We start from the raw sequence: 57,671 nt of genomic DNA on the forward strand, positions 1-57,671 counted from the left end.
CCGCGGGGGACGCCTCGCGTCCCCCTCTCGTCCGGGCAAAGCCCGGACGATTCACCCCCCGAGGCGAGCTCGCTTCGCGATCTCGCAGAGCGCCGAACTGTTCGGCGCTCTAGTCGCCCACGGCGGGGGGGCCTTGCCTTTCAGATGATGTGCATCATATGATGCCCATCCTATGAACACGAGCGCGACGAGCGACGAGCGCGGCGGGAGCGATCCCGCGGCATGGATCGTGGGCGCCGGCGACGGGACGGGCGGCGCCATCGCGCGCCGCTTCGCGCGGGGAGGCTTCGTCACGTGCGCGACGCGCCGCAACGCGGACAAGCTCGCGCCGCTCGTCGACGCCATCGCCGCGGCCGGCGGCCGGGCGCACGCCATCGGGTGCGATGCCCGCAAGGAAGACGAGGTCATCGCGACGGTCGAGCGCATCGAGCGCGAGATCGGTCCGATCGAGGTCTTCGTGTTCAACGTGGGCGCGAACGTCCCCTGCAGCATCCTCGACGAGACATCTCGCAAGTACATGAAGATCTGGGAGATGGCCTGCCTCGGCGGGTTCCTGACCGCGCGCGAGGTGGCCAAGCGCATGGTGGCGCGTGGGCGCGGTACGATGCTCTTCACGGGCGCGACCGCGAGCCTGCGCGGCGCGGCGAATTTCGCGGCGTTCGCCGGCGCGAAGCACGCGCTGCGCGCCCTCGCGCAGAGCATGGCACGGGAGCTCGGCCCGCGGGGCATTCACGTCGCGCACGTCATCGTCGACGGCGCGATCGACACCGCCTTCATCCGCGACAACATGCCCGCGATCTACGCGAAGAAGGACGAGGGCGGCATTCTCGACCCGGACCACATCGCGGAAAACTACTGGCACCTCCACAACCAGCCGCGCGACGCGTGGACGTTCGAGCTCGATCTGCGCCCGTGGATCGAGAAGTGGTGAGAAGCGCTCGGAGCAACGGGACGAAGTGAAGCGGAGCCGAGCGCGGGGAGTGTCTTTCCTCCGGCCGCAAGGTGGCGCACATTCATGGTCGCCACACGGATCCGACCATGCACATCACCTCTCGGCCCTACGCCGGCCTTGCCGATCTGCACGCTCTCCAGCGCACGATCACGGCCTCGTGGCTTCTCGCGCGGCCATTCGTAAACATGACCGTGGGAGACGTCACGTGGTGGATGACGGTCTCGCCGCTCGAAGTCGACTGGACGACGCGGATCCGGTTATGGGAGTCGGGCGGCGACGTCGTCGCCTGGGGCGGGTTTCAACCACCAGGTGAGCTTCTCTGTCATCTCCGGGCCGACCTGCCGGCCGCGCCTCGTCGCGCCGTCGTCGCCGAGCTCGTCGAATGGCTGACGGAGAGGATCGTGTCCCACGCGGAGGCGCCGAGCCACCTCACGACCCACGTCCTCGACACCGATCACGGGCTGCGAGAAGAGCTCCGGTCGCTCGGGTTCACGCCCGCCGACGAACCTTCGTACAGCCACTTCATCGCGCCCCTTTCCGAGAGCCCCGCCGCGCCCGTGCTCCCGCCCGGCTACACGCTTCGCCACGTCCGAGGCGAGGACGAGATCCCGGCGCGGGTGGAGGTGCATCGCGCCGCCTTCGCGCCCTCGCGGATGACGGTCGAGAAGTACCAGCGGCTCGTCACCAGGGACCTCTACGCCTTCGAGAGGGATCTCGTCGTCGAGGCGAAAGACGGATCGTTCGCCGCATTCACGATGGTCTGGTGGGATCCGGTGGCCCGCATCGGCGAGTTCGAGCCGGTCGGGACCCATCCGGACCATCGGCAGAAGGGCCTCGCCAAGGCCGTGAACCTCGCGGGGCTCCACCTGCTGCGCCGGCTCGGCGCGCCCGAGGCTCTCGTGTTCTCGAGGCCCACGAACGCCGCGTCGGAGGCGCTTTACGCCTCGGCCGGCTTTCGGCGCGTCACCGTGCATCGGCCCTGGACGCGCCCGCTCTCGGCTCGGTGATCCAAGCCCCACGCTTTACAGCCGCCGCTCGCCGGTGCACCTTTGCCGCATGGGCATCTTCGACCGGATGGGCAAGGTCATCTCGAGCAACGTCAACGCGCTCCTCGACAAGGCGGAAGACCCGAAAAAGTCGGTCGATTTGATCGTCGAGGAGATGAAGGACCAGATCCGCGCCGCCCGCAAGGAGCTGGTCGAAGCGGTAGCGGCCGAGAAGGTGCTGCGCAAGAAGGTCGACGAGATCGACGCCGAAACGACGAAGTGGGAGCGGCGCGCCGAGCTCGCCCTGAAGGCCGGCGACGAGTCGCTCGCGCGTGAGGCGCTCGTGCAGAAGAAGCGCATCATCGCCGAGCGCGACCGCGCCGAAGCGCTGCGCGCCGAGCAACGCGCGGCCGCGCTGAACATGAAGCGCGAGCTCGAACGCATGGAGCAGAAGCAGCAGGAGCTCGAAGCGCGCAAGGGGACGATCGCCTCGCAGCTTCAGCAGGCGAAGGCCGGCGGCGGCGCCGAGGGGCTCGGGTCGCGCAGCAGCACGGGCGGCGCGTTCGCCGAGTTCCGGCGCATGGAGGACAAGATCGAAGGCAAGGTCGCCGAGGTGGCCGCCGCCCGCGAGCTCGACGACGCGCTCCGCAGCGGCGGGATGTCCGACATGGAGCTCGAATCGAAGTTCGCGCAGCTCGAAGGCGGCGGGACGATCTCGAAGGACGGCAAACCGTCGAACCCCGAGATCGACGACGAGCTCGCCGCGCTGAAGAAGAAGATCCGGATCGGCTGAGCGACGCCGCGGTCAGGGCAGGTCGGCGCAGCAGCGGAAGCCGGTGTTCGCATTGCTGGACCCGCGCGCCAAGGTCGTGCTCGCGGAAGAGCAATCCATGTCGTGCTCCGAGCTCGTGTAGCCGCCTCCGCGGCGCCGGCAGGGGTTTTCCGCGGGCGTGGTGCCCTCCGTATCGTTGCAGGAATCTTCCCACTCCCACACGTTCCCGCTCATGTCGAAGATCCCCGGGAACCCACCCTCGCACGTCGACAGGCTCTTGACCGGGACGACTTTACCTTTCTCGGCACCCTGGCCATTGCAGCTCGTCGGATCGTACACGTCAGCGTAGGGGTGGAGCTTCGCGCCCCCACCCGTACAGGCGTTGTGCCATTGGCTCTTCGTAGGATCGCCGGCGGATTCGGTGAACGGCAGGGCCTCCCCGCCGATCTGGCCGCAAAGACGCTTGCCGTGTGCGGCACAGAATGCGAATGCGTCACACCAGTCGATGTTGGCCACTGGCCGGTCGTCCGGCGACGGCGCGCCCGACGGAGCAAACGTCAGGTTCGACTCGCATTCCATAGGCTGCTGCACCATCGGTCCCGACACCACCCACTCGAGGTACTGAGCGTTCGTAACCTCGGTGCTGTCGATGCAGTAAAATTTCCCCCCGACAGGAGCCTGCACCTTCACCATGGTCGGCGTGTCGGGGTCGTCGGGACAACCGTTGGAGCCACCGCCCGTTCCGCCGCTGCCGCCCGTCGCGCCTGATCCGCTCGGTCCGGGCGGCGGAGCGTCGATGCTCCCACCGCCAAAACAACCGGCCGCGATCACGAGCGGGCAAGCAATGAGCAAAAAAGAAACGGCGACGCGCATGAGTCCGACGATGACACACGTCACCCGCGAACCGCAACGGGGGAGCGATGACGCGGACGAAACACGCGCGTCGTCCGCCCCACGCCGAGAGAACGCCGGCTACTTCGCCGTGTTGCGACCAAGCGCCACGACGTTGTCCACCGCGCTCGCGCCCCCCTCGCCCACCGTCACCTTCACCCGAGGTTTCGCCCGGAGCAGGCTCACCACCAGCGTGAGACCCCATCCATCCTCGCTGCGAATTTGCACGGCGCCGTGGCTGTCCTCGATGGACATGATGAGCCGCCCGAGCACCTCGAGCCCCGGCGGCGCCGCGCCCGGCGCGATGAGCACGCGCTGCAGCGCCGATTCGGGCAGGCCAAAGCCGAGGCTCCAATCGAGGATCGAGAGCTCGACCGCGGTGCTCGTCTCCCGCACCGAGATCACCGGCGGCTGCGCCGACGGCGACTGACCCCCCGCCTCGACCATGAACGCCTCGAGCGCCCGTTCGAGCGCGGCCCTGTGCCCGATCACGTGGCCCATGCCCCGCATCGGCTCGATCTTCACCTGCCGCCCCGTCGCCCGCGCCGTGCCCGCCACCGCCTGCGCGATCACCTCCGAGAGCGGGAACGCGCTCAGCGGATCGTGCGTCGGCGCCGTCGCGAGCGCGCGGACGTTCGTGGGTTTGTCCTCGGGCTGCTCGACGACCGACGCGACGTATCCGACGATCGAGGAGAAGCCATCGGCCTTCTGCCGAAGCGCGCGGATCGTCAGAACGAACGCCGGTGACGTGCCCGGCTGGCTGCGGCCCGTGATACCCGACTCGCTCTGCAGCACCTCGGCCATGCTCGTCGCGGCCTCCTCGGCGGTGCAGCCGGTGAGCGCGACGAGAATCTGGCTCAGGTGGATCGATCCAGGCGGGAGCGCGCCGTCGGCCGACTCGGGCGGGACGGAGACGCCGCGCGCGCCGAGCCAGCGGCCGAGCTCGCGGCTCGCGAGCCGCACGTCGCCGAGCGCGTCCGCGTAAAAGAGGCCCACCGGGGAGCTTCGCAGCACCTCGCTGAACGTGGCGATCTCCTTCGCGGCGCCGTCCGCGCGTTGCACGAGGCGCTCGGACGGCGGCAAGGGCGCGTCGAGCAGGCGTGATCCCGAGATCGGCTCGCCCTCGCCCGCGTTGCCGAGGCGGCGCCTGCGCGCGATGAGCGCAAGCTCGCGCGCGAGCCGTTCGACGCGCTCGGGCGCCTTGGCGAACGCAGCCTCGGCCTTCGGGCCACACAGGAACACGTAGCCTTCCGTCTCGCCCAGCGCGATGAGCGGCACGACGAGCGAGGGCTCGCCGGGGTTCTTGAGGAAATCCGTCACGAGGTGGGGCGCGGCCACGCCGTGCTCGTTGATGAACGGCCTGCGGCGCACGTCGCGGCGACGCTCGCCGATGAGGTGCTCGCCGACGTCGCCGTCGTCCCAGAACTTGAGGTGCCACTGCGAAGACGGGAGCTCCGCGACAAGCACGAAGTCGGAGGGGAAGAGGCGCCCCGCGAGGCGGCCGAGCCGGGGCCAGAAGACCGCGTCGGGCTCGGTCTGCACGCGGCGGAAGATGCCCTCGCGGCCGAGCAGATCCGAGGTGCGCGTGACCGCGCGTCGCCAGCCCGAAAGATCGAGCGAGAGCGCAACGATCGCGCCCGCGACGATGCCCGCGGCGATGCTCGCCGTCGGCAGGAGGCCCCGCGCCATCGAGGCGGCGAGGATCCCTTGCCCGAGGATCGTCGCGAGGAGGCAGACGCCGAGCGTGATCAGCGCGCCGCGGATCGACGCGACCCTCCGAACGAACGCGAGGAGCAAGACCGAGAGCGAAGCGACGAGCGCGCTGATCCAGCGCGGCGCCTCGCGCCTCGCGCCGCCGTCGAGCAGACCGCCGAGCGCGGAGGCCACGTGCGTGCCCATCGAGATCTGGGGCGCGCCCGCGGCGCGCGCGCGTGGCTCGAACGGCGAGTCGAGCGCGACGATCACCACGCGCCCCGCGGCGACGGAGGGCGGCGTTCGTCCGGCCACGACGTCGGCGAGCGAGACCTTGGGCACGCTCTCGGCCGGCGCGGGCACGATCCACGGCGCCTCCGCGATCCCGAGCGCGGAGAGCGCCGGCCGATCCGCGGGTGGGGCCGTGAAGCCCACGGCTGCGCCTTGCGCGCCGGCGCGCACGATCCCTGGCGGGAGCGTCTGGATCGACGCGGGCGTCGCCGCGGCCGGTTGCTTGCGGTTCACACAAAAGGCGTCGAGCGGCGGCACGAGGAGCACGCCGCGCGCGTGGCCCTTTTCGACGAGATCGGAGAGCTCGCCGAGGCAATCTCGTTCGGCGAGCGTCTCGGGCGAGGCATGCACGACGAGCACGTGTGACGAGGGGCTCCGGCCTGCGATCGCGCGCAGGGTGAGCTCACGCGCCTCGTCGTCGGCGCCGCGGAGGGGCGCGATCGCGGCCGTGATTCCGGCGACGAGGATGGCCGTCGCTTCGAGACGGGCGCGGCTCGAGAGGCGCGATCGATCCTTCTCGAAGGCCATCGGCCGCGGGGCGCGGAACGGCTTCGGTATCTTGCGTGCTTCGAGCAGGCGTCGGGCGAAACTTCGCATCGAGGGGGTACGGGTTCAGCGTGTGCGGCAATTTTCCTGCCATCGGACCGATGCCAGGCAGAGCTCACCCGTCTCGCTGTGGAAACGTCGATCGTTGCACTTTCTCGATCCTGGAAAATCGACCGGCATGCTCCCGGGGCTGCCCTTACGGGCCTTTCCGCTGCGGTCTGGAGTCCTCGCCTTCGATGTCTGCAGTCCTCACGCAGCGTGGCCTTTATACCTCAAAGTCCTGGTTGCGTGGGCGGAACCGTAGCCCGGTCCTCGATGCTACCAGGGCCCGCGCCCAGGCGCCCATTTCTCGACGGCGTCTGAATATTGCTTTCTTTTCAGATATTTGAGTGACCCTCCGCCCTGGACGCGTGCTGCGCATCACCCGGAATTGGTGGATTTTTTTCTCCCATGGAGGGAGCATCGCTGACCATGCTGTCCTTGCGATTCCCTTCCACCACGGCGCGGGTGCTCACGCTGCTCGCCCTCTTCAACGGCGCGGCGTTCGCCGCAGTCAGCTGCAGCGGAAGCTCCGGGGAAACACCTCCCGGCGGCACCGCAGGCTCCGGCGGGACCGCCCAAGGCGGCCAAGGCGGCATCGGCGGCCAAGGCGGTCAAGGTGGCCAGGGCGGTCAAGGTGGCCAAGGCGGTCAAGGCGGTCAAGGTGGCCAGGGCGGTCAAGGTGGCCAGGGCGGGACCGGTGGCGTCGGCGGAACGGGCGGCATCGGTGGCACGGGCGGCGGCGAGGCGGGCGCGGGCGGCATGAGCACTTCGACCTCGAGCTCGTCCAGCAGCTCGAGCTCGTCGAGCGGCGCGGGCGGCAGCGAGATTCCGGACGGGGGCGAGTTGCCCGACGTGCTCCCCGATTTCACGGACGCCGAGCTCGCGCCCGTGACGAGCATCGACGGCATCCCGAACCCGCTGCCGGGCGTCTACATGGACCTCGGCCCGGCCAACGTGAACGCAAAGTTCCGCTCGCTGATCGCCTTCCCCATGCGGGACAAGGCTGTCCTCGAGGAGACGATCGCGAACATCTACAACCCGGGCCACCCGATGTTCCGGGACTACATGACGGCCGACGAGTGGATGGCCCAGCACGCGCCGCCCGAGATCGATCTGCACCTCGTCAAGATCTGGCTCGAATCCGAGGGCTTCACGGTGCCGTTCGTCGCGACGAACCGTCTGCTCATCGAGTTCCAGGGCACGGTCGCGAAGTTCAACGAGGTCTTCCAGACGACGCTGCACCTCTTCGAGCGCGAGAACCCGCAGCAGGGCAACCCGCCGATCGACGTGTACGGCACGCTCGAGCCGCTGAAGGTGCCGACCTGGGTGGCGCAGCGGATCGGCGGCGTGATCACCGCCGATCTCGCAGCGTCCACGACCCCGCTCACGCCCGAGGGCGGCGGCATCGTGGTGCAGCCGCAGACCGTCCCGACGAACCGGCAGTCGCCCGCGAAGATCGCCAAGGCGTACGGCGTCGATCAGCTCTACGGCATGGGCTACCGCGGCCAGGGCATGAAGCTCGGCGTCACGGTCGGCGCGATGTTCCGTTACAAGGATCTGCAGTCGTTCTGGCAGTCCTTCGGCATCATCCGCGACGATCCGGTCGTGACGTACACGATGGAGCCGCCGTCGACGCGTTACATCGAGACGACGCTCGACGTGGAGTGGGCCGGCGCGCTCGCGCCGGGGGCGACGCTGATGGTCTACGCGGGCCACGACGCGCGCAACACGTCGATGGTCTACACGTTCAACGAGGCGATCGCCCGCAACGAGGTTTCGGTCATCACCGACTCGTTCGCGCATCGCGAGGACTCCGAGCCGGCGCCGGTGCGCATCCAGTACCACGACTCGGCGATGCAAGCGGCGGCGCTCGGCATCACGGTCGTGGCCGCGACGGGCGACTCGGCGCAGATCGACACGCCCTCGGCGAGCCCGTACGTCACGGGCGTCGGCGGCACGCGGCTCTTCTGGAACGCGAACGGAACGCTCGCGTACGAGACGAACTGGTACGCGTCGGGCTGCGGCGACTCGCTCACGTTCCTCCAGCCCACGTGGCAAGCGCCGTACGTCACGAACGTCGAGATCAACGCGCCGCCGCGCCGAGCGACGTCGGACCTCGCGGTCCACGCCTCGCAGTACGCGGGCTACTACGTCTTCTATCTCGGCCAGTGGGAGCCCGGCTACGGCGGCACGTCGTTCTCGTCGCCGGTCTTCGGCGGGCTCATGGCCGTCGTGAACCATTACCGTGCGGCGAACAACCTGCCGCAGGCCGGCTGGCTGAACTCGATCCTCTACACGAACGCCGCCGTCAAGGCGTCGTTCCGCGACATCACGCAGACGGATCCGGACGGCACGACGCCGCCCAACAAACTGCCCAAGGCGGGATGGGATTATCCGACAGGATGGGGGGCGCCGAACGCGATGGGGCTCGCGCTCACCCTCCCCTGATCCAGGATCATGCGTTAACTCGACAGCGCGGCCCGGCCGGCGCGAAGATCATCCTTCCTTCGCGCCGGAGCTCCTAGCCGCGAGTCCATGCTGGCCTCTCTCGCCGTCTTCCCGCCCAACGGTCTCGATCGAAGCCTGCACGTCGCCGTGCTCATCGGCCTCGTGATCGGGACGGTGTTCACCGAGCTGTTCGGCTGGACCTACGCAGGCCTCGTCGTCCCCGGCTACCTCGCGACGATCTTCATCGCCGCGCCCGCGACCGCGATCTTCATCATCGTCGAGTCGGTCGTGACGTACTGGCTCGTCGCGGGCGTGGGCCGATGGGTCACGCACCTCGGCGCATGGTCGGCGGCGTTCGGGCGCGAGCGCTTCTACCTGTTCATCGTCGGCGCGGTGCTCGTGCGGCTGCTCTTCGAGGGCGTCATCGTGCCGCGCGTCGAGGCGCAGTACGGCTTCGCGCACTCGCGTGAGCTCTACAGCGTGGGGCTCGTGCTCGTGCCGCTCGTGTCGAACACGTTCTGGAACGCGGGCATCATCAAGGCGTTCCCGCGCGTCGGGTTCGTCACGGTGTTGACCTGGATCCTGCTCGTCTTGCTCCTGCGCACGACGAACCTCTCGGTCTCGCGCTTCCAGGTCATCAACGAGAGCCTCTCGATCAAGTTCCTCGAGTCGCCGAAGGCGCAGATCATCCTGGTCATCGGCGCGCTGCTCGGCGCGCGGAACAACGTCCGGTACGGCTGGGACTACAACGGCATCCTCGTCCCGGGGCTGCTCGCGGTCGCGTGTTACGAGCCGCTGAAGCTCGTGACGACCACGGTCGAAGCGCTGCTCGTGTACGGCGCATCGAAGTTCTTGATGAGCGTCCCGCCCTTCTCGCGCATGCTCATCGTCGGCCCGCGGCGCATGCTCATGTGCTACATCACGGGCTTCTTCGTGAAGGTCCTGCTCGGGTTCGTCCTGGCCTACTTCTGGCCGGGGGTCCCGATGATCGACTACTTCGGATTCGGCTACCTCCTGCCGAGCCTTCTGGCGGTGAAGATGTGGAACAAGGACCACATCGGCATCGTCGTCATGCCGACGCTGCAGGTGTCGATCACCGCGTTCCTCGTGGGCAACGGGATCGGCTACGGGCTCGTGAAGGCCGAGGGGCTGCTCGTGCCGCACGCCGCGGTCTCGGAGATCGCGATGATCACGAGCGGCGCGACCGTGCCGTACGAGCTCACGCTGGGCGACACGGGGCCGAGGCCAAGGCCCGCGGCGGAGCGATCGGTGGGGATCGCGGCGCTCGAGGTCGCGCTCGAGGTCGCGAACGAGGTCGATGGATTCACCGAGACGCGCGGCGGCGAGGAGGTCTCGCCGCGGACGCTGACGGCGGCGAAGACCGCGGGCCTTTTGGTGATGCGCGAGGAGAAGGGCGGCTGGGTCGTGGCGCGGCCGCGCGCGTCGGAGATCGATCCGGACGACGTGACGCCGGCGCCGCGCTTCGCGGTGCGACCGAAGGCGACGCAGGGGGTCGTCTTGCATCGCGGCGGTTTCCTCGTGCTCGCCACGCCCGAGGGTCCCGGCTCGGCGTTACCCGCGCTCGCGCACGCGGCGGCGGAGGCGCTCGGCGCGCGGGCGATCGTGCTCCTGTCGCGGCACGAGGGGCAGCGAGCGCTCGACGAGGCGTTCGCGGCGGAGCTCGGAAAGCGGCTCGGCCTGGATCAGATGCTCGTGGTCGAATCGGGCGGGGACGAGCCGCCCGGCGTGAGCGCGGTCGGTTCGGTGCCGGAAGGCTTCGACGTGATGGCGCTCGGGCGCATGCTCGGCAAGGACGTGACCCTGTCGTGGAGGGCGCCGCTGCAAGGCGCGACGCAGCGTCCGTGGTCGAACGCGCCGACGTTGCGCGTGCCCTTGGCGCTCGCGGAGGAAGTCGCGGGATCGCTGCTCGGCGCGCGTGAGGTCGAGGTGTGGTCGGGTGGCTTGCGGCAGGAGCTCGTGGGCCGGGTCGTGGCGCTGACGTCGGTGGGGACGGCGGGGTATCGCGGGCCGACGATCGAGGAGCTGCGCCTCTTCGACGCGACGCTCGCGCGGCGGATGCCGCACGCGGGCATGGAGCCTCGATGGACGGCGTGGGAGCGCGCGGTGGCGGCGCGGCTCGGCTACGCGATCGTGCGCGTGCATCGGCCCGACGGCGAGATCGAGGCGTGGGGGCTCGTCGAGGACGAGACGGGCGGGCGGCGCGGGAACGCGAGCCTGTTCGTGAAGGTCGAGAAGCTGGGGCTTGGGGCGGAGGACGCCGAAGGCGATCCGAAGCCCCAAACGTCGACCAGAGAGGTCGTCGCGCCGGGAGAGATCCTCATCGAGGTGCCGGCGCCGCGCTGGGAGATCGGGACGTTCGGCGCGGGTTTGTCGCTGTACGACGCGCTCGGCGCGCGCGGGCTCTTGATCGCGGGCGCGCTGCCGAGCGCCGATCCGCGGGGGTATGCGGACCCGCGGCGCCGGGTGTCACGGCGATCGTTTTTCCAGCGCGTGCACGAGGTCTGGCTCGGCGAGGGCAAGAGCGGCATCAGCATGCAGGGCATCGCGCCGGAGCGAGACTACACGGGTGATCTCGTGGTTTCGTTCGGGCGTGAAGTGATCCGGCGCGAGCAGGTGCCGGAGTGGGCGCGGCCGATGGTGGAGGTGTTCGGCGACCTGGGCCTGCGCGTGGGGATGTTCGATGGAGCGCGCGAGCACGCGCCGTACAACGGCTCGGCGGATCTCTCGATGAGCTACGCGCGCAAGTTCGCCGATGGTCGCTTCGCGCTCGTGTACATGTCGGGCGATCTGCGATCGGCGATGTCCGCGGTCGAGGGCGACGGCATCCTCACGCCGCGGCTCGGGCGGCTCGGCGTGGATCTCGGCTCGGAGGACGTGGCGTCGCGCGCGTTCGAGCTCATCACGTGCAAGGCCGAGGCGCCGGCGCCGAAGGGGGCGCCGAAGAAGACGGAGAAGAAAAAGAAGGGCGCGGATGACGCGCCTCCGGCCGTGGCCCCGAAGTCGCGATGCCCGAGCTTCGCGGCGGATGCGGCGAACCGGTGCGACGTCGAGGCGCGCCTGCAGAGCTTCGAGCGGTATCTCGATCAGAATAATCCGTTCGATCTGCGCGCGGCGATCAACGATCGGGCGTGCCACGTCGAGGTGGTCCGGGACGCGGTGTCCCGGCGGATCTGGGCGCTCGTGGCGGAGCCAGGGCAGGTCGTGCTGGTCCCGCTCGGCACATCGCGGGTGCCGCGCGCGCCGAAGCCGCTCACCTCGATCGTGCGGGTGCGGCGCGCGGTCGCGACGGGCCTGACCAGCATACGGGTGACGGAGAGCCCGTGATCATCCGCTGGTTCATCGTCGCGATCCTCTTCTTCGGCTGGGCGGCCTTGCTCTGGCCGCTCGGCTCGCCGCCGCCCGCGTCCCACCTCGCGCTGCCGGCGATGGACGAGATCCTCGCGTATCGCGTCGACCCGGAGAAGCCCGTCGCCGTGAAGGTGCCCTCCTCGATCGACGCGGTCGTGGTCTCGACCTGGGCCCTCGTGGCCCGCACGACCGTTTGTGATCCAAAGGCACGTTTTTCGTACGGATTCGAAGCAACGTTCGTCGACGAGAACGGCAAGGACGTCCAGACGCATCGGTTCGAGCTCGAGAGCCGGCTCTCGTGCGACGACAAGGACGGCGCCACGGCCGGCGAGTACGCCGCGCGGGTGGCGCAAGGCGACGAGTGGGTGCTCGATCCACGCACGACCACGATCACCACGGGGGAGCTCCTGCCACGCGGCGGCGTGATGCGGATGCGGGGGCTGCCGATCTCGGTGAAGGACGTGCTCTCGCGCGTGGAAGGTCGGTACCGGCGCGGATCGTACGAGCGCACGTTCTACGAGATGAGCCTCGACGACGAGGATCGATCACGCGTCGTGTCGGACATGACCTCGCTCGGCTTCGAGGACCTCCCCGAGACGGCGCGATCGCGCGCGCTCTCCGGCTGGGATCGGCGCCTCGACGCGGCCGGGCTCGAAGGCAAGGACTACTCGCTCCGGCGGCTCTTGCTGCGCAACTATCGCACGCCCTTCCCCGCGGCCGCGGGCACGGTGCCGGGGTATTCGGTGGGCGAGCGGCACGCGGCGGCGGTCAACGTGATGGGCGCGGTCGAGCTCGACGTGCTCGCGCCGCCGGGGCGATCGGTGACGATCAGCGAGGGCGGCGGCGGCGGCGCGCGCGTGCTCACGGTGCCCGAGGACGGCGTGTTCCACGTCTCGTCGTCGCGCCTCAACCCGCGCACGTTCGTCGTCGAGGGCAAGGGCGACGATTTCCTCGTGCGGTTCGTCCTTCCGAAGCCGTACGAGCGCGCGCAGATCGGCGATCTGATCGCGCTGCCGTTCGAGGGGGAACGGCTCGAGATCCGGCCCGATGTGCGGGTCGTGAAGTATTTGAAGCTCGATCCGGAGCGGCCGGTCCTCGCGCGCGTGGCGCCGGAGCAGCCCTACCTCGGCCTGCTTCTCCGCGCGGAGCTGCCCGAGGAAGGCGCGCCCGACTCGATGTCCGGCACCGTCGTCGCGCGCTGGGGCCCCGGGCCGAACGAGCGCGCCGAGCTGCGTCAGACCTTGCCGCGCTCGCGCTTCGAACGCTGGGGCAGGCCGCGGGATCAGGCCGAGGAGGGCGGCGCGATCGTCTCCGGCAGCGACAAGACCGAAGCCGACGCGACCGATCCGCGCCGTGCGATCCTGCGCATCCCGAAGGGCGCAACGAAGATCGAGCTCCTCGGCGACGCTCACATGCGCGTGCACCTGCGCGTGCTCGATCCGGGCGTGCCCGAGGACATCCTGCGCGTGCCGTACCGCGTCGAGCTCGCGGAGAACGAGATCTGGCGATACGCGCCGTTCGACGTGCGCACCTGGACGCCCATCCGCGCCGAGAACCAGAACGAGCTCGAACGGCAAGGCCGCATCGCCGACCTCTACGAGCAGGTGCGCATCGAGCTGCGCGGCCAGCCTTCGCCGAGCGAGGCCGGCCAGAAGCCCGAGCGCACGCTCGTGCCGGATCAAGCGCCCGTCCGGCGTCGCTTCCTCGCGCCGCACGAGATCGCCGCGAAGGAGCTGCTCCCGAACGACGGGTGGACGCCGCTCGATCTGGAGAACCCGCTCAAACTCGGGGTCGGCTACGCGGGGGAGCGTGGTGGGCGGCTGAAGGTGCTCTACCGGGCGCATCCGTCGCGGCTCGGGAAGATGGCCGAGCTCTGGATCGACGGGAAAAACATGGTGGAGCAGCCGATCGCGTCGCTCTCGGGCGTGCTGCGGGCGAGCCTCAAGGCTGGCATCCACGATATCCAGGTGAAGGGCATCGGCGATGGGCTCGCGTACGCGGACGCGGCGCCGTGGGAAGGCGGCGGGATCATGCGTCGCCGCGACGTCTTCGAGCTGCCCGCGCGCGAGCCGCTCTCGTTCACGTTCCGGCAGCGGCCGGGCGAGTCGCTCACGCTCGTGCTCTTCGTGATCAGCGAGGCAGAGGCGCGTCCGTTCAAGATTCGCTACAGCATCGACGGGGGCAAACCAAGGCGGCAGAAGAGCGCGTTTTTCCGGTCGATCACGACGGCCAGCGGCGAGCTCTCGGGGCGCACGGGCGACGCGGGGATGGGCCTGCTCTGGGAGGCGCGGCGGACGGCGAAGGAAGCGCGAAATAAACCGGACGGGCTCGCAAAGGTAAAGATTCCGATCGGCGACGACCTCGAGCCGGGCATGCGGACGATCAAGATCGAGAGCGTCGATCGTGTGTGGATCGGGGCGGTGCTCGTCGGCCAGGCGCCGCTGCCGGGAGAGCTCGAGCCGAGGCTTTGGTCGGAGGACGATCTGTGAAAAAAGCGCGATGGGCAGGGCTTCTGTCGACCACGTTGCTCTTCGGCTGCGGGGCGCCGTCCTGCCCGAAGAGCCCGCCTGCGCCGGCCGCCGCTTGTCCCCCCTCGGAGGCCAGCGCAATGATGCCCCAGGTGGACGAGGAGGCGACGAAGGCGCTCGAGGAGCGGATCGCCAAGCTGCGGAAGGGCGGTCGCCGCACCGTCACGTACAAAGCGCCGACGAACGACGAAGAACGCGCGTACGCCGCCTGGGTGCGCGACGCGCTCGTCGCCGCGACCGAACGCAAGGAGCCGCCGAAGAAGGCGCCCGAGGGGTTTTCGCTTCGGGTGCTCGGGGACGTGTGGCTGCTCGAGGAGGCGCGGAAAAAGAAGCGGGGCGCGGGCGTGATCGTGATGCGCACCGGGCGCGCGAGGCCGATCCTCGTGGAAGCGCCGCACACGTTCTACGACGCAGGCACGTTGCCGATCGCGCTCTCCGTGTTCGATGCGCAGGCGGCGCGGGTGCTCTTGATCAACACGGTGCACCGCTACATCGACAAGCCCGAGGCCGCGAAGGACGGCGGGGCGAAGGATGAGAAGGCAGCGGCCGGGAAGGACAAGGACAAACCCAAGGGCACGGAGGCGGAGGGGGACGAGGTCGACGAGAAGGACGACGACAAGGACGACGACAAGGGCGCGGCCGTGGAGGAGCCGGCCGGGGTCGATCGCGACGAGGCGGACGATGCGAACGCGGCGGCGCCGGTGGTCGCGTCGGACGTGGCGCACGCGGAGCGCTCGTTCTTCCACGCGGCCCATCGCGAGCTCGTCGCGCTCGTGCAAGGCGCGGTCACCGTGCAGATCCACGGCTTCAAAGACGACAAGTCCGAGGGCACGGGCATCATCGTGAGCGCCGCGAAGACGAACGCCGATGCCGCGAGCCTCGCCGCGCGCCTCGGGCCCGCCGTCACCGACACCAGCGTCAAGATCTACCCGACCGACGTCTCGATCCTCGGCGGCACCATCAACCAGCAAGCGCGCACCTGCCGCGAGCTCGGCGCGCCGTTCTTCCACGTCGAGATCTCGCGCACCGTCCGCGACGCGCTCGGCGCCGACAAGCAGAAGCGCGCGCGCTTCGCCGCCGCGCTCGACCCGATCTTCGCCCGGTCGTTGCCCCCGAACCCATGAACGTTCGGTCTGCCCTCGCCGTGGCCCTCGGGCTCGTCCTCGGCCTCGCTCCCGATGGAGCGCGCGCCGATGCGAGCCTCGATCCGCCCGGCTGGGTCGCGCCGACCCGCGCCCGTATCGCGCCCTTCTCGCTCGACACGCCCACGCAAGGCAGTGCCGTCGACGTCGATCCGAGCGCGCCGATCTCCCTCGCGAAGGGCTCGGTCCTGCTCCTGCCCATCGAGCCCGGGGATCGCGTGCGCCTCGAAGGACCCATCACCGCCGTCGGCCTCGGCACCGGCGTGCGCGACGTGCCCGACGCGGTCACGTGGCTGCCGCTTCCACCCACCCTCGCGCCGACGTCCCCCAAAGGCCTCGAATCCCGCGTCGTCGACGTCCCCATGTGGACCGGCGCTCGTTTCCTCGTGGTTCGGTCCGACAAACCCGCCGCGATCACCGCCTCGATGGGCAGCCTCCTCCGCTCCTCGCTCGCCTGGCACCGGCTCGACGAGGACGTCACGCGCTGGCTGCGTGATCCCACAGCGACGCGCCCCGAAACCGCGATCCCCGAGGCCGCCTCGATCCTCCGCTGGCTCTTCGCCGCGAAGAGCGCGCTCGACGCCGCGCCGCCCGACGCCACCCGCGACTGGCTCACCGTCCGCTGGCTCGAAAGCACCCTCCTCGTTCGCCCCCTCGTCGAGCCTTACTTCGTCCGCCGCGCGGTCTCCCTCGAAGGCGGCCGTGACGCCCGCGAGGCCGCCGATCAGCTCGCCGTCGAGCCGGATGCCTCGCCGTGGCGCCTCGTCCTCGCTTCCCGCGGCGCGCTCGCCGCCAAGGCGAACAGCATCGTCGTTGACGCGCCCGCCTCCGACGTCGTGCGCCTCTCCATCCAGGCCCGCGGCATTGGCGCTGCGCGCGCGATCGTGCGCGCCGGTGATGTCGTCGTGCGCGAGCTCGTGTGGGACGTCGCCACCCGCACCGCCGATGCCCAGCGATGGACCGCGACGCAGAGCATCCGCGTCCCCTTGCCCGTCGAGACACGTCGCGTCTCGATCGAAGCCCTCGAAGGCGAGATCGCCGTCGCCGCCACCGCTTTCCGCAAACGTCCCGACGTCCTCGACATCGCCCCTCGCGCCCGCGATCGCGAAGCCCGCCTCGACGCCCTCGCCGATGGCGCAAAGGAGCCCGCCGCCGCGGCCGTCGTCCGCCTCGCAGCCGCCGCCGACCGCACGGGCGCCGCGCGTGACGTCGACGCTGCGCTGAAGCGCGTCCTCGCGGGCGACGTCCCGCCGGCCCTTCGCGCCTTCCTCCTCGCCGAAGCCGTCCGCTGGGCCACGAGCCCCGAGCAGGCCCGCGAGGCCGCCGAGCGCGCCTTCGACCTCGCCCGCGCCCTGCCCGCCGGCGCCGCCGGCCCCGTTCTGCGCGCCGTCCTCGAACGGCTCGTCGCAGCCCATGCCCGCACGCTCCCTCCGCCGCGCCCCTGGGAACGCCCTCTGCCCGAGGCCACCCACGAGGACGACCGCGTCGCTCTCGACGCCCTCCGCGCCATGCTCTCGCCGCCCGAGGACGGCCGCCGCCCCGCCGCCGCGCCCCTCGCCGAGCGTTATGCATGGCTCCACGGCGACATGCCCGGCGCCGCCAGCCGCGCCCGGCAAACCTGGGTCCGCGAGGCGCCGTGGGACACGCTCGACCCGCCCACCGGCTCCGTCGTCTGGAACGACATCTCCGTCCCCTTCGACAACGTCGGCAGCACCCGCTGCGCCCTCGTCGGCCCGCGTGGCCTGCGCTGGACCGTCCTCCGCGAAGGCCGCGCCGACATCGACGTCCTCCCGCCGCCCGCGCCCGCGACCCACACCCGCCTCCTCGTCATTCCCGGACAAACCGACCCGGTCCCGGAGACCTCCCTCCTCATCGACAACATCGCCTCCGCCGTGCACACCGGCGCCGGCCTCGGCAGCGGCATCGCCGTCACGCCCGGCCGTCACGCGTTCGAGCGCCCCGCCGGCGCCGTCCCCGTCTTCGCCCGCATCCCGCGCGACGGCTTCGCGCCCTGCGACACCCTGCGCGAGCTCACCCGCTGGATCCGGCTGAACGGCGAAGCCAAGTTCCGCGTCCCCGACCCGGGCCGCGCCACCGTCGCGCGTGTCGTCGCTCATGTCGCCGAGAGCGGCACCCGCAAGCCGCGCCGCCTCCACGTCCGCGTCGGCGACCGCGTGTACGAGGCCTGGATCGACCACGGCGCGACCGGCGCGATCGAGGTCCCCGTCCCCGCCGAGGCCGGCGAAATCCAGGTCGAGACCCAGGAAGAGACCCTCCTCCGCGTCTCCGCGCGCCTCCACCCGCGCCGCGCCCCCGAGCCGCGCATCCCCGCCGCCTCCCGCGAAACGGCCCCCGACGCCATCAGTCTCCTCCTCGCCCGCGTCCGCGACGCCTCCCGCGAGCTCGAAAAAGCCCCGCCCGCCGAGCAGGACGTGATCCGGAAAAGGCGCGCCGAGGCCCTCGAGTCCCTCGGCTACGAAACCCTCGCCGCCCTCGATCGCAAGGGCGAGATCCCCCTCGAAGCCCTCGAGGAGCCGGACGCGCAAGGCCCGCCGCAAGCCCTCCGCTTGCCCGCCGGCAGCCCTGCCGTCGTCCCCCTCGGCCTCGTCCCGCGCATCCCGCCCCTCCCCTTGCCGAAGGACCTCGATCCGCTCACGCGCGCCCGCCGCGCCCAGGCCGCCGACGACACCGCCGCCGCCCTCACCGCCCTCACCGAGGGCAACGCCCGCTCTTCCACCGACGCCGACGGCCTCCTCTACGCCGTCCTTGTCGAGCGCACCGGCGCCGGCTGGATCGCCGGTGAGGTCTTCGAACACATCGGCCTCGCGCATGGCTCCGGCCCGGCCCTCGCCCGCGCCGCCTCCCTCTCCGCCGACCGCTCCGCCGACGACCAGGACCGCGCCCGCGCCCTCCGCAGCTTCGTCCTCGCCCAGCACGCCGTTGAGAACGGTGATCCCGCCTCGAACGCCTTCGCACGCCTCGCACCCGCCGTAGGTTGGCTCGCCGTCGCCCGCGCCGATCAAGCGGCCGGCACGGGCCTCGTCGACGTCCGCGGCGGCCGCGCCCCGTCGCTCGGCTTCCAGGTCCGCCGCGCCCTGCTCGCCGCCCCCGACGACGCCCTCCTCCTCGCCGAAGGCCAGCACGTCGAGCTCCGCGTCCGCCAGAGCAAGCCCACCACCCTCGGCGTCGAAACGCAGTGCCTCGCGCTCGAAGACGACCCGAACTGCCAGCTCAGCGTCGAGATCGACGGCAAACCCGCGCCCTGCGGCGATGACCCCAGGTCTCCCCGCACCGCCTGCACCCTCTCGATCCCCCGCGGCCCGCACCGCGTCGAGATCCGCGCCCCGCGGGGCCGCACCATCATCGGCTCGGCGCGCCTCTCCGGCGCCGGCGGCTTCTCCTTCCAGGCCCGCGTCGTCTCCGAGTGGTTCGAGATCGACCCCGAGCGCCCCCTCGAGCTCGCCTTCGCCGCGCCCACCGTCGTCCGCCTCCAGGCCCGCGGCCCGGCAGGCGAACCTCGCACCCTCACCTGGTCGGTCGACCCGCAGATCCCCCTCCCCAGCACCACCTCCCGCGGCGAGCTCCCCCTCGATCCCACCGCCGATCCCACCGCGCACCTCGTCGGCGGCGACCCGAACAACCTCCGCCCCCTCGGACAGGAGCTCGAAAAGCGCATCCCTGTCCTCCCCGACGGCCCGCACACGCTCCACGTCACCTCGCCCGGCGGTCGCGCCCTCGTTCGCGTCCAGCTCGCCGTCCCCATCGGCCTGCCCAAGCCGCGCCGCATCCCGCCCGCGCCTAGCCTCCGCCCCGCGCCCACCGGCGCCCCCGAGCCGCCCCTCCGCGTCGCGCCCGACATCGTCTCCGACGCCGATCCCGGCAGCCTGCTCACCTCCATCTACGCCCGCCTCGTCGACCTCGACGTCGGCGACGAGGACAACCTCACCGGCGCGCGCCTGCTCGAAGTCGGCGTCGCCCTGCGCCGCGAGATCGAATCGATCCACGCCTGGGCGCAAGGCTCCGTCTTCGCCCGCGCCCGCTTCGGCGCCCCGAGCTTCGGCGTCGCCGGCTCCTTCGACCTCGCCCCGAACGGCGTCATCCCCGGCCTCTTCGTCCGCGGCCGCGTCGTCGCGCAACCGACCGACACCTTTGGCCTCGGCGCCCGCGCCCTCGGCGGCGTCCTCTGGTCGATTCCCGTCGCCGACTCCGTCTCGCTCGTCCCTTGGGGCGGCGCGGCCGTCATCCTCACCGACCCCGCCCTCGAAGGCCGCGAGGACGCCGACCGCGAGATCTGGACCCGCTACTCCAGCACGCGCCCCTTCTACGGCGTCGTTGGCCTCCGCGCCCTCTTCCGCCCGGCGATCGACGCCCTCGCAAGCGTTGGCGTCTCCACGCGCACCACCCCCGACTTCGCTGGCATCGACCGCGCCGACCTCGAAGCCCAGCTCCACCTCCTCCCCGGCCGTGGCCTCGCGCCCTGGATCACCCTCGGCGCCTTCACGAGTTACCGACCGGCCGGCTACGACCGCGCGAAATCCTTTCTTCGCAGCGGCGTCAGTGCCCAGCTCACGTTCTGGACGTGGCTCATGCGGGGCCATCGCCTCAGCGCAGGGGCCGAGGGCCGCGTCTTGCTCGACCTCCCCGTCGAGTCCTCGCCCTTCCGACTCTCCGGAGGTATCTTCGTGGGCTACGACCTCGCGGGTGGCAGGGGCCTTCGTGACTTGCCACCGCGGGAGGCACCGTTCCGCGCTCGGCTCGAAGAGGGCAGTGGCCGTGTCGACAGGCGCCGCACCTCCTCCGACCCGACCTGGGGCACGCCGCCTTGAAGTACCCCCTCGCTCCAGCGCTCACCAAACGCAAATCCCGCTACGCCGACGGGCGGGACGGGCTCGCGGTCGACCTCTTCCAGAGCGTCTCGCCCCTCATGGCGAAGCTCCGTGTCCCCACCGTCGAGCGCATCGCCGAGAACATCGCCGCCGAGCTCGGCCCGGGCCCGCATCCCCCGGGCATCTTCATCGCCTCCCTCATACGCGCTGCCGACGTCGCCGTCGGCGAGCTCGACCGCCTGAACGGCGAGGCCGCCTCCCTCATGGTCGCCTACCAGGGCGCGGCCACCGACGAGGACAAACGCAAGATCCTCATCGACCACCTCCGCGCCTCGGCCAAGACCCGCCTCGACGCTCGCCGCGACGTCCAGGCCACCAAGCGCTGGCTCGACATGGAGGCCGTCCAGGAGCGCTTCGCCGCCCGCATCGCCGACCAGGTCGACGCCGTCGAGGTCGCCTACGAAGCGACGATCACCAAAGCCAAATCGCTCACCGAGGGCGACGCCTTCCGCCTCCTCTCCGGCGGCGGCGTCCTCGAATTCGCGATGTCGCACGCCTCGACCGGGCGCCCACAGCCCGTCCGCGTCGCTTCCTTGCGTGTCCTCGCGGCCCTCCTCGCGCGCCTCCATCCTTCGCAGCGCCTCGGCCGCTTCGGCGTCGAGCGGGCCCGCCAGGTCCTCGCTTGGGCCCGCGGCGTCGACGCCATGCGCTGGGCGCAGGTTGCGGCGCTCGAAATCGCCTCCCTCGTCTTTCCCGACGGCATTCGTGGCGTCATCTCCGAGCGCCTCCGCATTCGCTCCGGCAAGGACGGCCCCATCATTCGCCGTAATTCCTTGCGTATCCTCGGCACCCTCGCCGACGACCGCACCCGCCTCGAAACCGGCCTCATCGCCAAAGACGACCCGAGCGAGCACGTCCGCCAGGAGCTCGCGCGTTTCCTCGGACGAACCCGCGGTGAAGGCGGCCTCGAACAGCTCGTCAAGATCATCACCGAGGACAAATCCCCCCGCGTCCGCGGCCTCGGCATTCGTGTCCTCACGAAACGCGCCGGCGGCTTCGCCTGCGAGGGCCCGCGCGCCGGGGACGAGCCTCCGATCGAGAATGGCGATACGGAAGCGGCCGAGGCCCTCCTCGGCGTCATCCAGCGGGCCCTCACGAAACCCGAAGATTCGCTCCCGGTGCGGGTTTCGCTCGAATCGATCAAGCTCGTCGCGGCCGGCACCACGCCCGTCCTCCGCCCGGGCCATTTCGTCGAGGCTCTCGCCACGCTCGCCAACAACGAAAAGGCCGGCGCCGAGCTCACGGAAGGCGCTGCAGCCACGCTCCGCTGGCTCGAAGTCGCGGCCGAGCCGGAGCTCGTGGCCCTCGCGCAACGCTTCAAGGACAAACTCGAAAAGATCAAGGAAGGCCGCTCCTCGCGCTTCGAAGTCCCGCCAAACACCCCCACGCGTGACCTCGAACGTGCCCTCGCCGTCGCCTCGCGGGGCGATATGACCGTCTCCCTGCAGAGGCTCCGCGCCGGCAAATACATCCTCTGGCGCGGCGAGCCCCGGCACTGGCGATTCTGGCGATTCTTGAACGAGCTCAAGACGCCCATGCCGGACAAACGCAAAGGCTACGCCCATACCCAGGGCCGCGTTTGGCAGGGCGAAATCGTCGTCCCGCCGCACGGCATGGCCGAGGTCACGCCGACCCGCGTCCCTGGCGAGCGCCAGCTCTGCCCGCCCGTCGCTGGCTGGGGCCCCTTCCTCCCGCGCGTCGACGAATTGCTCTCGGTCTGCTCCATCTCGGGCAAACCCCTGCGCATGATCACGCCCGTCGGCACTGTCCTCCTCCGCGGCCCGCACACGCTGAAGGAGCGCATGCGCACGCGCTGGAAGCTCTCGCTCGAATACCCCCAGCTCGCGCTCGTCCGCCAGCGCTCGCTCTCCGCCAGCGAGCCACGCGAGAAAAAGCTCTTCTGGCAAAAAGCCCAGGAGCTCGGGTTTTCCCTCGACGTCGTCGACACCGAAGGCGAAATCGAAAACGCCCGCTTCAACCTCGTCCCACACCTCCCGCGCAACTTCTACGCCCCGCTCCCCTTCGCGCTCCCGCCGATCGCCGAGCACGTCCTTTCCTTCTTGTTATCGCCCTCGGGCAACACCCCGGCGCACCTCGCGGTCGTCGTGTGGAGCCTCTTCTCGTACCTCATGCTCCGCACGGCGGTCATCATGCGTGGCATCGAGAAGGCGCGCGCCTCGATTCCGCTCTCCATCGGCGGCTGGGGCACCCGCGGCAAATCCGGCTCCGAGCGATTGAAGGCCGCGCTCTTCCACGCCATGCGTTACGACGTCGTCGTGAAGACCACGGGCTGCGAGGCCATGTTCATTCACGCGATGCGCGATCTGCCGGCCGGCGAGATCTTCATCTATCGCCCCTACGACAAGGCCACGATCTGGGAGCAGCGGAACGTCCTCTTCACCGGGAAAAACCTTCATTGCCAGGTCTTCCTCTGGGAATGCATGGCGCTCCAGCCGCGGTTCGTCGAGACGCTCTGCAACGAATGGATGCAGGACCCGATCACGACGCTCACGAACGCGTATCCCGACCACGAGGACATCCAGGGCCCCGGCGGCGAGGACGTCGCGCGCGTCATTTCCTGCTTCATGCCCCAGGACGGCGTCACGTTCACCTCGGAAGAGCAGATGTTCCCGCTCTTCCTCGACAATGCCCGCCGCAAGCGCACGAAGCTCGTCCACGTCCAGCCCATCGAGGCCGACCTCATTCCCGTCGACCTCCTCCAGCGCCTCCCGTACCAGGAGCACCCGCGCAACGTCGCCCTCGTCCTCGAGCTCGCCGATTACTTCCAGATCGACCGCGAAAAGGCCCTCGTCGAGATCGCCGACCACGTCATCCTCGACCTCGGCGTCTTGAAGACCTATCCCACGGTCGAATACCGCGGCCGCAAGCTCACGTTCTCCAATGGAATGAGCGCGAACGAGCGCGCCGGCTTCCTCTCGAACTGGACGCGCCTCGCCTACGACAAACACAACCCCGACGAGACGCCCGACCGGGCCACCTGCGCCGTCGTCAACAACCGCGCCGACCGCGTCGCCCGTTCCCGCGTCTTCGCGCAGATCTTCGTCGACGACGCCGGCTGCGACCACATCGTCCTCATCAATACGAACCTCGGCGGCATGATGCAGTTCATCACCGAGGCCCTCGACATCTGGCTCGGCGGCACCCGCATCACCGCCGACGCCGACAAGGAAAAGGCGCTCCTCAAATTCGATGAATACCTCCGCCGCACGGGCACCCGCTCGAGCCTCGAGGCCCTCGAAGAGACGCTCCTCATCATGCTCAAGTCCCTGCCGATGGAGGACGAGGACGCACGCAAGATTGTCGAGGACGCACGCCCGCTCTTCAACGCGACCCCCGAGGAGCTCGGCGCCGCGATCGAAAAAGCCTTGTCCGGAAAAACGCCGTCCGAGGGCAAGGACGACATCCGCCCCGACATCGTCACGCACACGATCCGCTACGCCAAACGCACGAAGCTCCGCGACGACGCGAAGAAACGCGTCACGGCCGCCCTCGATCAGAAGGCCTGGGCCGAGGCTGACACGATCTTCCGCGCCGCCTACCGCGAGCTCTTCCTGGAGCGCGTCTGTGTCCTCTGGAATGCCGGCTCCACGGGCGATCAGGTCATCGATTTCATGGTCAAGCAGATCCCGCCCGGGATGGACGTGCGCATCATGGGCACGCAGAACATCAAGGGCACGGGGCTCGACTTCGTCTATCGGTGGCTCTCGATGGACCGCGTGCGTCAGAACATCGAGAAGATGGAGACCACGCCGAGCGCGCGCGCCGAGGTGCTCACGTTCTTCATGTCGTACAACGACTTCAGCCTGATCGATTGCCGCGAGGCCCTCGACGCGACCAAACGCGCGAAGGTTTCCGACGATCCCGACTGGCAGAAGCACGCGAATCTGATCAATGCCGCCCTCGAGCGCCTCTCGGCTCTGGAGCGGGACAAGGTCACGAAACTCCAGTCAACGGGCAAGGCGGGCCTCGGGCAACGCGTGCTCAACAAGGTCGAGCAGCTCTTCGACCACCTCGACTCGGTCCGCCGCACGAACACCGCGCAGACGGTCATGAACGACCTCTTCGCCGCACGCGTCGGCCACGGCCAGGCCGCCATTCTCTTGCGCGACGTCACGGGCCGCTCGAAGGGCGGCTGGCTCTACAAGGACCTCAAGAAATGGTGGGCCAAGCAGGAGGAGCGATTCCCCTGGCTCAAGGGCAAGAGCGAGGAAGACCAGAAGAAGGACGACAAGAAGGGCGACGCGCCGCCGACCGGGGATCCCGCGCCGGCAGGCTGATTCGTTCATTTCCCTCGAAATCGGACGAAGTACAAAAGCGCCCCCGCCGCGATCCACGCGGCGCCGATCAGCGTCGCGGGTAACACGGCGGGGTCGAGGTGCGCCCCGACGACGACACCGATCGCCCCGAGGACGAAGAAAAGGGGCGGCAGGGGATATCCCGGCGTCCGGAACGAGGCTTCGCCGCCGCGCCGCCGCAACACGAAAAGCGCCGCGCCCGTCGCGGCGAAGAACACGCCGTCGACGAACACGACGCCCGTGAGCAGACGATCCACGCCTTTTTCGCCGGCCAGGACGAGCAACGCCACCGCGATCGCCCCGACAAACCAGATCGCGGCCGAGGGCGTGCCGAACCTCGCGTCGAGGCGCCCGAAGGCGGGAAAAAACCGACCATCTCGCGCCATCCCGAAGACGAGCCGCGGACCCGAGAGGAGCTGCGCATTGAGCACGCCGAGCGCTGATATGCCCACGGCCGCGGCGATCACGCGCCCGCCCACGCTCGGTGCCGCGCGCGCGACCGCGTCCGCCGCGAGCGTCTTGCTCGCCGCGACGGCCGAAGCCCCGCCGAGGAGCCGCAAATACGACCAGTTTGCCAGGAGATACACGACGACCACGACGACGACCCCCACGAGGATCGCGCGCGGCAGGTTTCGCTTGGGCTCACGCACCTCCCCTGAAATCCAGAGCGCGTGCTGAAAACCGCCGAATGCGAAAAACGCAGGGACGAGCGCGGCGAGCACGCCGAGAACACCCTTCGACTGCACCTCGTCCCGACCGACGGGCGTATCTTGCACCGGGGCGAATGCGCCGAGGGCACCGATCGCCACGAGCGTGAGCAGCTTCATGAGCACCGTCGCGTTCTGGATCCGCGCGCCCCAGCGAACCCCGAGCACGTTGGCTGCCGTGAGACCCACGACGAGCCCCACGGACGCGAGCGTGCTCCACCCCGGGCCGAGCGAGGTCTGCCCGAGCGCCACAACGAAGTTCTGGACGCAGATGATCGCGATGATGCCGATGGCCCCGCCCTGGACCGCCGTCGCATTGCAGAAGACGAACAGAAATGCGGGCAAGGGCCCGTAGGTATCGCGGAGAATCTCGTATTGCGCGGCGCTTCGGTGATATCGTGCCCCGAGCTCCGCGAACGTGAGCGCGCCCGCGAGCACGATGAAGCCGGCGAGCAGCCAAGCGAGAAGCAGGAGGGGCCCGCTGCCGACGAGCGCCGCCATGCGCGCGGGCGTGAAGAAGATGCCGACGCCGATGATGGCGCCAATGACAATACACGACGCGTCGAAGAGACCGAGCACGCGTGGAGGCGGGGGCGCATCTGCGGAACGGGTCATCGTCGCGCGCATGTCACGCATCCTACTACATTCCAGCACCTCGTTCGCCGAACAAAACTGAAAACGATTTTCATTGTCATTTGTGGAAGCCGGGGTAGAGTCCGTTTGGCCGACCTGGGAAAGAATTGATGAAAAGGACGATCTTCTGGCCGTGGGCGCTGGCCCCGGCTCTCGTGTTGTGCGCGGGCGCGGGTTGCAGCGACGAAGGCGAAGTGACGCCCGGCTCCGGGGGAAACACCGGCGCGTCCACCACGACCTCCGGCAGCGGAGGCCAAGGCGGCTCGGGCGGCGCGGGTGGATCGGCCGCGTCCGGCAGCGGCGGCACAGGAAATACCGGCGGTGAGGGCGGCGGCGGGACGGGTGGCACCGGCGGATCCGGCGGCGCGGGTGGCGCGGGTGGCGCGGGCGGAGAAGGAGGCGCATCGTCCGATTCGACGCCACCCGTCGTGACCCTCGGAGGAATCAGCAGCGGCGCGCTGCTCCGTACGGCTCGCATTCTCGTCTCCGTGCACGCCGAGGATTCCGGCGGCCTGGCGAAAGTCGAATTCACGTTGAACGGCGCCCCCGTGACGGCGCTCCCCGTGGACAGCGGCGCGCCGATGTTCGATGGATTCGTCGACGCGCGCCCGACACGCGGGAAAAACACGCTCGTCGTCGCGGCCGAGGACCTCGCCGGCCATCGAACGGAGGTGCCCCTCGACGTGATGTTCGAGCGAAAGGCCGGCGCCGGCGGATCTCACACGGGCGCAATCTCGTCCGGGAAGGTCGCCGTGTGGGGCCGCAACAACCTCGGGCAACTCGGCCTCGGCGTGGGAGAGACGACGTCGCGCCTCGAACCCGTGCTCGTGCCCGACATCGAGGAAATCACCGCCCTCGATTTCCGCCAGAATCAATCGCTGGCGCTTCGCAAGGACGGCGCCCTGTTCGTCTGGGGAAACAACGCCGACGGCCGGCTCGGCCTCGCCGCACCGGGAATGAGCGATGCGGACAAACGCGAGGTTCCCACGCAGAACACGAACCTCTCCGGTGTCCTCGCGGCGACGTTCGGGTATGATCACACGCTCGTCTTGCTCGAAGACGGAACGGTTCGCGCCTTCGGCGACAACGCCTCGGGACAGCTCGGCGACGGCACGACCGAGGACCGCCATTCCCCCGTGGCGATCGCGGGGCTCGACGACATCATCCAGGTCGTCGGCGGATCGAAGCATTCTCTCGCGCTGCGGCGCGACGGCACCGTGTGGGCGTGGGGAAGGAATCAATTCGGCAACCTCGGCCAGGGCACCGCGGATGCCGATCCGCATCCAACGCCGGTCCAGGTGCCCGCATTGGCCGACGTCGTGCACCTCGCCTCGGGGCGGGATCACGTGCTCGCGCTGCGCTCCGATGGGACCATCGTCGCCTGGGGGCTCAACCAGAACGGTCAGGTCGGCAATGGGATGAGCGGTGCCGACGCGGAGGCTCATTCACCCACGGCCGTCGTGGGATTGGCCGAAGCCGCGGCCGTCTTCGCCGACGGAAACTTCAGCTTCGCCATCCGGGCGAACGGAAGCGCGGTCGGCTGGGGTCAGAACTTCAATGGGCAACTCGGCATCGGCGGCGACGATACCGTCGATCGAAATGCGCCGGACACGCCGCTTGCGCTGCCCGCGGTGCTCGACATCGAACCTGGGGCGACCCACGTGATCGGCACGGCGCCGGACGGCACGGTCTACACGTGGGGATGGAGCACGAATGGCAGCCTCGGGCGACCGAATCTGCTCAACAACTGGGCTTATCCGACGCCGGGGCTCGTGACGCTCCCATGAGGCTCCGCGCGCTCGCCGTTCTGGTGCTCGCCGGGTGCGTGGTCGCCGCGTGCTCGGACGATGAGCCGCCGGCATCGGAATCGACGTCCGCCGGCTCGGGGGGCTCGGGGGGCATGGCCCCAGGCACCGGAGGCGGTGGGGCGGGCTCGGGCGGTGAAGGCGGCGGCTCGATCCCGACGCCCGACGCCACGCTCACACTCGTCAGCCCTCCGCCCGGCATGGCATTCGAGCGTCGTTTCGTGGACGTGGACGTCGCATTTTCCCTACCGGAAGGAGGAGCCACCGTCCGGCTCCAGCGCGGCGAAGAAATCCTCGACGAGCGATCCATCGACGCATCGGCGACCACAGGGTCGGCACGATTGCGCTCCCCTCTGACGCGGGGCGTGAATCCATTTGTCGTGACGCTCGTCTTGCCATCGGGAAAGGCCACGACTGCGGAGACGCACCTTTATGGCGGACGCCCCGTGGCCGCATCCCTCGACACGATGTATGCCGTTCACGACGGTGCGCTCGTGCAATGGGGCGGCGGCAACCCCATTCCCGCCAAGAGGGAAGCGCCGGCAGGGCTCGTCTCCGTGGCCGAAGGCGGAGACTCGCTCTTCGTGCTGGATGCCGAGGGGCACGTCTTCATGGCGACCGCGGACCAGCCGTCCTTCGAGCCAATCGTCGGGCTCGACGACATCACGGCCATCGCGCCCGGCGCAGGACATATCTTGTTTCTGCGCGCGGATGGTCGCGTCTTCGCCGCTGGCCTCAATGGCCGCGGGCAACTCGGCACCGGCGATACGGAGAGCCACACTGGAATCGTCGAGGTGCCCACCACAGCCGAAATCGTCGCCATCGCCGCCTCGGACGACGCGTCCTTCGCCGTCGACGTGAACGGCCTCGTTCACGCGTGGGGCTCGAACGACGAGGGCCAGCTCGGAATCGGCGACGAGGACATTTCGCCCCACCCCTCGCCGCTCATCGTTCCGAATCTCGTCGATATCGTCGACGTAGCGGCCGGCCGGGACCATGTCCTTGCCATGACCACGGGCGGCAACGTGTATGCATGGGGCCTCGGCTCCAGCGGGCAAATCGGGGATGGCTCGGCCGGCATCCTGGCTTCCAGACCGCAGCCTGTTCCCCTCGTCTTGCCCGACCGCGTGCTCGCTCTCGGCGCGCGGGGAAATACGAGTTACGCGGTGCTGACGAACGGCGATCTCCTCGGCTGGGGTCAAAATAGCCTCGCGCATCTCGGCGTGGGCGACACCAATGTGCGAACCAAGCCGACGCCGTGCCTGGTCGGCGGCGTGCGCGCCATCTCCGCGGGCCTCACCGGCGCGCTCGTCGTGGACGACACCGGCGGCCTCCAGGCGTGGGGCTCGAATGCAAGCGGACAGCTCGCGCTCCCGCTGCCCCCGGAGGGCCCCGAGCGCTCGAGTGTCCCCGTCGGAGTGCCCTGGCCGTGAGGCTTCGGAGAGCTCTTTGGGCCGTGATTCCCCTCGGATTCGCGTGCTCCGATCCAATCCTCGAACCGGGCCCCGGCGGAACCGGCGGCTCTTCTTCGAGTGCCGGCGGGGCGGGTATGTCGAGCAGCACCTCGAGCTCCGGCGCGGCGGGCGCGGGCGGAGCCATGCCGGCGATGTTCGAGCCTGGCGAAGAGCGGCCCGGCGGCGACACGACCCTCGATACACGCGACGAAAAGAGTTTTTCGCGACCCGCCGCGAACCTCTCCTTGGAGCGCCTCGGGACCTTCGAGGCCGGGCTCGCGCTCTTCGACGTCGCGTGGACGGTCGGAGGCGAAGTCGACCGCGACGGCCTGGGTCCGACGTACGTCGGGACCTCCTGCCGGAGCTGCCATTTCCGGGGCGGCCGCGGCGCGCCTCCGCCTCCTGGCCAGCCGATGACGTCGATGCTCGTGCGGCTGTCGATTCCGTCGGAGGACGGCGCCACGTTCCTCCCCGATCCCCGCTACGGTGATCAGATCCAGAACAAGGCGATCCCCGGGGTCACGCCGGAAGGGTGGTTTTCCGTCGACCATGCCCCGAAACCCGGCTCGTATGCAGATGGCACATCGTACGAGCTGCTGGAACCGACGTACACGGCTCGCGATCTGGCATTCGGTCCGCTCGCGGCGGAGACCCGCATTTCACCCCGCGTGGCCCAGCCCATGATCGGGCTCGGCCTGCTCGCCGCCGTCCGCGACGAGGACATCGAGGCGCTGGCCGATCCCGGCGACGCCAATGGTGATGGCATTCGCGGCCGCCGAAACCATGTATTTATCGATGGAACGCTTTTGCCCGGACGATTCGGGTGGAAAGCGAACGAGGTGGACCTGGCGCGACAAACCGCCGGGGCCTTCCTCGGAGACATCGGCATCACCTCCCCTCTTCGCCCGGCCGACAACTGCCCGCCCATCCAGGTGGATTGCGCCGCGGCCGCAGGCACGACGCTGGACATCGACCCGGCTCGCTTCGACGCAATCGTCGTCTTTTCTCACCTCGTCGCCATGCCCCACCGCCCAGACGCCGCCGACGCCGAAGTCCTCCTGGGAAAGGCCCTGTTCTCGCAGGCACGTTGCAACGCGTGCCATACGCCATCGTTCGTCACCGGCCCGCTCGCGGGTTTTCCCGAGGTCGAAGGCCAGCGAATCTACCCGTACACCGATCTATTGATTCACGACATGGGTCCGGAGCTCGCCGACGATCGCCCCGACCACGAGGCCGGGGGCCGCGATTTCCGGACGGCCCCACTCTGGGGCGTCGGCATGACGAGCCTGATCTCCGGGCACACGCGCCTGCTGCACGACGGACGTGCCCGGAACATCGAGGAAGCCATCCTCTGGCACGGCGGCGAGGCCGAAGCCTCGCGCGAGGCCTTCCGCGCGCTCTCCGCCTCGGACCGCGCCGCGCTCCTTCAATTCGTCAGCTCCCTTTGATCTGTCAACGCGCGTAAATCGTCGGCCCCTCGTCCCAGGGCAGCCACGACTCCGAGAGGATGAGGAAACTCGACGCCGACGTCATCCCCTTGTAGCCGAATTCCACGCCGATCCATTCGAACACCCGGCGATCCCCGGTCCGCACCGGGAACACGACCTCGCCGCCCTGGGGGAATGGGATGAACTCGTCGGCTCCCACGGGATCGAGCTTGATCGACACCCCCTCGTGATTGCCGCCGAGCATCGAAATGTGCACCATCGCCCCCGTGCACCGGACCCGCACCCATTCCCGGATGTGCTGAAGCCTGCAGCCATTGGGCGTCGACCCCGGCGAAAACGACATCTCCACGCCCAGCACGTCCCAGTCGGCGTCCTTCGGCCGCGGCGATTTGTCCGCCGAAATCGTGAGCGTCTGCTTCGGCGGCGCGGCCGGCGCCGCCTCCGCGTCCCCGCCGCCGCCCGCGTCCTCCGTGCCCGCATCCTCCAGCGCCGCCACGCTCCCGAACGGCGCCTCCTGCGCGGGCGGCGCATCCTCTGCGCTCGCCCAGCCCGTGAACAGCGCGCCTCCTGCGAATGCCAGCGCCACGAACCCGATCGTGCCCTTCTTCGTCTTCATAACGTCCTCAGGAACGCCACGAGCGCCGTGCGCTCCGGCTTGGTGAGCTGGTTCGTGTTCCCCATGCGATCGTCGTTCCGCTCGATGAGCTCCTCCAGCGTCGAGAAGCGCCCATCGTGTGCATACGGCGCCGTCCCCCCGACAAACCGCAACGACGGCGTCTTGTACCCGAGCTCCGGATCCGCCTCGAAACTCTCCGGCGGCGGCAGCTTCGAGTACACCGGATACGGCGCGCGATCGCTGTAATCCATCTCGGGCACGTGGCACCCCGCGCATTTCGTCTCCACGCGCAGGAACACCTCCTGCCCTTTCTTTTCCTCGTCCGAGAGCTCCCGCGTCTTGCGCGGCGGCGGCACGAGCCCGAGCCGCAAAAACGCCCGCAGCGCCATTGCCCGCTCGGTCAGCTCCTTTCGATCGTGCCCGTACGGCAGATCGCCCCATCGATGGAGCAAGAACCCGTTCGTCAGCCGGTGCGTCAGATGCGGGCTCTCCGCGTGCCACCCATACGGCCCCTCGTACACCACCCGCCCCGCGAGCATCGGCGTTTGGCGAGCAAAACCTCCGCCCGTCTTTTGCTCCACGTCCCACCCGGGCATGTTCGCCGCCCCCGCGAAGAAATTCGGCCCCTGCCCGACGGCCGCGCGCTCGTGCCAGACGTGCCCATCGTCTCGCCCCTCCGGATGGCAGCCCGCGCAGCCCATTCCCCCGCTCGTCACCTCGTCGGTCCCGTTATAATAAAGCTTCCGCCCGAGCGCCGCCTGCGCGGGGAGCGGCTCCTCCCCGAGCCGCATCAACTGGTTCTTCCCCGAATGGAAAAACGCGACCTCCATCGAATGTGTCGCCCGGCAAAACACGTACGCCGATTTCTCGTCCGCGGCGAGCGCGATCCCGCTCGGCGCGCCGCATCCGGTCGCCACCTTGTATTTCGGATCCGGATCCGTCCGCAACTCGACCCCCCCCGCGATGAACAGCGCCGGATCGATCGGCCCTGCGTAAAGCTCCGACAGCGCGTCCGTCCCCTCCGACGCCACGAGCAGCGTATCCGTGCTCTTCTTGTAGACGATCGCGCGCGGCTGCACGAACGGGTTTGGCGCGGTACGCGGCCCCTCACCGCCCGTCTCCTGATCCTCCACCAGCCCCGTCGCGTCCTCTGCCGTCGTTTTCGGCCCGGCGAGGCGCGTCGGCGCGAGCGGTGTATCGTCCGTCGTGAGCAGCACGTCGACCGCCGACACCCCCATCCAGACCTGCGGCCCCATTCCACCGAGCGCGTGCCGCGCCACGTAAAGCTTCTTCCCATCCGGCGACAGCACGGCCGAATACGCGAGCGACGCATTCGACGTCGCCCCCACCGGCGTCCGCAAGGGCGACGCCGGCAGCTTGATCCGCCGCGCGGAGGCCGCCTCGCCGTCGATTCCGTCGATCCGCGTGAGATCCGTGCCCACGAGGTGCGTCACGTAAACCGCTTTTCCGCTCGGATGCACCACCGCCGCGCGTGGCTCACGCGCGACATCCACGGAAAAACGCACCTTCCCTGTCGCCAGATCCACCCCCGACACCTTGTGCGTCCAGGCGCTCGTCACGATCGCCGTCGATTCATCGGGCGTCACGGCCACGCCCCACGCGTCCTCGGGCAATTCGATCCGCGACTCGACCACGAGTCCCTTTTCGGCATCCTTTCGCATCACGAGCAAAAGCCCCGGCCCCGTCGCCGAGGGCACGGTCTTTGGTTTCTCGTATTTCTCCGGCCCTTTTGCTTTCGTCACCGCCGGCGCCGCGCTCGCCGACGCCGTGGGCGCCGGCGCCGCGCTCGCCTCGCGCTCCTCCGGCGACAGATCCGTGCCCGGCGCGATCGCCCCTTCACTCCGGATCGTCACGAGCACCCGATCCGCAAGCGCGAGCACCTGGGCTGGCTGACCGGGCACCTTCACGGTCTGCGCCGGTTTCGCCACGTCCACCGGCATCGCGATCACGTGCACGACGCCCCGCTCCTCGTCGGCCACGTAAAGCGCGTCATCCGAGGGCGAACGCGCGATCGTGCTGCCCTCCCGCGCCACGGCCTTCGGCTTTTCTTTCGGCGCGGGCGCCGTGGCCGCGCCGTTCGCCGCCGCGCTCGTCGTCTCCGCCGGGCTCGGCGTGGGCCCCGCTGTCTTCTCGCCTCCCCCCTTGCATGCAACGAATGCCGCTGCGACTGCGATCGGATAGCCCCATGAAAAACGCATCGTCCCTGTCTCTCCCCGGCTCGCGTGTCCCTTGCCTTCGCGCGGCGCCGAGCAACGCCCGGCCCTCGGCCCCTCGTCCCAGGTCACGCGAGCGAGCGCATCTTACCTCGGTCCGCGCGCCATGATAAGGTGCCCGCCATGACCACGGAGATGCGAAAGCTCGTCGAAGAGCTCTGTTCTCCGGCATGCGCCGGTCGCAAACCAGGCACGAAGGGCGGCGACGCCGCGCGCGCCGCCGTCGTATCGGCGCTGCGCAAGGCCGGCCTCGATCCGCACGAACAGCCCGTCCCGGGCCTGCACGGCGCCAACGTCATCGCGGTCCTCCCCGGCGACGTCGAGCGATACGTCCTCGTCGGCGCCCATTTCGACCACCTCGGCGAGCTCGCCGGCCAGGTCTTCTGGGGCGCCGACGACAACGCCGCCGCCGTCGGCATCCTCCTCGAAGTCGCCCGCGCCCTCGCCGCGGAGCGCCCGACCGGCCGCGGCGTTATCCTCGCCGCCTTCGACGGTGAGGAGCCCCCGCATTTCACGCACGACACGATGGGTTCGGTGTTTTTCGCGAAACACCCCCCCGTCCCCCTCGACCGCATCGACATGATGAGCGCCATGGACCTCGTCGGCCACACCTTCGGCCCCGCGGGCGTCCCCGACGAGGTCGGAGCGTCCCTCTTCGCCCTCGGCGCCGAGCGCAGCGAGGGCACGGCGGCCCACGTCGACTCCATCGCGACGAGCGAGCCCCTCGTGCGCATCCGCCGCGCCGACGCCGAGGTCATCCCGCCCCTCTCCGATCACCTCGCCTTCTGGCAGCGCGGCGTCCCTTTCCTCTTCCTCACCTCGGGCCGCTCCCGCCATTACCACACGCCGACCGACACCCCCGAAAAGCTCGACTGGCCCAAGATGGCCGCGACGGCCCGCTGGCTCGAGCGATTCGTGCGGGAGACCTGCGCGCGGCCCCCGGGCCCCATTCCTTTCCTGCGCCACGGAAGGGACGACGCCGCGACGCTTCGCTCCTTCATCACGATCACGACCGCGCTCGAACCCGTCTCCGCCGAAGCGAGCGCCGCCCGCGAGACCGCCGAGGAGCTGCTCGCCCAGTGCGACGAACGCGGCGCCCTGCCGGATCCGCTCCGGAGCCACGCGTCGATGCTCGTCGGCATGCTCGAATCGAAGCTCGCCTGAGGTCGCCGCGATGGATCACGCCGCCCGCATGCGCCGCATTGCCGACACGCTCTCGCGCCTCGTGGACGAGGAGGTGCCCGCGCTCATCGACACCATCGACGACGGCCCGCTCGGCGACATCGAACGCGAAGTCAATCGCACCATCACGAGCTTCGCCGTCCGCCTCGAAGAGCGCCGCATCTTCCGCATCGGCCCCGTCGTCGTCTTTCGCTGGCGCGCCGAACCCGACTGGCCCGTCGAGTATGTCTCGCCAAACGTTCTCGATCTGACGGGTTATCCCGCCGAGGAATTCCTCTCCTTCACGCGGATCTACTCCGACCTCATCCTCCCCGAGGACGTCCCGCGCGTCACCGAGGAGCTCCGGGCCTTCGAGGCGAGCCGCGCCGAATGGTTCACCCAGTCGCCTTATCGCATCCGTCGGCGCGACGGCCGCACGGTCTGGGTCTCCGACCACGCGGTCATCCACCGCGACCCGTGGACCCGGGAGATCACCCATTATTTCGGCTACATTTTCGACAGCACCGCGCACATCGAGCAATCCATCCGGCTCCAGCAAAACGAGCTGGCCCTCCAGCAAAACGAGCTCACCCTCCGCAAGCTCGCGAGCCCGCTCCTCCACGTCTGGGACGGCGTCCTCGCGATGCCCGTCGTCGGCGCCCTCGACGAGGCCCGCGCCGCGCACATGACCGACACCCTGCTCCAATCGATCACGCACGGCGGAATCAAGGTCAGCGTCATCGACTTGACGGGCCTCGACGACGTCGATGCGGCGACGCTCGAACACATCGTGCGAATGGTCAGCGCCGCCGAGCTCCTCGGGAGCCGTTGCCTCGTCTCGGGCATTTCACCCCGGGTTGCCGCGGCCATCGTATCGCTCGGCCTCGACGTTACGAAACTACACACCTTCGCCACGCTGAGCGCCGCGCTCGGCCATGCCCTCCGGGAAAGAAATCTCCGCCGCGGCAGCCGGTAGAAGAGCGCACAGCGCCGAATTCCCATTGCGCCTCACGGGAGGCTACGAATTCCATCGTCATCCGAATTCGAAACGCTCGTGCTCCGCGTAAACCCCTTGTCGACGCGAACGCGGCTCGGGTAAACTGGGCGGGTTTTCATTCGGGGGGACAAGCTTCGGGGGGGTGCTCGAAACCGAAGGACCCCCATGGATCAAGCCGAGAGACTGCGTCGAATCTCCACGACCCTGGCACGCCTCGCGAACGAGGAGCTGCCCGACTTCATCGAGGATATCGACGACGGCCCGCTCGGCGACCTCGAACGGAACCTCAATCGCGCCATCGGCAGCCTGAGCACGCGCCTGGAGGAACGCCTCCTTTTCTCCGTAGGCCCGGTCGTCGTCTTTCGCTGGCGCGCCACGGAGGGCTGGCCCGTCGAGTACGTCTCCCCGAACGTATTCGAGCTGACGGGGTATCCGACCGAGGATTACCTCCTGAACAAGCTAAAATACTCCGACCTCGTCTACCCGGAGGACCTCGGCCGCGTCGGCGAGGAGGTCAGCACGAACAGCGCGAGCGGCGCCGAATGGTTTGCCCACGAGCCCTACCGCATCAAGCGCCGCGACGGACAGACCATCTGGATCGCCGATTATACCGTCATCCGGCGCGACCGGGCGAGCGGCCAGATCACCCATTATTTCGGCTACATCTTCGATACCACCGATCGCATCGAGCAATCCCTCGCGCTCGAGCGCAACGAGCGGACCCTGAAGCAATTCAAGAGCCCGCTCTTGCACGTGTGGGACGGCGTCCTCGCGATGCCCGTGCTCGGGGCCGTCGACGAGGCGCGCGCCTCGGCCATGACGGACGCGCTCCTCGCCGAGATCACCCATAGCCGCGTCCGCGTCACCGTCCTCGATTTGACGGGCCTCGAAGACGTCGACGCGGCCACGCTGGAGCACCTCATGCGCATGGTCCGCGCCGTCACGCTCCTCGGCAGCCATTGCCTCGTCTCGGGCATTTCGCCCCGCGTGGCCTCGATCATCGTCTCGCTGGGAATCGACGTGGCAAAACTCTCCACGTTCGCGACGCTCAGCGCCGCGCTCGGGCACGCCCTCGGTCAGGCGGGGCGTCGCCGCCCCGGCCGCCTCAACGCGTGAACGACTCGACGGCCTTGTACTCCGCGCGCCGCGGCCCGAGGTGCATATCGAGCCATTGCCGCGCGCGCCACCGCGCGAACGTGTCCGCCCAGGAATCGATCACGTCCACGTGCTTGCGCACGGTCTCCAGCGCGAAGACGAGCGGGAACTGCGCGATCGGGTGAAACCCCCAGATCCCCGGATCCGGCAATCCAAAGGTGCGGAACGCCTGCGGGGACAGGAAATACTTCGTGTACCCGAGCTCGAGGTGGTATTCGAGCCGCTTGCGCAACGCAACGAGCGGCGGATCACCCTCGCGCGGCGCGTACGATTGCACGTACGAGCGCGCCAGATCCACGCCGTCCTCGCCGGCCTTCCTCGCGCCTTTCGTGAGCGCGGTGAACAGGAGGCGCACGCCCTCCTCGAACGTCGTCGGATACCATCGGGGCTGCACGCCCATCAAATGGCCCACGTACCGCCAGAAGTGCATGAGCGCCTCGATCTCCTCGCGGCTCGTGCGATAGCCGAGTTTCTTCAGCGCGATCGCGCCCACACTGCCGGCCATCAGCGTGATCAGCGCATCCCCCTGGCTGATCGGCACGCCCCAGGCGTCGAGATCCCACCCCGGATGACGCAGGAGCCGCTTTCGCACGAACACGTGCATCAGCCGCACGCGCAGCGCCGTCTTCCTCCCCAGCCCGCCCGGCCGGAGGGCCCCCGGCTCCGAAATGTCGATCCAGAACGCGGCCGTCTCCACAAACCGCCGATGCGCCGACTCCCCGGTATACGCGCCGGTGAACGCGAGCGGCTTCGCGACCGAGCTCTCCTGGTACCCGTCGAGCGTGACCGCGCCCGCGAAGCTGAACATGTGCGTCCCATAACGCCGCCATACCCGCGCGCCGTGTTCGACCTTGTCCCAATCGAGCCACGAAGGCGGCGTCTCCACCTCGGCGAACAGCGCTTGCAGCGACGCCGGCGCGTCCGGGATCGACGCCACGCCCGATTCGAGGGCCCGATCCACGAGCTTGCGCCCGGCCCCCTGCCCCTGCGCGAGGTAGACCTCCTCCACGAACGCCTCGGCCACGGGATCCGCGTCGTAATAGCAGTGCGCGAACGTCCGCACGAGCTCGTCGGGCAGCACGGGATCGAAGCCGACGAGCCTCTTCAGCCGCTTGCGACGCTTCTGCGTGCCCGCGTCCTTCATGTTGTCCCAGTAGCGGAACTCGGTCGGAACCCGATCCACGGAACCCGAGCTGAAAAACGCCGGCTCGCCCATCCTGATCCCTTTCCTCCGCGCGCTCGTGATCGGCGCGATCCCAGGATAGCTCAATCGTCCCAGGGGCGGGAGGATTCGAGCAACCGCATCATCTCCCCCGAGGAGACGCTCGGGACCGCGCCACTCTCGTTCTCGCCCTCCGACACCACGTGCCGCATCCGCGTCGAGCGCATCCCGTCGCGCCCGCGCACGAGATCCGCGAACACGATCGCCCTCGGCAGCCCACGCAGCGCCGCGATGATGGCCGTCGAATGTGTCGACAGGAGCACCTGCGGCACGGTCGTCATCTCCCCGAGCGCCGGCGCCGTTGCCGAGAGCAGCGAATCCACGAGCGCGCGGAGCCTCCCCGGATACACGCCGTTCTCGGGCTCCTCGATGGCCACGATCGCGCCGCGCCGCGCGGATCGCAAGAGCGTGAAGAGCGCGAGCAGCCGCAGCATCCCGTCCGACAAAAGCCGCGCCGGCAGGCGCTTCATATCCATGAAATCGGCCTCGAGCCTGAGCTCGTCCTCGAACGGCGTCACCTCGAAGCCCCGGAACCCGGGCAGGAGCGTCTCCATGTCCTTGCGAATGGCGACGCGCGCCTCGGGCCCGAGCGCGGCGAGCACGGTCGGCAGGTTCGAGCCGTCCTCCGTGAGCGATGTTCCGGCCGCCCGATCGCTCGGCTTCGTGAGCCGATGCGGCTCGAGGTGCAGGAGCCGAAACGCCCGGAGCTCGCGGCTCGTCGCCTCGACGAGCGGCGTCACGAGCGCATACGGCAGCGATAAGAGGCTTCGATCCCGCCCGATATCCACCGATAACGACAGCCCGCCGTCGCCCGGCTCGATCCGCACGATCCGCTCCGGCCCCGGGGCGCCTTCGAGCTCGACGCGCATCTCCGGCGTCCCGTACCGCGCGAGCGGCCCCCAATGCGGGTGCTGATCGATCCACGCGTCGGCGCCATGTTTGATCGGCAGAAGCCGCTCGCGCGTGATCACGAGGCCGTCGAGCCCGCCGCGCTCCAGCGTCCGCTCGATCTCCACCTCGTACCGCACGCGCGACAGCACGAGGTCGTGCCGCGACGACCCGGGCAGGAGCAGGAGCTCGGCCGCGAAGCGCATCGAACGCTCGACGCCTTCGGGCGTGCGCGCGAACTGATCCCGAATACGCCCCCGACCTCCCTTGAACGCGGTGACGAGGTTCGTCTCCGCCACCTTCGCGAACAACGCGAGCGCGTCGAACAGATTCGACTTCCCAGCCCCGTTCGGCCCGACGATCGCGGTGAGCGGCTCGAGATCGAGCGAGAACGCGCGCAGCGACTTGAACCCGTCGATCTCGATGCGTGTGATCATCCCGAGGTCCGCAAGAGCCGGCGAGCGGCCCCCCTCCGCGACGCATGCTAGGGCGGCTCCCCCCGACCTGTCAAACGTCGTATTGGCCTAACGCACGCTGAAGCTCGTTTTCGCCGTGCGCACCGCGACGCGCGGATCGACGGGCCGCACCACGAGCTCGTGATCCCCCCGCGTCGCCTGATACCGCATGCGGAACGGCCAGCGCGATCGCCCCACGACCTCGCCATCCACCACGAACTCGACCTCGCTGACGCGCCGCTCCGGAGAACCACCGACCGACGACGCCGAGAGGACGATCACCTGCGCATCGCCCTCCTCCCCGTACACGAACACGCTGCCGGCCGCGGGCCCGTCGATTCGCAGCATCGCCTCCGCGTGCGCCTGCTCCCCACAGCCGGGCACGCTCGACCGCGAGAGCCAGGGCAAACCAAAGGGATCGTGCCCCGGCGCGCCGGACGGCAGCGCCGCCAAAAAACCGTCGTAGGCCTCGGGCAACACCACGATCGATCGGCTCCCCTGCGAATCGCAGGCAAACGGCGCCTCGCCGGGACGGGCGCCCTCCCGCGTGCTCGCGCGCACGTGCCAATCACACGTCTCTTTCGGCGCCTTCCCTCGAATGAAATGCCGCGACGCATGATCCACGCAAGCCGGCCCCGGCAGCTTTCCCGTGAGGGGACAAACCTCCACCGATTCGAGATGCGCCTCGTCCCAGAGCGGCGCGCGCGAAGGCACGTCCTCCATGGCTCGCCGCATCACGTCGGCGAAGAGCGGCCCGGCGCCGCTCGCGCCCGTGAGCTTTTGCGTCGGCGCCCCGTCGGCATTGCCGATCCACACCGCGACCGTCCGCTCGCGTGTGTACCCGACACACCACGTATCACGATGTCCCGAGCTCGTCCCTGTCTTCACGGCCACGGGAAACCCGAGATCGAACGGCCCGCGCCCATGCAATCCCCGCACGCGCGCCAGCGGATCCGAGAGCGACTCCGTCACGAGCGACGCGACAGCCGCATCCATCACGCGCGAAGGCTCGCCTCCCGCCTCTTTCGCCACGATCCGGATCGGCGTCCGCTCTCCGCCCCGCGCGAGCGCCACGTACGCGCCCGCGAGCTCGCGCAGCGTCACCTCGCCGGTCCCGAGCGCCAGCGACAAACCATAATGCCGCGCCTCCCGATCGAGGCTCGCAAACCCGAGGCTCCGCAGCGATTCGAGCAGCCGCCCCTCGCCCACCTCCGCCGCGAGCCGCACCGCCGGCACGTTCAAGCTCCCCGCGAGCGCCTCGCGCGCGCTGATCGGCCCCTCGAACGTCCCGTCGAAATTGCCCGGCGCGTACGTCCCGCCCTGCTCCGAAAAACGCGTCGGCACGTCCGGAAGCGGCTCGGCTGCGGAATGCCCGTCGGCAAATGCGAGCCCATACACGAACGGCTTCAGCGTCGACCCCGGCTGCCGCCGGGCCCGCACCATGTCGACCTGCCCGGCGATCGAATCATCCCAGTACGAACCACTTCCGACCCAAGCGAGCACCTCCCCGTGCTCGTTGTCCACCACGATCACCGCCGCATTTTTGGCCCCGAGCGACGCGAGCGCCGCGAGGTGCGTGCGCACGAGCCCCTCGGTATCCTCCTGCAAGGCAAGATCGAGCGTCGTCTTCGTGATCCCATGCCCCCGCTCGCCGGGCCGCGACACCTCGCGCAGCACCGCATCCACGAAGTGTGGCGCGTAAAACGGCCGATCGACCTTCCTCACGCTGATGGGCTCGTCCACGGCGCGCGCGTGGTCGGCCTCGCTCAGCACGCCCTCCTCGCGCAGATCGTCGAGCAAAGCCCGCTGCCGCAGGCGCACGCGCTCTGGATGATCGTACGAATCGAGGAACGAGGGCGCGCGCGGCAATACCGCGAGCCACGCGGCCTGCGCCCAGCTCAGATCCTTCGCCGACACCGCGAAATACCCGAGCGCGGCGGCCTCCGGCCCCGTGAGCCCGTGGCCATACCCGAGGCGATTCATGTACGCCTCGAGGATCGTCCGTTTGTCCACGGTCTCTTCGAGGTTCTGCGCGCGCGCCGCCTCCGTGACCTTGCGTTCGAGCGTGCGCGGCGCCGATTTTCCCTCGGCGTCGAGCAATTTCACGAGCTGCTGCGTGATCGTGCTCGCCCCGGACACGATACGCCGACCCTTCAAGTTCTGCCCGATCGCCCTCGCAATCGCTCGGCCGTCGACACCATCGTGCTCGAAGAACCGTTTGTCCTCGCTGACGAGCGTCACGAGCACGATCCGATCCCCCATTTGATCGAGCGCCACAGGCCGGCCGCGCTGCTCGGCCTCGGAGCCGATCTCGCGGAGCAAACGCCCCTCACGATCGACGATCCGATGCCCCTCGTGCCAATGATCCGCGAGGTGCGCCGACGGCTCGCCCGCGGCGGCGCGCACGCGTTGCGACGCCGCCACGATACCGAGGACGATGCAGGCCACCACGCCCGTCACGACGCCGAGCCGGCGCAGGGCCTTTTTCGAGGGGAGGCGTTTCATTGGATCGTCACCTGCCCGGCGTCGCTGTACCCCACGCTGTCCGGCTCGTACATGAGCTCACCGGCCGCCGCGGGCAATGCGAACACGCCCGGCGTGGTCGCCCGCACGAGGTACGTCGCGGCAACGGAATCGCCCCAGACCTTGTCGAAATACACGTTCACCCGATCGTCGCGCATCTCGATATGGCTCGCCTCGGACGAGCTCCAGCGGAGCGCGGAGTAGAACGGATGATGCGAATCGATCCCCGGTGCGCTCGCCACCGTCGCGAGGTCCGGCTGCACCGGCTCGAAGCCCGCCGGCAGGCGATCGGTGAGCGCGACGTAGCCGCGCCGCTCGTCGTCGACCTCCGGGAGACGCGCATACAGCGCGACACGCAAGAGATCCCCGGCCTTGACCTTCGAGAGATCCACGGCCCCACCGCGCGGATCGCTGATCACCCGATACACCGACGGCCCCTTTTCTCCCCGCGTCCCAGCCGGCGAATCCGCGGCCGCGATCGCCCGCTGCCAGGCCGACGAAATCGCATACCCGACCGACCGTTCCCCCTCGGCCGTGAGCACGAGCTTCATCTTCTTGCCCCGCACGCGGCTCAACGGAACGGCAAACTCCTTGCTGCCGAAGCCGAGATCCGCCGTGGGCACGAGGCTCTCACCGTCGAGCTTCACGCGCACGGCCACGCCGTCGTCCGTGCTCGCTTCGAGATGCTGGCTCAACGCGAGCAGCGAATACGCCGTCGCCTGCGTCGTGTAATCGTCCATGTCGGCGGCGATTTCCCGCAGGAGCAGCGGGAGGATCGTCGACGAGCGACGGAGCCGCGCGAGCGCGATGGCCGCCTGCGCCCGCGAGCGCGAGGGTGAACCATAATAGTAGAAATCGTTCATCCGCTTCGTGTTCGAGAGCGCGCCCCGCTCGTCGAAGCTCCCCTCGATCATGTCGAGCAGGGTCTTCACGCGATCCTCCTGGTCCGGGAGCGAGGCGAGCGCGAGCGCGAGGCTACCGAGCCCGAAGACGCTCTGATTGTCCTTCCGATCGAAGAGCGCGTCCGCTGCGCTCCGATCGAGCGCGCCCGCATCGGCGAGGCTCTCGGCAATCGCGGCCGAAACCTCGGGCGCCGTGTCCTCGTCGAGCATTCGATCCGCCAGGAACCGCTGCATGCCTTCGAGCAAGCTCGCCGGAGGATTGACGCCGGCCTTCTTCGCCAGAATGACCGCCCGGATCGCGTACGCCGTGCCATATACGTTCGGTTCGTCGCCGCCCGGCCAATAAGCAAGCCCGCCCGAAGCCGTGCGCATGGTCGCGAGCCGCTGAATCCCCGCCGCAATCCGCTTCTGAAGCTCGCCCTCCGAGAGCCGCGTGACACCGATACGCGGTAGAATCGTACGCGCCGCAATGAGCGGCAGCGTGCTCGACGTCGTCTGCTCCACGCATCCATGCGGATATCCGAGCAACCATTCGAGCCGCGCGCCGAGCTCGGGCCAGAGGTGCTCGCCCACCTTCACCGTGATGAACCCGCCCCGCTCGATCACGCCCGCCGGTACGTCCAGCAAAACCTCTTCATTTCGGACAAACGCCCCTCCGAGCCGCGGCCGCTCATCGATCCCGGGTTCGTCCACGGAGAGCTTCGCCTCCACCTCGTCGAGCTTCTTGCCCGCCTCGTCCTCGGCCGAAAACATGAGCGGGAGCGCGCCCGCGGCCGCCGGTTCGAGCGAGAATCCCACGCGCGCCTTGCCTCCCGCCGGCACGTTCACCGTCTGCGACCGCGCCCCGAGCCGCACCGTCGCGCCGAGCGCGGCGGCCGTCTCGTTGTGCAGCATCGCCGCCGCCTCGAATCGATCCCCCACGCGCGCGAATCGCGGCACCACGGGCACGAGCATCACTGGCTTCTTCACGAGGAAGCTCGACTCCGACTTCGCCCCTTTGCCCTCGCGGTCGAGCGCGACGGCCATGATCCGGAACTCGGTGAGGTTATCGGGGAGCTTGAAGCGCACCTTCGCCTTGCCCTGCGCGTCCGGGCGCACGTCGGGCTTGAAGAGCGCGGTCTCCACGAATTTCTTGCGCGCCTCGGTGATCGTCGAAAGCACCGCGCCGCCGCCGTCGCCGGGCACGTGGCTGCGCTCGAAGAGCTCGCCGAGGTCGCTGCGCGAATCACGCACGCGGAACGAGAGGCCCCGGCCGGGCCGGAGCGCCACGGCGGGATCGATCGGGTGGAAATCCGTCAATCGAAGGACGCCCTCGTCGACCACCGCGAGCGCAACCTCCGCATCGCCCTCGGGTTTGCCCCCGTCCGTGACCTCGATGTCGATCTCGGCCTCGTCCCCCGGCCGATAAAAAGGTTTGTCGCTCCGCGCCGCGACCTCGAGCCGCGCGCCCGCCATCGACACGGGCAGCCGCACCGCGCCGATCTTGTAATCGGTAGCCGCGCGGCCCTTCGCGCCGATCGGCAGGAGCGTCGCCGTCGCGTGCACGTACGGCGCGTGCTCGGCCCGGAGCGGCACGTCGATCACCGTCGCGCCCGCCTTCACCCGCATCGAACGCTTTTCCAGCAGATCGCCCTGCTCGATCGTTGTCACGAGCGTCGCCTCGGGGAACGGATTGCGCACGAGGATCTTCGCCGTCTCGCCGGGCGCATATTTCGATTTGTCGGCCGAGAGATCCAGCGCGTGCGGCCTTTCCGGGGCGGACGGCAGCACCTCGCCCTCGCTCCCATAGGCCCAGAGCCCCATCGCGCCGCCGGGCCGTCCGTCCACCTCGGCCGTGATCTCGTAGCTTCCCGAGCGGCCGAGGTTCACCTTGCACGTCGCGGGCTGCTTTGCGCTCGTCACCGTGCAACGACCGGCCTCGACCCGCTTCGACGTCCAGTCCCATTCGAGCGATCCGCCGGCGCCGCGCCGCCTCGCGTATTGCCACTCGATCCGCTCGAGCTTCGCCGTCACGGTCGCGCCCTCGACGGGCCGCCCCTCCGGATCGATCACGCCGAGATCGACGGGCACGTCGTCGCCCACGCCATACCACGTCGAGGGCAGCTTCATGCCAGCATATCGTTTGGCCGGATGAACCACGACGCTTCCCCTCCCCGCGACGTGCCGGTGCGAGGCGTCGGTCACGTCCGCCTCGATCACGAATCTCTGCGGCCCGAGCGCGGACGCGATTTCGAGCGCCTGCACCACCGCGAGCTTCCCATCGGCCGAGAGCGATCCCTCGCCCGCGCGCGACCACGGCTGCTCCTCGTCGTCGTACCAGCGAGGCGCGCGCCGGAACGAGAGCCCCGCCGCGGTCAATGGCCCCTCCGGGAATGGCGCGCCCTCGCGCCGCACCGTCCACGACGCGGTCGCGCCGTCCATCGGCGCGCCGAACAGATAGCGCGCCCGCACCTCGGCCCGCAGCGTATTCTTGGCGTCCGCGGACGCGTCGACGTCGACCACGAATCGAGGTGGCTCGAACTCGGCCACCTGCACGATCGTCTGCGCGAGCGGCTCGCCGTTTTCACCTTGCTCGGGCTGCTCCAGGAGGATCTGGTGACGGCCGATCTTGGCGTCGGCCGGAATGGTGATCGTCGTCGAGAGGCTGCCCATGTCGTTCGTCGTGAGCGTCTGCTGGAAGACGTCGTCACCCGTCGGGCCCACGACGTGCAATCGCAAGGATGCGCCGGCAATGGGCGAGAGCGCGGCCCCGTCGGGCTTGCGAACGGTTGCCTTGACGAACACACTCGAACCGGGCCGGTAAATACCACGGTCCGTCAGGACGAACGCCCGCCCGAACGAGGAGGGCGCTCCCTCGCCCGAGGCGAGGTCGGGGAAGATCTGGCGCTCCGTGATACCGTCCCCGTCGAGTGGAAGAATGAAATCGGCGTCCTGCGCGCGCACGTCGAGGAAAGGCCGCTCGGTCGTGCGCAGGTCGAAGGGCAGGAGCGCGACGCCCGCGGCATCCGTGGTCACGCCGGCCGAATTCTCGTCGCCCGAGAGGCGCACGAGCGCGCCCTGCACCGGCGCGCCGCCCGCGAGACGCGAGACCTGCACGAGCGTCGCATTCGGCGTCGCGCGGGTATGCACGGCGAGCGAGCGCTCGTCGCCCGGGCGAATCAAAGCGACGATGGGCTTCGCGGCCTCGCTCCCGCGCGGGAACTTCGCGAGCTTCGCGCTGAAGGCAATCTCGTCGGCGGCGATCGTCGTGACGTAACTTTGCCCCGCCGAGAGGTGCTTCGAGAGATCGAGTTGCGTCGTCACGAGCTTGTTTCGCTCGGCCTTGATGGCGATCGGAATCCGCACGGGCGCGGCCTCGGGAGGCAGGTCCCGCGTGCGCACGCGCCGGAGCGCGACCTCCTGCGCGGCGCGGTCCGCGGAGGCGACGGGCCAGGCGAGGAGCGAGGCTTTCGAGATGTTGCGCGAGGTCACGGCGAAATGGCGCGTCGTCTCCGGATCGAGCCACAACATGCCGTCCGCCATGGTCACGCTCGCGGGCATCGGGGCCATTTCCACGCGGAACGACACGGGCTTCACGAGGCGATTGCCATGATCGTCGGTGAGGCCCTCGATCGAGACCTCGTACGATTTCGAGGGCTCGAACTCGCCGCGGATCACGATTTCATCGTCCCAGCGCTCGTTCCGCAGGGTCATGTTTCGCACGGGCGGGCTCACGCGCACGCGGGCCGCGAGCTTGTCGTCCGGGGTCGCGACGGCCGTATTGAACGCCACGCGAATCTCGCGCCCCGCCGTGTACAGCTTCCCGTCCTGGAACGTGCACGACCGCTGCCGTCCGTCGTCGTCCCAGTACCATTCACACGTCACATCCTGGAACGCGAGCGGCTCGGCCACAGTCACTTCGATCTCGCGCGTCTGATGAAGTTTTTCCAAAAAACGAGGTTTTGCCTGGAGGACCAGCTTCTTGCCGGGCGCGACGGGCGAGACGGGCCGGACGAGCACGACGAGCTTCGGGTCGACCTTGATGCCCTGGAACGTCGGCGTCTTCGGATGATCGAACACGACGGAGAGGGGTCGCTCGCTCGCCGCCTCCGTCAGCGTGATCAGGCTCCGCGCGAGGCCGAGATCGATGGGCTGATCATAAAGCACGGCGAACGTCTCGCGCGCGCCGACGTCGAGGCCGTCGTTCGGGTGCATCGCGATCACGCGGTGGCGGCCGGGGACGGGAATGTAGCCGAGGTCCTTCCCGGCGATCGTGACCCCCGGCGTCGCCTTGAATTGCGCTTTCCACGCCTGTTTCAGGCCGGCGCCCGCGGGCGTCTTCACTTCGCCGATTTCCACGCCGTACGTGGTCTCCGTGTCGAAGGGGCGCTTCGCCACGAATTCGAGCGTGGTGTCGTTGAGCCAATACGCCTCCCCCTCGACGCTCGGCGTCAGGCGGATCGTGCCCTCGGCGGCCTTCGTGGGGCCCTTCGCATTGGGATCGGCCGCGGGGCGGGCGACGCGCTGATTGAAGGAGATGCGGAACGAGGTGCCGCGAAAGGAGAATTTGCCGTCGCTGTCGAGGCTCGGGCTCTGGACCTCGAGGTCGGTGGAGGTGCGCTCGACCTCGTCGCCGTCCACCGGCAGGCGCGCATTGCGCGACACGGCGGGAGGGAAGACCAGCGGCTCGTCGCCCTTGTGCACGGCCCGCTCGATGACGACGGGCGGCGGGGGTTGTCCGGGCAGTGTGGTGGGAACGGAGGGCGTGCTGCTGCAAACGAGACCAAACGAGGAGGCGAGCAGCACGGCCGGGACGAGCCAGACGGGGCGGGTACGAGCGGAGGACATGGTCCGCGCCCTTTCCACGCCCTGCGCCGGCCGGAGAGGTGAACAAAAACGCATGGTTACGAGCTCCGGTGTGTGTCCGACGGGCCGCGACGTGTGGAAACCACGCCGCGGGGTGGGCCCGAGGGAGACGAGGCGCGCGTGCGAGCCGCCATCGTTCGATGCTACCACCATTTCCGACCCAGGACGTCATTCGAAAACGCGGGAGGAAGCCTGCTTCCATCTGGAAATCGCGCGGCCGCGGGGGCATGCTACGCGAGGGAGGTTCGAATGGGAGGCACCGTCGAAAGCCTCTTTGAAGAGCTCGCTGGCACCATCGAAACGTGGGCCGTGCCGCCGAGCCGCATTCCCGGATGGACGGAGCCGCAGCGGCCCTGGCGCGCGACGCTCGATGACGCGCTGCGTGTGCTCTCGGGGGATGGGCGGCTCGCGCGGCTCGACGCGCTCGGGCATCCGCTCGTCGAATCGCTCGTGGCGATCGCGACGGGCCCGCTCTGGAGCTTCTTCGCGGCGCCGGAGGGGAGAAATCGCGCGCTCTTCGAGCTCGTGCAGAACCTGGCGAATCCGGGGCGCATCAATCAGGGGCTCAAGGGCACGTGCGCCGCGGCCTGCCTCGAAAGCTATCTAGCCGTGCAGGATCCGGCCGAATATGCGCGCCTCGTGGCCGGGCTCATTTCGGCGTCGGGCCGGGCCACGCTGCGATCGGGCGAGGAGCTCGTCTGCGACGAGGACATCCTCTTGCCGAACGTGGGCGAGCGCGGGCGAAACCCCATCAGCCGCATCTTCCAGGTCGCGTGCATGGAGTTCGCATACCCCGACCTCGATTACGACAACATCCTCGACAGCCACTTCAAGGGCGGCGAGCGCGTCGGGACCGGGCTCGAAATGGGCGCGTTCGAGCGGCTCCTCGTCGCGGTCACGGGCAAACCCTGGAAGACGCTCTCGACCGAGCACGCGATGATGGCAAAGGCCTTCGCGAAGCTCGGCATTTCCACGGAAGGCGTCGCCGACCTCGCGCGCGACGGGCTGTCGATCCTCGATCAATCGACGCGCAAAGGCGAGCCGGTCTTCGCGACGATCGTGCTCCCCGCCGTGACGAGCTTCCAGGGCGACGCGGGCGGTGAGCCGATCCGACACGCGGAGCACAAGATTCTGGTGCTCTCGATCGATTGGGAGAATGGCTGCGTGCATTATGACGACCCCATCGATCCGCGGGAGCGCTGGTTCGAGGGAGCGGACGTGCGCATCGAGGACGAGCACGGCCGGTGCAGCATGCCGATCGCCGATTTCGAGCGGCTTCTCGGCGATATTTCCTATCGAGAGGAGCTCTGGGATCGGTCGCTGCCCCGGCCTGCGGCGGGCGGACGAGGCTGAGCCCCCCGGTCAACCGGTGTACGCCTCGTCCTGCTCGATCCGGCTGAGCACCCAGTCGAACGTACTCGCCTCGACGAGCGTTCCGCAATACCCGCAGCGCTCGGCCATCTCCATGGTGAGCGTCGCGCCGCATTGCGGGCAGGCCGGAGCCGCGCGCGTGGGGCCGTGCTGGGTCGCGCTCCGCACGAGGGTCCAGTATTCGGTGTACGCGCGCTCCTTGTCGCGCCTGCCGCCGACGACGGCGTTGTCCCCGAGCCGGATCGTGTAATCGAGCCCGGTCGCGTGCACCCGCACGGTCGCGGCCTCGTACCACCGATCCGCGGCGATACGCACGAGCTCGATCCGCAGGATGCGCGCATTCTCGGTGACGTTCCGGAGCCCCTGCTGCCGATACGCCTCGATCCAGTAGCTCTGCGCTCGCCAGAGCCGATCCGTGAGGCAAGGCCGTGCCCGGTTCCATTCGAGCGACGTCCACGCGTGCTGCATGGAGGCAAATATCCATTGCACGCGCCCGAAGAGCGTCGATTCGGTGAAGGACGCGTCGCGTCGCGCCATTTCCATGCGCGCCGCCGAGAGCCCTGGATCGAAGATCGTGGGCAGCTCGGTGCCCTCCTCCTCCGTCGTGCCCGTGAGCATGGGCCCGCGGCTCTCGCGGGCGAGGAGGTCGATCCGCTCGACGACCCAGTCGAATTGCCCCGAGTCCACGGCCTGGCTGCAATACGTGCAACGCCCGTGCGTCGTGCGTTCGAGCGGCGCGCCGCAATTCGGGCAGGCGAACGAGCGCACCCGATCGGGCGAGCGCGAGCGGGCGCCAAAGGCCCGCACGAGGATCCAGCGCTCGAGCGCGTAATAGGAGGTCGGCGGGGCACCCTGCGGGTCCTCGGTGTAATTGGATTCGAGCTCCACGACGAGCCGGCTCAGCTGGGTCCGTCTGTCGATCGCGAAATGCACGAGCCGGAGCGCCCCGACGATGACGGTGGTGACCGGGACACGCGGCAACGCGCCGAGCGTGCTCCGTGCTGCCGGCCGCAGGTAAGGGGAATACTTTTCGAGCGCATTCGAACCGCGGGCCGTGTGTGCCTCGACGTAAAGCGCGGTGATGAAGTCTTCGAGCAGGATGACCGAGAAATCGGGGTCCTGTCCGCGCAGGAGCTCCATCTTGCGGCGGACCTCGGCCGGGCTCTCCTCCGGCTCGGTCGGCGCGTTCATGACCCGGGTGGCGACGAAATGGCCGGCGGAGGACCAGCCCACGTCGAGCTGGTGACGCTTTCGTTGCCTATGAAGCAGGAGCCCGATGAGGAACATCGGCGCCGCCAGCACGCCCGCGCCCATGGCGAAGAACCCGGCGCCGAAGACGAACCCGGCGACGCGCTCGGCGGTCGACGTCGTGTCGGGTCCGATCGGAATGGGCGCGTGCGGCAGAGGTGCGGCATAGATCGATACGCCGGGCGATGGGGCTTGTTTGGCGCGAAGAACCCCGCCCTGGTCGCGAAAGGCCCAAACGGTGTTGCGAGAGGAGCCTCCGCCGCCGCCGGAGCTCCTCGACCCGCCCCCGCTGGTGCCGCCTAGCGTGACCGGGCGGCTGCCCCAGCTCGAACCGGAAGACCGGCTTCCGCTGCTGCCGCTGCTCGACGAACGGCTCCCGCTCCCGCTGCTGCTGCTCGACGAACGGCTGCCACTGCTGCTGCTGCTGCCCGACGACCGGCTCCCGCTGCTGCTGCTACCGGACGAGCGCGAGCCTCCCTTGAAAGAGCTGCCGCCGCCGGGGCGCGCGAAGGCATCATCGTTGGACCACAAAAGGAGCAGCGAGAGGAGCGCCGATCCAAGGAGCGTCTTGCGCCGTGTCATGGTCACCTCACCTCGTCGCTGAGCTCGTTGATGTCGTCCGCGCGCGGCGGCAGCGATTCCTTGAGCCACGCGCAGAGGCCTCGGACCGCGGAGACGAACCCCTCCATGGGCAAACACTCGGTCACGGCGCGTTCGATCCCGCGAATCGCCTCGGCGGGCTGGCCGTCGCTCTCGCGGCGGAGAATGCCGATGTCGGTGATGACCTCGGCGCGGCGCTCGAAGACCGAGATGTAAATGAGAATGCCCGTGCGGTCGCGGGTGCCAGCGATTCCCTGGTCCAGGAATGCCTCCCGCGCGGCCGCGCGCACCTGCCGCGCCTGCAACGCTTTCGGCAGGAGGAGCCGCCGCAGCGGCGCGACGTTGGCGCAAAAAACGGCGCCCGCGACGAACAGGAGGAGCAGCGCCGGTGGCACGAGGTCGTCCGTGAACTCCGGCGGCGCATAGATGTAAACGCAGAGGCCAACGAACGCGCAGATCGCGCCGAACAGGTAATCGGCTTGGCGGTAGGCCCCCGAGCGGGGTCGCACCGTGATGACGATCTCCGCGGAGCACATCGTCTCGACCTCCTTGATGAGGCTTTCGATCTGCGCCCGCTCCGCCCCGTCCTTTCGCCACGATATCGACGCCATATCAATCCTCGGTGGGCAGGCCGGGGAGAGCCTTCCGCGCCGCGGCCTTCAGCGCTTCCTCGATGTTGCGATGGAAATTGCCGGCGATCCCGCCCTTGACGTTCGCCCCGTCGTCGGTGACGTCGACCATGGCGCTGCTTTCCGCGACAAACCCGAATCCACCGAGGTGGCTGCCCGATTCCACGTCGAAGACGAGCACGTCCGCCTTCAGATACCCGCCGTCGAAACGATGGCACGTCCCGGTGTCGCCCGCACCGCCGTCGCCCGCGCCTGCATCGTACAGGCTGCATGCGGTGGACGCCCGCGGATCGGAGGGCTCGACGAACGCGAGCGAACGGACGACGAGCAGATACCGGAGCGCCTGGCAGAGGTCGAGCACCTCGTCCGCGCGATAGCTACTGATCGTCGGCGGTGCCGATTGCGGGTGCGCCGCGTCGTACGGCTCCCGGTGTGTCGCGAGCGCCGACGCGCATCGATTGATCGTCCCGGTCGCGGGCACCCGATAAGGGACGTTCCCGAGCTCCGTCAGATTGTCGAGGTCCTCGAGGTAAGCAATCGCGGCATTGACCCCGAACGTGCCGCCGCTCCACGACACCACCGGCGCAGGGCCGCCCGCGATGTGGACGACGTCGCTCGACACCACGGGCAGGGCGCGGGCCTGCTCCTTCAAGGCCTTCACGTTGGCGAGCTTCGCCTCGACCGGGGCGCGATGCTCGGCGAGAACCTCCTTCAGATCCTTGCCGAAGAAGCACCCCGTCGCGAATGCGGGGGCGAGCAGAAAAAGGAAAAACCGCGCCGTCCGGAGAGGCATGCGGGCCAGTCTACCAGCCCTCACCTCCTCCGTGCGTCGTCAACAGGCGCCGGCGCAACCGCGGACGCTGTGGAACCAGAGGCCGCCCTGGTTTTCGCAGGCGTCGCGCTCCAGCTTGATCGTACAGCAGCGCTTCGCCGAGCCGCCGCAGACCTGCTCGACAGGGCCGCTGCGCAGGCAGCAGACCTCGGTGTCCTCGTCGAGAGGCACGTCCATCTTGGGCTTCTCGGGCGCCGACGGCAGCGAGACCGAGGGCGGCGCAGGCATGTCGACGGAGGGCACCTCGGGCACCTGGGGCACCTGCGGGAGCTGGGCCTGCGGCGCCTGGGGCGCATCCGGCAGGCCGATGAGCTGGCAACCCAAGGGGCCTCCCGCGAGGGCGACCATGACGAAGGGCACGCAGAGGGCGGCGAGATGGCGGAGCGGCTTCACGATCCCCTTGCATCGCCGAGGGACGGGCACCTCGGCCGATAGTTCAGGTCCACGTGTGTCTCATGAACACGCGCCGGTGGCAAGATCCCGCCGGCTCTTCCCCCGGGCGCCGCGTGCCACTAGGGTCGGCCGGATGCCCGCCTGGACCCTGCCCGCCATCGTCGCGGCTTGCTTCTTCGGCCTGCACTACCTCGCCCTGCGCGCGTCGAGCGGACGCATCGGCGACGCCCTCGGCGCGCTCTGCCTCGAAGGAACGGCCGCGCTCGGGATCCTCGCATGGCTCGTCGTGCGTCGCGAGGCCGAGGCCACGCCGACGAGCACACCCGGCGTCGTATGGGCATGCCTCGCGGGCCTCTGCATCAGCGTCGCGACGACGCTGCTCTTCACGGCGCTCCGCCTCGGCGGCCCGGTCGCGGCGACGGGCACGCTCGCGCTCGGCGGCGGCGTGGTCCTCTCGGCCGCGCTCGCCCCGCTCATCTTCGGCGAGGGTTTTACGGTGCGGCGCGCGCTCGGCGTCGCGCTCGGCGTGATCGCGATGCTCCTGCTCGCGACCCCTTCCGATGCGAAGGAAGCGCCCCAAGGTGCAGACGGGGAGGAGGCTTCACCCATGCCGAACCAGAACCGCCACACGGCCGAGTACGGCCACGACCCCAAACGAGCGGTGGGCGTGCGCCAGCGGGAAATCCAGCACGCTGAGGTCGAGCGCGAGCGAGAGCGGCAGCGCGCCGAGCCCACGATCGACGAGCTCGTCGAGGAGAACGATCCTCGCTCGAGCGCCGAGGAGTCCGAGGAGCTCTAGCGGGACCGTTGCCAGCCGGCGCGCGGAATGCCATGGGGGAAGGCATGACCTCCGCCCCGCTCGTTTCCCCGGCACCCGCGCGCTCGCTCGCGCCGCGGGAGCACGGCGCGTACGGTCAGCTCGGCTTGCCGCTCGTCGCGGGACTCGCGCTCGGCCGGCCGGGAATCGCGGCGTTTGGCCTGACGATCGCGTGGATCGCGGCGTTCCTCGCGCACGAGCCGGTGCTCGTCCTGCTCGGGCAGCGGGGCAAGAAGGCTCGCACGCAGGACGGCCCGCGCGCGGCGCGGCGGCTCGTGTGGCTCGGCGCGGCGATGGTGCTGTCTGGTTGCGTGTTCCTGATCTTCACGCCCGCCGAAGCGAGGCTCGCGCTCGTCCCGCCGGTTTTGCTCGGGCTCGTCGTGATGGCGTTCGTCTGGCGCAAGGAAGAGAAGACGGCGGCGGGCGAGATCATCGCGGCCGCGGCGCTCTCGGGCGCGGGATTTCCGGTGGCGCTCGCGAGCGGGGTCGCGCTGTTTCCCGCGGCCGTGGCCTGGATCGTCTGGACGACCGCGTTCCTCATGTCGACGCTCGCGGTGCGCGCCGTGATCGCGCGGGCCAAACACGAGGGGAAGGCGACGCTCGTCGCCGCGTACGTCGCGACGATCAGCCTCGGCGCGGCGAGCGTGATCCTCGCGCTTCGGGGCGCGCTCCCGATGGCCGCACCGATCGCGGTTGCGCCGTTCGTAGTGCTCTCGCTCGCGGTGACGGTGCTGCCGGTTCACACGCGGCATTTGCGCCGCATCGGCTGGGGGCTCATCGGGGCGAGCGTGGCGACGCTCGGGATCCTCGTCGCCACGCTCCGTTAGGCCGCGACTAGTTTTCCTGACAATCGAGCTTTTGCGTGCTGCACTGCGTATCGATGCAGGCCTGGCAATCCGGCGTCGTCGCGTTGCCGGTGCAGTGAGAGTTGTCCTGGCAAACGGCCGTGCAGGCGTCCTGGCAGGCGCATTGTTTGAGCGCCCGGAAGGCCGTGAGGGCCGCGCCCTCGCAGACGTCGACTTCGGTGGTGCCGAGGATGGACATCCCCTGCGCGCAAGAAATGCACTTGGGCCCGCCGTCGCCCGCGTCCTGCTCCTCCCAGGCGTTGCCGTCGACGCCGTCGCAGTTCTGATCGATCCCGTCGCCCTTGGGATCGAGCTGCTGGGGGTGGACGTCCTTGTTGTCGTCGTTGCAATCGTACGTGGGGCAGAACCCGTCGCCGTCCTTGTCATCGGCCGGATCACACGGGGGCATGCCATAACAAGCCATGAGCGTGACGGCCATGGCCCCACCCGTCGCCAGGGTCGCGAGGCTCTTCCCGAAGCCCGCGAGCGCGGAGGGCACCTTCTCTGCGGGTGCGGCCGCGCCGCAGTGCGGACAGCTCGAAGCCGATCCGGGGACGAAACCTTCACAAGATACGCAAGTCTTCAGCATGTCAGGAAGGCTGTCATGCACACAGGCGAACGCAAGCGAAACGCGGCATCCGCGGCGTAGCTGTGGCGACGCTCGCGCTTGACGGCCTGACGGGGTTCTTCTTTATTGGAGACGTTCCCCCCGAGTCGATCGTCCACGATCCGAGGGGAGCCGTACCCATGCCCCCTCGAACCACCCCGCAAAGCCAGCCCCTCTTTCGTTGGATCTGGCATGCGTTCTTTCGCACTGCGCTGATTCCGCTGCTGCTCGTCGAGGTCGTCCTCATCCTCGCGTACCTCGGCGCGAACCGGTTCGTGCAGCGCGAGAATACGGCCGCCATACGCACGGTGGCCACGGGTGAGCTCTCGCGCATCGCGTCGCGGGAGGCGGTCTTGCTCGACCAGGAGCTCTCGGCAGTCATAACGGGCGTCAGGGTGCTCACGGACGAGGCCGGACGCTCCCTCTCTGAACCGCTTCGCCTCTCGGAGGCGGAGCGCAAGGCGGCGCTCGAGCGGTACGCACCGGCGCCGGAGGGGCTGTATTACAAAACGAGCGACGAGGGAGGGAGCGCTCTCTTTTACAGCAGCCGCACGAAGATCGGCGACGCCGAGCACGACAAGGTATTGAAGTCCGAGCGCCTCGACCCGCTGCTCCGATCGATCGTCCGAAACAACCGCTTGTGGGTCCAGGCGTATCTGAACACGTCGGACTCGATGAACCGCATCTATCCGTTCATGGACGTGCGCAAGCAATACCCGCCGGACATGGACATTCCCTCGTACAATTTTTATTACGAGGCCGACGCGAAGCACAACCCGGAACGCAAGGTCGTCTGGACAGACGTTTACGTCGACCCGGCCGGGCAGGGCTGGATGGCGTCATGTATCGCGCCCGTCTATCGCGGCGACGTGCTCGAAGGCGTCGTGGGGGCGGACGTCACGGTGGCCACGCTCGTCGAGCAGGTGCTCAGGCTGCAAATCCCCTGGGAAGGCTATGGCGTCCTGATCGGACGATCGGGCACGATCCTGGCCCTGCCCTCGGGCGGGGAGCGGGATTTCGCGCTCACCGAGCTCACGAACCACGATTATCGGGCCGCCATTCTGAAGGACACCTTCAAGCCCGACGCGTTCAACCTCTACAAACGCAAGGATCTCGGCGAGCTTCCAGGCTCCTTGGAGCGGCAGCGGGAGGGAAGCCTCGAGACGATGCTCGCGGGGGAGGCGAAGCGCGTCGCGTGGAGCACGGTCGACGCGACCGGATGGAAGCTCGTCATCATCGTGCCCCAGGCCCGGATCGACGGGCAAGCCGTGACGCTCGGCAGGCGGATCGGGCGCATCGCGGTGTACATGGTGGCCGGCCTCGTCGTCTTTTACACCTGCTTTTTCGTCTATCTCTACCGCAAAGCGCGGACCATGAGCCGCAGCATCGCGGATCCGCTCACGCGCATCAATGACATCGTGCGGAGCATCGGCGAGGGTCGTTATGCGCAGGAGGCGGTCCCCGTCGCCGTCGTCGAGCTCGACGAGACGGCGCGTGGTGTCGTGGGAATGGGGCGCAGGCTCGGCGAGGACAACGCGGCCCTCTTGCGCACGCAGGACGAGCTCCGCGCCGCGAAGGAGCTCGCCGAGTCGGCGGCGCACGCAAAGAGCGAGTTTTTGGCGCGCATGAGCCACGAGATCCGCACGCCGATGAACGGCGTGCTCGGCATGACCGAGCTGCTCCGCGAGACCCCGCTCGCTCCTGTGCAGAAGGAGTACGCCGAGATCATCCAGGGCTCGGCCAAGAGCCTTCTCTCGATCATCAACGACATTCTCGATTTTTCGAAGATGGAGGCGGGCAAGATGGAGCTCGCCCGCGAGCCGTTCGAGCTCGATACGCTCCTCGAAGGCACGCTCGACATGCTCGCCCAGCGCGCCCACGACAAACACGTCGAGCTCGTGCTGCGATTGCCGGACGAGGTGCCCAAGGACCTCGCGGGAGATCCGGGTCGATTGCGCCAGGTGCTGGTGAACCTGCTCGGCAACGCCGTGAAATTCACCGACGCGGGCGAGGCCGTCACGAGCGTGTCGGTGGTCCAGGATGACGGGCGCTCGGTGCTCCTGCGCTTCGAGGTGAAGGACACCGGCGTGGGGATCGCGCCGGGCGACCAGGATCGTGTTTTCGACGCATTCGCGCAGGCTGACGGATCGAGCACGCGGCGGCACGGCGGGACCGGGCTCGGGCTCGCCATTTCGAGGCAAATCGTGCGCCTCTTCGGCGGCGAGCTCGGCCTCACGAGCGAGCCTGGGCGGGGGTCGACGTTCTGGTTCACGGCGCGGCTCGAAAAGGCCACGAAAACCACGTCGCGCGGCGCCGCGCCCCCGAACGTCGCCGGTCTTCGCGCGCTCGTCGTCGACGACAGCCTCGCCGCGCGCGCGGCCCTTTGCGCCTCGCTCACGAGCCTCGGAATGAAGGCGGACGAG

Annotated in this window: 33 protein-coding genes (1 of these 33 running past the window's edge); 19 read left to right on the top strand and 14 right to left on the bottom strand. The window is 69.2% G+C overall.

What is annotated here, in order from left to right; all coding sequences use genetic code 11:
• Positions 1–172 precede the first annotated feature (172 nt).
• From KEG38_RS45075 to KEG38_RS45085, 3 genes are all read left to right on the top strand, one after another.
• Entirely contained in the window at positions 173–931 is a 759-nt protein-coding gene (locus tag KEG38_RS45075; protein WP_272426925.1) for an SDR family oxidoreductase, read from the top strand.
• A 107-nt stretch (positions 932–1,038) separates the two neighbouring features.
• The gene (locus tag KEG38_RS45080; protein WP_272426926.1) at positions 1,039–1,959 is read left to right on the top strand and encodes a GNAT family N-acetyltransferase; all 921 of its coding nucleotides are present in this window, start codon (positions 1,039–1,041) and stop codon (positions 1,957–1,959) included.
• 49 nt (positions 1,960–2,008) lie between these two features.
• Positions 2,009–2,731, top strand: a complete 723-nt coding sequence (locus KEG38_RS45085) for a PspA/IM30 family protein (RefSeq protein WP_272426927.1) — start codon at positions 2,009–2,011, stop codon at positions 2,729–2,731.
• 12 nt (positions 2,732–2,743) lie between these two features.
• On the opposite strand, the gene KEG38_RS45090 is transcribed toward KEG38_RS45085, so the two are convergent.
• Complete coding sequence (locus KEG38_RS45090; RefSeq protein WP_272426928.1) at positions 2,744–3,583, bottom strand: formylglycine-generating enzyme family protein; 840 nt, start codon at positions 3,581–3,583, stop codon at positions 2,744–2,746.
• A 99-nt stretch (positions 3,584–3,682) separates the two neighbouring features.
• Entirely contained in the window at positions 3,683–6,181 is a 2,499-nt protein-coding gene (locus KEG38_RS45095; protein ID WP_272426929.1) for a hypothetical protein, read from the bottom strand.
• A gap of 420 nt (positions 6,182–6,601) precedes the next feature.
• Between KEG38_RS45095 and KEG38_RS45100 the strand changes: the two genes are divergently transcribed.
• The 6 genes from KEG38_RS45100 (at position 6,602) to KEG38_RS45125 (ending at position 24,843) form a co-directional block, all read left to right on the top strand.
• Entirely contained in the window at positions 6,602–8,620 is a 2,019-nt protein-coding gene (locus KEG38_RS45100; RefSeq protein ID WP_272426930.1) for a S53 family peptidase, read from the top strand.
• Positions 8,621–8,707: 87 nt separating this feature from the next.
• The gene (locus tag KEG38_RS45105) at positions 8,708–11,965 is read left to right on the top strand and encodes a poly-gamma-glutamate biosynthesis protein PgsC/CapC (protein ID WP_272426931.1); all 3,258 of its coding nucleotides are present in this window, start codon (positions 8,708–8,710) and stop codon (positions 11,963–11,965) included.
• A complete protein-coding gene (locus tag KEG38_RS45110; protein ID WP_272426932.1) occupies positions 11,962–14,478 on the top strand; it encodes a hypothetical protein in 2,517 nt (838 codons plus the stop codon). Before KEG38_RS45105 ends, KEG38_RS45110 begins: the two co-directional genes overlap by 4 nt.
• The gene (locus KEG38_RS45115; protein ID WP_272426933.1) at positions 14,475–15,641 is read left to right on the top strand and encodes a hypothetical protein; all 1,167 of its coding nucleotides are present in this window, start codon (positions 14,475–14,477) and stop codon (positions 15,639–15,641) included. Before KEG38_RS45110 ends, KEG38_RS45115 begins: the two co-directional genes overlap by 4 nt.
• A complete protein-coding gene (locus KEG38_RS45120) occupies positions 15,638–20,485 on the top strand; it encodes a hypothetical protein (RefSeq protein ID WP_272426934.1) in 4,848 nt (1,615 codons plus the stop codon). Before KEG38_RS45115 ends, KEG38_RS45120 begins: the two co-directional genes overlap by 4 nt.
• Positions 20,482–24,843 carry a capsule biosynthesis protein CapB gene (locus KEG38_RS45125; RefSeq protein ID WP_272426935.1) on the top strand — a complete coding sequence of 1,454 codons (4,362 nt, stop codon included), beginning with the start codon at positions 20,482–20,484 and terminating at the stop codon, positions 24,841–24,843. Before KEG38_RS45120 ends, KEG38_RS45125 begins: the two co-directional genes overlap by 4 nt.
• Positions 24,844–24,848: 5 nt before the next feature.
• Here the strand turns inward: KEG38_RS45125 and KEG38_RS45130 are convergent, their stop codons facing one another.
• Positions 24,849–26,183 carry an APC family permease gene (locus KEG38_RS45130; protein WP_272426936.1) on the bottom strand — a complete coding sequence of 445 codons (1,335 nt, stop codon included), beginning with the start codon at positions 26,181–26,183 and terminating at the stop codon, positions 24,849–24,851.
• Positions 26,184–26,311: 128 nt separating this feature from the next.
• Here KEG38_RS45130 and KEG38_RS45135 point away from each other — a divergent pair, with 128 nt between their 5' ends.
• The 3 genes from KEG38_RS45135 to KEG38_RS45145 all read left to right on the top strand — a co-directional run bounded on the left by KEG38_RS45135 (position 26,312) and on the right by KEG38_RS45145 (position 30,908).
• On the top strand, positions 26,312–27,988 hold the full coding sequence (locus KEG38_RS45135) for an RCC1 domain-containing protein (RefSeq protein ID WP_272426937.1): 1,677 nt from the start codon (positions 26,312–26,314) through the stop codon (positions 27,986–27,988).
• Positions 27,985–29,439 (top strand): RCC1 domain-containing protein, encoded by a 1,455-nt coding sequence (locus KEG38_RS45140; protein ID WP_272426938.1) that lies wholly within the window; start codon positions 27,985–27,987, stop codon positions 29,437–29,439. The genes KEG38_RS45135 and KEG38_RS45140 overlap by 4 nt, the downstream gene beginning before the upstream one ends.
• A gap of 116 nt (positions 29,440–29,555) precedes the next feature.
• Entirely contained in the window at positions 29,556–30,908 is a 1,353-nt protein-coding gene (locus KEG38_RS45145; RefSeq protein ID WP_272426939.1) for a di-heme oxidoreductase family protein, read from the top strand.
• Positions 30,909–30,912: 4 nt separating this feature from the next.
• Here KEG38_RS45145 and KEG38_RS45150 read toward each other — a convergent pair whose 3' ends face one another.
• A complete protein-coding gene (locus KEG38_RS45150) occupies positions 30,913–31,524 on the bottom strand; it encodes a hypothetical protein (RefSeq protein ID WP_272426940.1) in 612 nt (203 codons plus the stop codon).
• Entirely contained in the window at positions 31,521–33,743 is a 2,223-nt protein-coding gene (locus KEG38_RS45155) for a hypothetical protein (protein WP_272426941.1), read from the bottom strand. The genes KEG38_RS45150 and KEG38_RS45155 overlap by 4 nt, the downstream gene beginning before the upstream one ends.
• A gap of 138 nt (positions 33,744–33,881) precedes the next feature.
• Between KEG38_RS45155 and KEG38_RS45160 the strand changes: the two genes are divergently transcribed.
• The 3 genes from KEG38_RS45160 (at position 33,882) to KEG38_RS45170 (ending at position 37,032) form a co-directional block, all read left to right on the top strand.
• Positions 33,882–34,922 carry a M28 family metallopeptidase gene (locus KEG38_RS45160; RefSeq protein ID WP_272426942.1) on the top strand — a complete coding sequence of 347 codons (1,041 nt, stop codon included), beginning with the start codon at positions 33,882–33,884 and terminating at the stop codon, positions 34,920–34,922.
• Between the two features lie 10 nt (positions 34,923–34,932).
• Positions 34,933–35,895: an STAS domain-containing protein gene (locus tag KEG38_RS45165; protein ID WP_272426943.1), complete on the top strand. Its 963-nt coding sequence runs from the start codon at positions 34,933–34,935 to the stop codon at positions 35,893–35,895.
• Between the two features lie 186 nt (positions 35,896–36,081).
• A complete protein-coding gene (locus KEG38_RS45170; RefSeq protein WP_272426944.1) occupies positions 36,082–37,032 on the top strand; it encodes an STAS domain-containing protein in 951 nt (316 codons plus the stop codon).
• On the opposite strand, the gene KEG38_RS45175 is transcribed toward KEG38_RS45170, so the two are convergent.
• From KEG38_RS45175 to KEG38_RS45190, 4 genes are all read right to left on the bottom strand, one after another.
• The gene (locus KEG38_RS45175; protein WP_272426945.1) at positions 37,022–38,287 is read right to left on the bottom strand and encodes an oxygenase MpaB family protein; all 1,266 of its coding nucleotides are present in this window, start codon (positions 38,285–38,287) and stop codon (positions 37,022–37,024) included. The genes KEG38_RS45170 and KEG38_RS45175 overlap by 11 nt on opposite strands.
• A gap of 50 nt (positions 38,288–38,337) precedes the next feature.
• A complete protein-coding gene (locus KEG38_RS45180; RefSeq protein WP_272426946.1) occupies positions 38,338–39,618 on the bottom strand; it encodes an AAA family ATPase in 1,281 nt (426 codons plus the stop codon).
• An 87-nt stretch (positions 39,619–39,705) separates the two neighbouring features.
• Positions 39,706–42,141, bottom strand: a complete 2,436-nt coding sequence (pbpC, locus tag KEG38_RS45185; RefSeq protein ID WP_272426947.1) for a penicillin-binding protein 1C — start codon at positions 42,139–42,141, stop codon at positions 39,706–39,708.
• Positions 42,138–47,888, bottom strand: coding sequence for an alpha-2-macroglobulin family protein (locus KEG38_RS45190; RefSeq protein WP_272426948.1), 5,751 nt, complete (start codon positions 47,886–47,888; stop codon positions 42,138–42,140). Before KEG38_RS45190 ends, pbpC begins: the two co-directional genes overlap by 4 nt.
• Positions 47,889–48,155: 267 nt before the next feature.
• Here KEG38_RS45190 and KEG38_RS45195 point away from each other — a divergent pair, with 267 nt between their 5' ends.
• Positions 48,156–49,259, top strand: coding sequence for a hypothetical protein (locus tag KEG38_RS45195; protein WP_272426949.1), 1,104 nt, complete (start codon positions 48,156–48,158; stop codon positions 49,257–49,259).
• 9 nt (positions 49,260–49,268) lie between these two features.
• Here KEG38_RS45195 and KEG38_RS45200 read toward each other — a convergent pair whose 3' ends face one another.
• From KEG38_RS45200 to KEG38_RS45215, 4 genes are read right to left on the bottom strand one after another with little or no spacing between them, the layout of a single operon-like run.
• On the bottom strand, positions 49,269–51,107 hold the full coding sequence (locus KEG38_RS45200) for a TIM44-like domain-containing protein (protein WP_272426950.1): 1,839 nt from the start codon (positions 51,105–51,107) through the stop codon (positions 49,269–49,271).
• A gap of 2 nt (positions 51,108–51,109) precedes the next feature.
• Complete coding sequence (locus KEG38_RS45205; RefSeq protein ID WP_272426951.1) at positions 51,110–51,736, bottom strand: hypothetical protein; 627 nt, start codon at positions 51,734–51,736, stop codon at positions 51,110–51,112.
• Between the two features lies 1 nt (position 51,737).
• Complete coding sequence (locus tag KEG38_RS45210; RefSeq protein WP_272426952.1) at positions 51,738–52,547, bottom strand: hypothetical protein; 810 nt, start codon at positions 52,545–52,547, stop codon at positions 51,738–51,740.
• A gap of 39 nt (positions 52,548–52,586) precedes the next feature.
• Positions 52,587–52,979, bottom strand: a complete 393-nt coding sequence (locus KEG38_RS45215) for a hypothetical protein (RefSeq protein WP_272426953.1) — start codon at positions 52,977–52,979, stop codon at positions 52,587–52,589.
• Positions 52,980–53,112: 133 nt separating this feature from the next.
• Here KEG38_RS45215 and KEG38_RS45220 point away from each other — a divergent pair, with 133 nt between their 5' ends.
• Both KEG38_RS45220 and KEG38_RS45225 read left to right on the top strand, forming a co-directional pair.
• Entirely contained in the window at positions 53,113–53,778 is a 666-nt protein-coding gene (locus KEG38_RS45220; RefSeq protein WP_272426954.1) for an EamA family transporter, read from the top strand.
• A gap of 44 nt (positions 53,779–53,822) precedes the next feature.
• Positions 53,823–54,623 (top strand): YwiC-like family protein, encoded by an 801-nt coding sequence (locus KEG38_RS45225; protein WP_272426955.1) that lies wholly within the window; start codon positions 53,823–53,825, stop codon positions 54,621–54,623.
• Between the two features lie 7 nt (positions 54,624–54,630).
• On the opposite strand, the gene KEG38_RS45230 is transcribed toward KEG38_RS45225, so the two are convergent.
• Positions 54,631–55,230 (bottom strand): MopE-related protein, encoded by a 600-nt coding sequence (locus KEG38_RS45230; protein WP_272426956.1) that lies wholly within the window; start codon positions 55,228–55,230, stop codon positions 54,631–54,633.
• Between the two features lie 158 nt (positions 55,231–55,388).
• On the opposite strand from KEG38_RS45230, the gene KEG38_RS45235 reads away from it, so the two are divergent.
• On the top strand, positions 55,389–57,671 hold the 5' portion of the coding sequence (locus KEG38_RS45235) for a response regulator (RefSeq protein WP_272426957.1). Its footprint extends 1,122 nt past the window's final position; 2,283 of the gene's 3,405 nt are visible here — the first part of the coding sequence; its start codon is at positions 55,389–55,391; its stop codon lies beyond the right edge, outside the window.

This window comes from Polyangium jinanense (assembly GCF_028435265.1).
GTDB classification, from domain to species: Bacteria; Myxococcota_A; Polyangia; order Polyangiales; family Polyangiaceae; genus Polyangium; species Polyangium jinanense.

Excerpts from the sequence above, each read along its gene's own strand:
- KEG38_RS45105 (WP_272426931.1), top strand. The coding sequence starts at position 8,708 with ATGCTGGCCTCTCTCGCCGTCTTCCCGCCCAACGGTCTCGATCGAAGC.
- KEG38_RS45130 (WP_272426936.1), bottom strand. The coding sequence starts at position 26,183 with ATGACCCGTTCCGCAGATGCGCCCCCGCCTCCACGCGTGCTCGGTCTC.
- KEG38_RS45095 (WP_272426929.1), bottom strand. The coding sequence starts at position 6,181 with ATGCGAAGTTTCGCCCGACGCCTGCTCGAAGCACGCAAGATACCGAAG.
- KEG38_RS45100 (WP_272426930.1), top strand. The coding sequence starts at position 6,602 with ATGCTGTCCTTGCGATTCCCTTCCACCACGGCGCGGGTGCTCACGCTG.
- KEG38_RS45195 (WP_272426949.1), top strand. The coding sequence starts at position 48,156 with ATGGGAGGCACCGTCGAAAGCCTCTTTGAAGAGCTCGCTGGCACCATC.
- KEG38_RS45175 (WP_272426945.1), bottom strand. The coding sequence starts at position 38,287 with ATGGGCGAGCCGGCGTTTTTCAGCTCGGGTTCCGTGGATCGGGTTCCG.
- KEG38_RS45205 (WP_272426951.1), bottom strand. The coding sequence starts at position 51,736 with ATGGCGTCGATATCGTGGCGAAAGGACGGGGCGGAGCGGGCGCAGATC.
- KEG38_RS45090 (WP_272426928.1), bottom strand. The coding sequence starts at position 3,583 with ATGCGCGTCGCCGTTTCTTTTTTGCTCATTGCTTGCCCGCTCGTGATC.
- KEG38_RS45075 (WP_272426925.1), top strand. The coding sequence starts at position 173 with ATGAACACGAGCGCGACGAGCGACGAGCGCGGCGGGAGCGATCCCGCG.
- KEG38_RS45170 (WP_272426944.1), top strand. The coding sequence starts at position 36,082 with ATGGATCAAGCCGAGAGACTGCGTCGAATCTCCACGACCCTGGCACGC.
- KEG38_RS45220 (WP_272426954.1), top strand. The coding sequence starts at position 53,113 with ATGCCCGCCTGGACCCTGCCCGCCATCGTCGCGGCTTGCTTCTTCGGC.
- KEG38_RS45140 (WP_272426938.1), top strand. The coding sequence starts at position 27,985 with ATGAGGCTCCGCGCGCTCGCCGTTCTGGTGCTCGCCGGGTGCGTGGTC.
- KEG38_RS45135 (WP_272426937.1), top strand. The coding sequence starts at position 26,312 with ATGAAAAGGACGATCTTCTGGCCGTGGGCGCTGGCCCCGGCTCTCGTG.
- KEG38_RS45190 (WP_272426948.1), bottom strand. The coding sequence starts at position 47,888 with ATGTCCTCCGCTCGTACCCGCCCCGTCTGGCTCGTCCCGGCCGTGCTG.
- KEG38_RS45230 (WP_272426956.1), bottom strand. The coding sequence starts at position 55,230 with ATGCTGAAGACTTGCGTATCTTGTGAAGGTTTCGTCCCCGGATCGGCT.
- KEG38_RS45200 (WP_272426950.1), bottom strand. The coding sequence starts at position 51,107 with ATGACACGGCGCAAGACGCTCCTTGGATCGGCGCTCCTCTCGCTGCTC.
- KEG38_RS45080 (WP_272426926.1), top strand. The coding sequence starts at position 1,039 with ATGCACATCACCTCTCGGCCCTACGCCGGCCTTGCCGATCTGCACGCT.
- KEG38_RS45160 (WP_272426942.1), top strand. The coding sequence starts at position 33,882 with ATGACCACGGAGATGCGAAAGCTCGTCGAAGAGCTCTGTTCTCCGGCA.
- KEG38_RS45120 (WP_272426934.1), top strand. The coding sequence starts at position 15,638 with ATGAACGTTCGGTCTGCCCTCGCCGTGGCCCTCGGGCTCGTCCTCGGC.
- KEG38_RS45085 (WP_272426927.1), top strand. The coding sequence starts at position 2,009 with ATGGGCATCTTCGACCGGATGGGCAAGGTCATCTCGAGCAACGTCAAC.
- pbpC (WP_272426947.1), bottom strand. The coding sequence starts at position 42,141 with ATGAAACGCCTCCCCTCGAAAAAGGCCCTGCGCCGGCTCGGCGTCGTG.
- KEG38_RS45165 (WP_272426943.1), top strand. The coding sequence starts at position 34,933 with ATGGATCACGCCGCCCGCATGCGCCGCATTGCCGACACGCTCTCGCGC.
- KEG38_RS45155 (WP_272426941.1), bottom strand. The coding sequence starts at position 33,743 with ATGCGTTTTTCATGGGGCTATCCGATCGCAGTCGCAGCGGCATTCGTT.
- KEG38_RS45210 (WP_272426952.1), bottom strand. The coding sequence starts at position 52,547 with ATGCCTCTCCGGACGGCGCGGTTTTTCCTTTTTCTGCTCGCCCCCGCA.
- KEG38_RS45150 (WP_272426940.1), bottom strand. The coding sequence starts at position 31,524 with ATGAAGACGAAGAAGGGCACGATCGGGTTCGTGGCGCTGGCATTCGCA.
- KEG38_RS45225 (WP_272426955.1), top strand. The coding sequence starts at position 53,823 with ATGACCTCCGCCCCGCTCGTTTCCCCGGCACCCGCGCGCTCGCTCGCG.
- KEG38_RS45145 (WP_272426939.1), top strand. The coding sequence starts at position 29,556 with ATGTCGAGCAGCACCTCGAGCTCCGGCGCGGCGGGCGCGGGCGGAGCC.
- KEG38_RS45180 (WP_272426946.1), bottom strand. The coding sequence starts at position 39,618 with ATGATCACACGCATCGAGATCGACGGGTTCAAGTCGCTGCGCGCGTTC.